General features: G+C 71.4%; 38 protein-coding genes. 25 read left to right on the top strand and 13 right to left on the bottom strand.

The annotated features are described in order from the left end of the window. Positions 1-155 precede the first annotated feature (155 nt). The 3 genes from gap to ACFVW8_RS20950 form a co-directional block, all read right to left on the bottom strand. The gene (gene gap / locus ACFVW8_RS20960; protein WP_389692101.1) at positions 156-1,154 is read right to left on the bottom strand and encodes a type I glyceraldehyde-3-phosphate dehydrogenase; all 999 of its coding nucleotides are present in this window, start codon (positions 1,152-1,154) and stop codon (positions 156-158) included. A 107-nt stretch (positions 1,155-1,261) separates the two neighbouring features. Continuing rightward, a complete protein-coding gene (locus tag ACFVW8_RS20955; protein WP_389692099.1) occupies positions 1,262-2,218 on the bottom strand; it encodes a GlxA family transcriptional regulator in 957 nt (318 codons plus the stop codon). A 90-nt stretch (positions 2,219-2,308) separates the two neighbouring features. Continuing rightward, entirely contained in the window at positions 2,309-3,136 is an 828-nt protein-coding gene (locus ACFVW8_RS20950) for an alpha/beta hydrolase (RefSeq protein WP_389692105.1), read from the bottom strand. Between the two features lie 189 nt (positions 3,137-3,325). On the opposite strand from ACFVW8_RS20950, the gene ACFVW8_RS20945 reads away from it, so the two are divergent. Next, positions 3,326-3,796: a winged helix-turn-helix transcriptional regulator gene (locus ACFVW8_RS20945; RefSeq protein WP_389692097.1), complete on the top strand. Its 471-nt coding sequence runs from the start codon at positions 3,326-3,328 to the stop codon at positions 3,794-3,796. Positions 3,797-3,860: 64 nt separating this feature from the next. Here ACFVW8_RS20945 and ACFVW8_RS20940 read toward each other — a convergent pair whose 3' ends face one another. Further along, positions 3,861-4,823, bottom strand: coding sequence for a zinc-binding dehydrogenase (locus ACFVW8_RS20940; protein WP_389692095.1), 963 nt, complete (start codon positions 4,821-4,823; stop codon positions 3,861-3,863). A gap of 128 nt (positions 4,824-4,951) precedes the next feature. On the opposite strand from ACFVW8_RS20940, the gene ACFVW8_RS20935 reads away from it, so the two are divergent. The 3 genes from ACFVW8_RS20935 to ACFVW8_RS20925 all read left to right on the top strand — a co-directional run bounded on the left by ACFVW8_RS20935 (position 4,952) and on the right by ACFVW8_RS20925 (position 7,749). Further along, positions 4,952-5,584: a TetR/AcrR family transcriptional regulator gene (locus tag ACFVW8_RS20935; protein ID WP_389692093.1), complete on the top strand. Its 633-nt coding sequence runs from the start codon at positions 4,952-4,954 to the stop codon at positions 5,582-5,584. A 108-nt stretch (positions 5,585-5,692) separates the two neighbouring features. Next, on the top strand, positions 5,693-6,775 hold the full coding sequence (locus tag ACFVW8_RS20930) for a pyridoxal-phosphate dependent enzyme (RefSeq protein ID WP_389692091.1): 1,083 nt from the start codon (positions 5,693-5,695) through the stop codon (positions 6,773-6,775). 59 nt (positions 6,776-6,834) lie between these two features. After that, positions 6,835-7,749, top strand: coding sequence for a GNAT family N-acetyltransferase (locus tag ACFVW8_RS20925; protein ID WP_389692089.1), 915 nt, complete (start codon positions 6,835-6,837; stop codon positions 7,747-7,749). Between the two features lie 26 nt (positions 7,750-7,775). Here ACFVW8_RS20925 and ACFVW8_RS20920 read toward each other — a convergent pair whose 3' ends face one another. Together ACFVW8_RS20920 and ACFVW8_RS20915 are read right to left on the bottom strand one after the other, a co-directional pair. Further along, positions 7,776-8,708, bottom strand: a complete 933-nt coding sequence (locus tag ACFVW8_RS20920) for a hypothetical protein (protein WP_389692087.1) — start codon at positions 8,706-8,708, stop codon at positions 7,776-7,778. 262 nt (positions 8,709-8,970) lie between these two features. Beyond that, positions 8,971-9,177 carry a hypothetical protein gene (locus ACFVW8_RS20915; protein WP_389692085.1) on the bottom strand — a complete coding sequence of 69 codons (207 nt, stop codon included), beginning with the start codon at positions 9,175-9,177 and terminating at the stop codon, positions 8,971-8,973. Positions 9,178-9,290: 113 nt separating this feature from the next. On the opposite strand from ACFVW8_RS20915, the gene argC reads away from it, so the two are divergent. The 5 genes from argC to ACFVW8_RS20890 are packed head-to-tail and all read left to right on the top strand — an operon-like array spanning position 9,291 to position 14,118. Continuing rightward, a complete protein-coding gene (gene argC / locus ACFVW8_RS20910) occupies positions 9,291-10,319 on the top strand; it encodes an N-acetyl-gamma-glutamyl-phosphate reductase (RefSeq protein ID WP_389692083.1) in 1,029 nt (342 codons plus the stop codon). After that, positions 10,316-11,470, top strand: coding sequence for a bifunctional glutamate N-acetyltransferase/amino-acid acetyltransferase ArgJ (gene argJ, locus ACFVW8_RS20905; protein WP_389692081.1), 1,155 nt, complete (start codon positions 10,316-10,318; stop codon positions 11,468-11,470). Before argC ends, argJ begins: the two co-directional genes overlap by 4 nt. Continuing rightward, on the top strand, positions 11,467-12,369 hold the full coding sequence (gene argB / locus ACFVW8_RS20900) for an acetylglutamate kinase (RefSeq protein ID WP_327336035.1): 903 nt from the start codon (positions 11,467-11,469) through the stop codon (positions 12,367-12,369). The genes argJ and argB overlap by 4 nt, the downstream gene beginning before the upstream one ends. Then, positions 12,366-13,556, top strand: coding sequence for an acetylornithine transaminase (locus ACFVW8_RS20895; RefSeq protein WP_389692079.1), 1,191 nt, complete (start codon positions 12,366-12,368; stop codon positions 13,554-13,556). The genes argB and ACFVW8_RS20895 overlap by 4 nt, the downstream gene beginning before the upstream one ends. Before the next feature lie 25 nt (positions 13,557-13,581). Beyond that, positions 13,582-14,118, top strand: coding sequence for an arginine repressor (locus ACFVW8_RS20890; RefSeq protein ID WP_389692077.1), 537 nt, complete (start codon positions 13,582-13,584; stop codon positions 14,116-14,118). A 13-nt stretch (positions 14,119-14,131) separates the two neighbouring features. Here ACFVW8_RS20890 and ACFVW8_RS20885 read toward each other — a convergent pair whose 3' ends face one another. The 3 genes from ACFVW8_RS20885 to ACFVW8_RS20875 form a co-directional block, all read right to left on the bottom strand. Then, entirely contained in the window at positions 14,132-14,833 is a 702-nt protein-coding gene (locus ACFVW8_RS20885; RefSeq protein WP_389692075.1) for a L,D-transpeptidase, read from the bottom strand. A 64-nt stretch (positions 14,834-14,897) separates the two neighbouring features. Beyond that, positions 14,898-15,491 (bottom strand): pyridoxamine 5'-phosphate oxidase family protein, encoded by a 594-nt coding sequence (locus ACFVW8_RS20880; RefSeq protein ID WP_389692073.1) that lies wholly within the window; start codon positions 15,489-15,491, stop codon positions 14,898-14,900. Between the two features lie 43 nt (positions 15,492-15,534). Beyond that, on the bottom strand, positions 15,535-16,776 hold the full coding sequence (locus ACFVW8_RS20875; protein WP_389692071.1) for a hypothetical protein: 1,242 nt from the start codon (positions 16,774-16,776) through the stop codon (positions 15,535-15,537). Between the two features lie 180 nt (positions 16,777-16,956). Between ACFVW8_RS20875 and ACFVW8_RS20870 the strand changes: the two genes are divergently transcribed. The 4 genes from ACFVW8_RS20870 to ACFVW8_RS20855 all read left to right on the top strand — a co-directional run bounded on the left by ACFVW8_RS20870 (position 16,957) and on the right by ACFVW8_RS20855 (position 21,784). Beyond that, the gene (locus ACFVW8_RS20870) at positions 16,957-18,150 is read left to right on the top strand and encodes an argininosuccinate synthase (RefSeq protein ID WP_389692069.1); all 1,194 of its coding nucleotides are present in this window, start codon (positions 16,957-16,959) and stop codon (positions 18,148-18,150) included. Positions 18,151-18,238: 88 nt separating this feature from the next. Beyond that, positions 18,239-19,672 (top strand): argininosuccinate lyase, encoded by a 1,434-nt coding sequence (gene argH, locus ACFVW8_RS20865; protein ID WP_389692067.1) that lies wholly within the window; start codon positions 18,239-18,241, stop codon positions 19,670-19,672. A gap of 141 nt (positions 19,673-19,813) precedes the next feature. Then, entirely contained in the window at positions 19,814-20,785 is a 972-nt protein-coding gene (locus ACFVW8_RS20860; RefSeq protein ID WP_389692065.1) for an aldo/keto reductase, read from the top strand. A 93-nt stretch (positions 20,786-20,878) separates the two neighbouring features. After that, entirely contained in the window at positions 20,879-21,784 is a 906-nt protein-coding gene (locus ACFVW8_RS20855) for a sigma-70 family RNA polymerase sigma factor (protein WP_389692063.1), read from the top strand. Between the two features lie 36 nt (positions 21,785-21,820). Here ACFVW8_RS20855 and helR read toward each other — a convergent pair whose 3' ends face one another. Next, positions 21,821-23,968, bottom strand: a complete 2,148-nt coding sequence (gene helR / locus ACFVW8_RS20850; protein ID WP_389692061.1) for an RNA polymerase recycling motor ATPase HelR — start codon at positions 23,966-23,968, stop codon at positions 21,821-21,823. Between the two features lie 457 nt (positions 23,969-24,425). Between helR and ACFVW8_RS20845 the strand changes: the two genes are divergently transcribed. Genes ACFVW8_RS20845 through ACFVW8_RS20835 form a run of 3 tightly spaced genes read left to right on the top strand, consistent with a single transcriptional unit; the run spans position 24,426 to position 27,671 of the window. Beyond that, positions 24,426-25,544 carry an NADAR family protein gene (locus ACFVW8_RS20845; protein ID WP_389692059.1) on the top strand — a complete coding sequence of 373 codons (1,119 nt, stop codon included), beginning with the start codon at positions 24,426-24,428 and terminating at the stop codon, positions 25,542-25,544. Between the two features lie 34 nt (positions 25,545-25,578). Then, positions 25,579-26,130: a TetR/AcrR family transcriptional regulator gene (locus ACFVW8_RS20840; RefSeq protein ID WP_389692057.1), complete on the top strand. Its 552-nt coding sequence runs from the start codon at positions 25,579-25,581 to the stop codon at positions 26,128-26,130. Beyond that, positions 26,127-27,671, top strand: coding sequence for an MFS transporter (locus tag ACFVW8_RS20835; protein ID WP_389692055.1), 1,545 nt, complete (start codon positions 26,127-26,129; stop codon positions 27,669-27,671). Before ACFVW8_RS20840 ends, ACFVW8_RS20835 begins: the two co-directional genes overlap by 4 nt. Positions 27,672-27,803: 132 nt before the next feature. Here the strand turns inward: ACFVW8_RS20835 and ACFVW8_RS20830 are convergent, their stop codons facing one another. Continuing rightward, the gene (locus ACFVW8_RS20830; RefSeq protein ID WP_389692053.1) at positions 27,804-28,475 is read right to left on the bottom strand and encodes a lysophospholipid acyltransferase family protein; all 672 of its coding nucleotides are present in this window, start codon (positions 28,473-28,475) and stop codon (positions 27,804-27,806) included. A gap of 233 nt (positions 28,476-28,708) precedes the next feature. Here ACFVW8_RS20830 and ACFVW8_RS20825 point away from each other — a divergent pair, with 233 nt between their 5' ends. The 3 genes from ACFVW8_RS20825 (at position 28,709) to ACFVW8_RS20815 (ending at position 31,105) form a co-directional block, all read left to right on the top strand. After that, positions 28,709-29,878, top strand: coding sequence for a glycerophosphodiester phosphodiesterase (locus ACFVW8_RS20825; RefSeq protein ID WP_389692051.1), 1,170 nt, complete (start codon positions 28,709-28,711; stop codon positions 29,876-29,878). Positions 29,879-30,006: 128 nt separating this feature from the next. Further along, positions 30,007-30,564, top strand: coding sequence for a sigma-70 family RNA polymerase sigma factor (locus tag ACFVW8_RS20820; protein WP_389692049.1), 558 nt, complete (start codon positions 30,007-30,009; stop codon positions 30,562-30,564). Between the two features lie 37 nt (positions 30,565-30,601). After that, entirely contained in the window at positions 30,602-31,105 is a 504-nt protein-coding gene (locus tag ACFVW8_RS20815; protein WP_389692103.1) for a GNAT family N-acetyltransferase, read from the top strand. Positions 31,106-31,120: 15 nt separating this feature from the next. Here ACFVW8_RS20815 and ACFVW8_RS20810 read toward each other — a convergent pair whose 3' ends face one another. Beyond that, positions 31,121-31,558, bottom strand: coding sequence for a hypothetical protein (locus ACFVW8_RS20810; protein ID WP_389692047.1), 438 nt, complete (start codon positions 31,556-31,558; stop codon positions 31,121-31,123). Between the two features lie 2 nt (positions 31,559-31,560). Continuing rightward, complete coding sequence (locus tag ACFVW8_RS20805) at positions 31,561-31,920, bottom strand: hypothetical protein (RefSeq protein WP_362963318.1); 360 nt, start codon at positions 31,918-31,920, stop codon at positions 31,561-31,563. A gap of 608 nt (positions 31,921-32,528) precedes the next feature. Here ACFVW8_RS20805 and ACFVW8_RS20800 point away from each other — a divergent pair. From ACFVW8_RS20800 to cobT, 6 genes are all read left to right on the top strand, one after another. Beyond that, positions 32,529-33,578 carry a methionine ABC transporter ATP-binding protein gene (locus ACFVW8_RS20800; RefSeq protein ID WP_389692045.1) on the top strand — a complete coding sequence of 350 codons (1,050 nt, stop codon included), beginning with the start codon at positions 32,529-32,531 and terminating at the stop codon, positions 33,576-33,578. Next, entirely contained in the window at positions 33,575-34,246 is a 672-nt protein-coding gene (locus ACFVW8_RS20795) for a methionine ABC transporter permease (protein ID WP_207316021.1), read from the top strand. The genes ACFVW8_RS20800 and ACFVW8_RS20795 overlap by 4 nt, the downstream gene beginning before the upstream one ends. 73 nt (positions 34,247-34,319) lie before the next feature. Then, entirely contained in the window at positions 34,320-35,186 is an 867-nt protein-coding gene (locus ACFVW8_RS20790; protein WP_389692042.1) for a MetQ/NlpA family ABC transporter substrate-binding protein, read from the top strand. Positions 35,187-35,287: 101 nt separating this feature from the next. Next, positions 35,288-35,965, top strand: coding sequence for a GNAT family N-acetyltransferase (locus ACFVW8_RS20785; RefSeq protein WP_389692040.1), 678 nt, complete (start codon positions 35,288-35,290; stop codon positions 35,963-35,965). 102 nt (positions 35,966-36,067) lie between these two features. Then, on the top strand, positions 36,068-37,306 hold the full coding sequence (gene cbiE / locus ACFVW8_RS20780) for a precorrin-6y C5,15-methyltransferase (decarboxylating) subunit CbiE (protein WP_389692038.1): 1,239 nt from the start codon (positions 36,068-36,070) through the stop codon (positions 37,304-37,306). A 333-nt stretch (positions 37,307-37,639) separates the two neighbouring features. Next, positions 37,640-41,053, top strand: coding sequence for a nicotinate-nucleotide--dimethylbenzimidazole phosphoribosyltransferase (cobT, locus tag ACFVW8_RS20775; RefSeq protein WP_389692036.1), 3,414 nt, complete (start codon positions 37,640-37,642; stop codon positions 41,051-41,053). The last annotated feature ends 151 nt before the right edge of the window (positions 41,054-41,204 follow it).

Below are 41,204 nucleotides of genomic sequence, written 5' to 3'. Positions count from 1 at the left end.
CAGTGGCAAGGAGCAGGAGCCCCGCTCCTGACACCGGCCGCCGGAACCGCAGTGTGGGTGGCCCCTTTCCGTTCGGCCGGAAAGGGGACCACCCACTTGTCATTGCGGCGCCCCTGAGCCCTCACGGGCCCGGGGGAGGCCGTCCCCGGGCCGGCTCAGCGAGTGGCGAGGAGCGTCAGCGTGTCGATCACGCGGTTCGAGAAGCCCCACTCGTTGTCGTACCAGGCGGACACCTTGATGTGGCGGCCGTCGACGCGGGTGAGGGCCGAGTCGAAGATCGACGAGGCGGGGTTGCCCGTGATGTCGGACGACACGAGCGGGTCCTCCGAGTATTCGAGGACGCCTGCCAGCGGCCCCTGCGCCGCGGTCCGGTACGCCGCCAGCACCTCGTCGCGCGACACATCGCGGGCCACGGTGCTGTTGAGCTCGACGATCGAGCCGACCGGGACCGGCACGCGGATGGAGTCGCCCGACAGCTTGCCGTCGAGATTCGGCAGCACGAGACCGATCGCCTTGGCGGCACCCGTCGTGGTCGGCACGATGTTGACCCCGGCGGCGCGGGCCCGGCGGGCGTCGCGGTGCGGGCCGTCCTGCAGGTTCTGCTCCTGCGTGTAGGCGTGCACCGTCGTCATGAACGCGTGCTCGATACCGGCGAGCTCGTCGAGCACCGCGGCCAGCGGGGCAAGCGCGTTGGTCGTGCACGAGGCGTTCGAGACGACCGTGTGCAGCGCCGGGTCGTACGCGTCATTGTTGACGCCGTACGCGAGCGTGACGTCCGCGCCGTCCGACGGCGCGGCGACCAGCACCCTCTTCGCACCCGCGTCGAGGTGGCCGCGGGCCGCCTTCGCCGAGGTGAAGCGGCCGGTCGCCTCCAGCGCGATGTCGACACCGAGCTCGGCCCACGGCAGCTTGGCCGGTTCCCGCTCGGCGAGCACCTTGATGCGGCGGCCGTCGACGACGAGAGTGTCCCCGTCCACGGTCACCGGGCGTCCGAGCCGGCCGGCCGTGGTGTCGAAGGCGAGCAGCCGCGCCAGGGTGGCGGGCTCCGAGAGGTCGTTGACGGCGACGACTTCGAGGTCACTGTCGCGTTCGAGCAGCGCGCGCAGCACGTTGCGTCCGATGCGGCCGAATCCGTTGATGGCGATGCGAGTCATGTGAGAGTCCCTTTCTCCTCGCTCCCAGCATCGGGCTCGCCCCACCCCCCTGACAGCGGCGTGATCGCCATGGTTCGTAAGGATCTCGCCACCCGGGCCGGCCATGGCTATGCGCCGTGGGCGAAGGTGCGCCGGTACTCGCTCGGCGTGGTGCCGAGGATGCGCTGGAAGTGCAGTCGCAGATTGGCCCCGGTGCCGAGTCCGACATCGGCGGCGATCTGCTCGACGCCCAGCTCCGACCGTTCGAGCAGTTCACGGGCCACGTCGACGCGCGCCCGCATGACCCACTGCATCGGGGTGTACCCGGTGTCCTCGGCGAAACGCCGCGAGAACGTACGCGGTGAGACCGCAGCGTGCCGGGCGAGAACCTCCAGGGTGAGCGGTTCGCCGAGCCGGTGCAGCGCCCACTCGCGCGTGGCGGCGAACCGCTCGCCGAGCGGCTCAGGCACGCTGCGCGGCACGTACTGGGCCTGGCCCCCGCTGCGGTAGGGCGCCGCGACCAGGCGCCGGGCCGCGTAGTTCGACGCGGCCACGCCGAGGTCGCCGCGCAGCACGTGCAGACACAGATCGATGCCAGACGCGGCGCCTGCCGACGTCAGCACGCCGCCCTCGTCGACGAACAGGACGTTCTCGTCGACCCGCACGCGCGGATACTTCGCCGCGAGCGCCTTCGTGTAGTGCCAGTGGGTCGTGGCGCGGCGGCCGTCGAGGAGTCCCGTCGCAGCGAGGGCGAAGGCGCCGGTGGAGATGGCGGCGAGGCGCGCGCCCCGGTCATGGGCGGCGATCAGCGCGTCGATGACGGGCTGTGGCGGGTCGTCGCGGTCGGGGAGCCGGTAGCCGGGCACGAAGACGATGTCGGCCCATTCGAGGGCGTCGAGCCCGTGGGTGACGGAGTACGACAGGCCGTCGCCACCGGCCACGAGGCCAGGCGCCGCGCCGCACACCCGCACCTCGTACGGCATGCTCGCGCGGGTGGTGAAGACCTGTGCGGGAATGCCGACATCGAGTGGCTTCGCGCCCTCGAGAACGAGGACCGCGACGTGATGCAGGCGGGGGGCTGGCATGGGAATCGAGGGTACGCGGCAGCCGGGCCCGCCCGGCGGACGACAGGGACGAGCGGCCGCGTTCGTTCGCCCGGGCTGCCGGGATGCAGGTCACTCACGCGCCGATTCCGCTGGCGCCCCGGCCGACAGCAGGAACGGTTCCAGCAGGCGCAGCAGTTCAGCGGGCCGGTGCAGCGGAATGATGTGCCCGCAGTCCTCGATGACATGGCCGACGAGACGGTCCGCCACCGGCCGCAGCTGCTGTTCGAGCGCCCTGCCGACGGGCCGGGCGCCGATGGCCATGGCGGGCACGGTCAGCCGGTCCGTACGGACGGCGTCCCGGATCTGCCCGGCGCTCGCCGGCAGCGCGCGGTAGTACGAGAACGCACACCGCAGAGCCTCGCTCCCGGTGTAGGCGTCGAGGAAGGCCGCACGGACGGCGGGGTCCATCCCCTGCCCGAGCGTGCCCGCGTCCAGGAACCAGTCGATGTACCGGGCTTCCTGCCCGGTGAGCACGGATTCGGCCAGGCCGGGCTCGCTGTGGAAGCCGAACCACCACGGCGGCCCTCCGGCAAGGAACTCCTCGGCGCCCGGGAGACTGCCCAGCAATGACTCCATGACCACCAGCTGCCGGACAAGACCGGGACGGCGCATGGCCAGCAGAAAGGCCGGCGGCGTGCCCGCGTCGATTCCGATGACGGCCGCGGAGCTCTCCCCGAGCGCGTGGAGCAGGGCCTCGGCGTCGGCCGCGAGCGTGCCCGCGTCGTACCCGTCCACCGCCCGGGTGCTCGCCCCGAAGCCCCGCAGGTCCGGCGCGATGACCCGGAACCGGTCCGACAGCCCGTCCATGACATGGGTCCACAGCTGCCAGGTGTGCGGGAAGCCGTGCAGCAGCAGGACGGCGGGCCCCTGCCCCGCGATGGCCACGTTGAGCTCCATGCCGTTGGCGGTGACCCGCCGGACCTCGGTGCCCGGCCTGCGGCGGCTGGTGACGGGACTCGATGCGACGGACACGGGGACTCCTGGGGTCGATGCGGGCCATGCGGTTACCATGAGTGACTACAAAACGATAGGTAACTACTGGGGGAGTGCCAAGAGGGCACTTCCGCGTCAGGTGGTGAGCTCCAGGTGACCTCTCCGGCGCAACGGTCCCCGCAGGGGATTCGCGGAGATCTGTTCGACCCGAAGTGCCCGACCCGCGGCCTGCTCGACCGGATCGGCACGAAGTGGATGTCGATGGCCGTCAAAGTGCTGGCCGAGGCGTCCCCGCAGGAGGTGCGGTTCGCGGAACTGCGGCGCAGGATGCCCGGCATCTCGCAGAAGATGCTGTCCGTCACCCTCCAGGGCCTGACCCGCGACGGTCTGGCCGACCGCCGCGTGGAGCCGACGGTGCCGCCGCGCGTGTACTACCGGCTCACCCCGCTCGGCCTGTCCCTGGAGGAGCCGCTGGCGATGGTGCGCGCCTGGGCCGAGGAACACATGGCCGAGATCGACCGCGCCAACCGGGAGAGCGACGGAGGTGCCGCCTCCTCGGGATCGACAGCCGGCGGCGGCAAGGTGGAGGGAGACCTGCCGGCCATCGGCGAGCCGGTCATGTGACCGGGAGCGGCCGGCTGTTCGGCGCCGGACGACGGGAACGACGGCAGCAGCGGCGCAGCGGACGCTACGGCGTCAGCACGATCCTGCCGAAGACCTCGCCCGCGTCCATCTTCCGGTGCGCCAGCACGGCCTCGTCCAGCGGCAGCAGTTCATGCACCACCGTTTCGATCTCGCCGCGGCCCGCTGCGGCGAACTGTTCGCGCCGCACGGCACGCAGGTCGGCCCGGGAGACGGTGGCCGCGCTGAAGGTCGCGAAGGACATCGACTTCTGGAACGCCGCCATCATCCGCGCACCGAAGTCCGCCGGCGGCCGGCCCGCCACAGCGCCCACGGCCACCATGCGGCCGTTCGGGCGGAGCCTGTCGAAGAAGGACGGCATGTCCGCACCGGCCACCACGTCAATGATCACGTCATAGCCCGAGGGTGCCCCGACCCCTCCTTCGCCGGAGCGGTCCAGCACATGGGTCGCACCGAGCCGGCGCAGCCGCGCGCCGCGCCCGGCCGACGACGTCGTGACGGCCACCGCACCGGCACCGCCCCGAGCCGCGAGCTGTACGGCCATGATCCCGATGCTGCCGGCCGCGCCACGCACCAGGACCCTTTCCCCCGGGGTGAAATGGGCGTGTCTGAGCCCGAAGTGGGCCACCGCACCGGAACTGCCGAGCGTCACCGCGTCGGCGGCGGACAGGTTCTCCGGCAGGGGGAGGATCTCCCCGGCCGCCGCGACGGCGTGCTCGACGTAGCCCCCGCCGGTACCGGTGAAGCCCCACACCCGCCGGCCGGTCCACGACGCGTCGACACCGTCGCCGACGGCGGTCACGGTGCCCGCCACCTCGCTGCCCGGGATGTGGCCCTCCTCGAAGCCGTAGGCGGCCAGCGCCCCGCTTCGGATCACGGTGTCGGCACCGCTGACGCCCACCGCCTCGGTGGTGATCACCACCTCTCCGGCAGCCGGTACGGGCTCCGGCAGGTCGACGACGGCCAGTCCTTCGGGGCCTCCGTACGTCTGGATAGTGATCGCCTTCATGTCGTCTCCGCGTTCTCGATCCGGTCGGGTCCGGTCGTGCTCGGCCGTGCGCGGTGCCTGTTCCGTACGCGGCACCTACGCTTGCGACGGTAATGGACGCCCCCGTCCACTTGGCTGAAGTGAGAGCGATGACCAACCGTTTGCCTCAGACGCTGCGCGCCGACGCGCTGGACAACCGCGAACGCATCCTCGGCGCGGCACGGGAGCTGTTCTCCACCGACGGCCTGAACGTGCCGATGCGGGAGATCGCCCGGCGCGCCGGGGTGGGCCCAGCCACCTTGTACCGTCGTTTCCCGACCAAGCAGCTGCTGGTCGCGGAAGCCTTCGAGGACCAGATGCGCGCCTGCCGCGAGGTCGTCGACGAGGGGTGCGCCGACCCCGATCCGTGGCGTGGCCTCTGCCTGGTGATCGAGAAGATCTGCGAGCTGCACGCCCGCGACCGGGGCTTCACCGAGGCGTTCCTGTCGGCCTTCCCGGGGGAGACGGATGTCGTCGAGGGCCGTACGTACACGCTGAAGGCGGTCGCCGAACTGGCCCGGCGAGCCGGCGAATCGGGGCACCTGCGGTCCGATTTCGTCCTGGACGACCTCATTCTCGTCCTGATGGCGAACAAGGGGATCCAGGCCGCGTCGAGCACCACCCGGATCATGGCCTCCCGGCGCTTCGCGGCCATCGTGATCCAGGCGTTCGAGGCATGCCCGCACCACACACCGCTGCCGCCGACGGCCCGGTTGGCAGCCATGGCACCGGACGGCGTCTGACGGCAGCAACTCTGGAGAAGTGTCCGCAGTCCGGCTCAACAGCTCACCGCGGAGTACCGGATGCAACTGGGACCCCAGCAGCGCCTCGTGGGGTCGTAGGGTTCCTTCATGACGACCCCACATCCCGGCGCCTGGGCCGCCGACGCGATCCGGCGGGTGCGGGAGGACGGCCCGCACCCGGCGCGGACGCCACTGCGCGCGCTTTCGCTGCCCGGGGTTCCGGGCGTCGACATCTATCTCAAGGACGAGTCCGCGCATCCCACCGGCAGCATGAAGTACCGCCTGGTGCGGGCCATGTTCTGCGAGGCGATTGCCCGTCACGCCATCAGGGCGGACACACCGGTGGTCGCGGCCACGAGCGGGGCGGTCGCCGTCGCCGGAGCCCGGTTCTCAAGGCTGCTGGGGCTTGAATTCACCGCGGTCGTACCGGCGAGGACTCCTGCGGACGTCCTGGCCAGGATCGAGGCGGAGGGCGGACGCTGGCAGCGCGGCGAACAGCCGCCGGCCGCGGCCCAGGCGGAGGCGCGGGCACGGGCCGAGCGGACAGGGGGCCACTTCCTGGACCACTTCACCGACGCGGAGCCTGCGGTCGCCGGATGCGGTGAGCCGACGGTCGCCGACGAGATCTTCGATCAACTGGGCGGGGAGCCGCACCCGGTGCCCGAGTGGATCGTCACCGGCGCCGGTACGGGCGCGACGTCGGCGGTCATCGGACGCCATCTGAGGCAGCACGGCCATCCGACCCGGCTGGCCGTCGTGGACCCGGAGAACTCCGCCTACTTTCCCGCGTGGGCGAGCGGGTGCGCCGACTACACCACGGGGATGCCGTCGCGGATTCCGGGCATCGGCCGCCCCCGTACCGAGCCCGGCTTCCGGCCGGCGCTGATCGACCTGATGATCCCGGTGCCGGACGCGGCGTCCCTCGCGGCCGTCCGGTGGCTGCGCACGGCCACCGGGATCGAAGCCGGACCGGCGACCGGCACCAACCTCTGGGGGACATGCCATCTTGTGGCACGGATGCGCGAAGCGGGCGTGCGGGGGAGCGTCGTCACCGTCATCGGCGACGGCGCCGGCCCGTACCGCACCACCCACCTCGACACGGCCTGGGCGCGCGAGCGGGGGCTCGACCCGACGCCGTACGCGACCCGCATCGAGCGGTTCGCCCGCACCGGGGAATGGCCGGCCGGCTGACGGTCGCGGGCAGCCGAAAACACATGTCCCGGTCCATGAGGCGTGGCTAGTGTGATCAGGTGACTGAATTCAACGTCCTTGCGGACAGCGCGGATTGGCAGAAGGACTTCGAGCGACGGCTGACCGCCTCGCACCTGGCGGCCGGGCTCGGTGACGCCGCGGCGCAGAGCCTGGTCGAGGAGGCCCGCGGCTACCTCGCCACCTGGACCGTTGCCGGGATCGAGGATGCCGGGACCCTGGTGGGACACATCGCCGTGTCCGTGGCGGGCGACGACGGCGCGCCCGCGGGCCGCATCGGTGACCTCCACGTCGACGCGGGCCACGCCGGCCGGGGGTACGAACAGGCCGCCCGGGACTGGGCCGAGGCCTGGTGCGCGGAGCGCGGCGCGCGCCGGGTGGACATACGGATCACCGAGCCCGCCGGCGAACTGTTCGACGGCTACGGCGTCCGTGGCCAGCTCAGGGCGCGGCGCATCGCTTCCCCGCCGAAGCCGGTCGACGGCATCGTCGCGCGGCCGATGGCGGAGGCCGAGTTTCCCGTCTGGGCCGCCGGGGAGAAGGCCGCCTACGTCGACGACATCGTCCGGTCGGGGGCCATGGGCCCCGAGGAGGCCGCGCGCAAGTCCGACGACGACTTCGCGAAGCTGCTTCCCCAGGGCCTGTCGACGCCCGACAACACGTTCCTGGTCCTGGAGGCGGCGGGCGAGAGGATCGGCACCGGCTGGCTGAAGCACCGGCACCTCCCGGGGGCCACGTACGGCTACTCGCTGCACATCGAGGAGGCCCACCGCGGCAAGGGGTACGGACGGGCTGCGATGGCGGCCGGTGAACAGGCGACGCTCGCGGCCGGCGACTCGGTGCTGATGTTCACCGTGTGGGGCGGCAACGAGGTGGCGATGAACCTGTACACGAGCGCCGGTTACCGGGTGGTGGAGGAGAGCCGTTCCCTCGGCCTTCCCCGGTCCGAGGCCTGACGGGGTTCGGACGGGCGTGTGCGGCGTCAGGCGGTGGATTCGGCGGTCCCCCCGGCACCTCGGGAAGAGGTGCGGGGTGAACCGAGCCGGTCGTAGAGGGCCGCGAACGCCGTGAAGGTCACAGGCAGGGCCACGGCTGCGCCGACCAGGACGCCGACGATGACGGGGGCGAGGATGCCGGCGTAATACGCGGCGAAGAAGTTCCCCGTCGCCTGTTCGAGGAGCGATCGTACGAGGGGCCGCAGCGGCAGGGCGACCTGCACCACCAGCCGGACCACCCCGGCGGAGAGCACGGCCAGCGGCAGCGCCAGGGCGAGGACGCGGACCCCTCCGGCGCGCGTCCACATCAGCGACCAGGAACGGCGCAGGGCCGCGAGTGGGCCGAGGCCGTCAGCTGCGGCGGCCGGGGCGAGGCCGAGGGCGAGTCGCAGCACCACGGCGACGCATACGGCAGCCACGGGGGAGGCCTCGACGAGTGTGTAGGGCAGTGAGCCGCGTTCCAGGGGCAGCGGGCTGTCGAGCTGGTAGCCGGTGAACCGCTCCGACACGATTTCGGCGATCACGGGCAGAGGCCACACGATCAGGCTGCGCAACGCGTACACGGCGAGCACCGGTCGCACCCGTGCGGGGGTCACGGCACGTGCCGAGTCCTCCCGCGAGGGCTCGCGGGACCCCGCCGCGACGGCCCGCGAGCACACGGTCTGCAGAGCCGCGCTGCCGGTCCCGAGGAGAAGCAGGAAGAGCGGGAGCGTGCAGAGGGCGACCTGTCCCAGGGGGGAGGCGTCGTGCGTATAGGGCTCCTCCATGTGGTGGTACCAGATGCGTTGGTTCCGCATATGGGTGAAGAGGGGCCAGGCGAGCCCGAATATCGCGGCCGTCATCAGCAGCCAGGCCGCTCCCGACAGGCTGACGACGCGTACCGTCGCACTCCCCAGGGGGCCCCGGTCCCGCCGCAACACGGAAAATGTCGTAGCGACCAGGCCGCGTCGCGGACCCCCGCTCGTCGGTTGCACCGTGCGGTCGTGCTGTGTGTGCATGGGGACGAGCCTTCTGTACGTGGTTCGGGTTCCGATTCCGGTTCCGTCCCCGGGAAGGACGCCGGCGGCACCTGGCACGGTTCTCCGGACAGCCCATGGCGCCGGTGAGGGCCGACTGCCGGCTCTCCCGTTCCTCACCGATCGTCGCTGTCCCCGGCCTCGCCACAGCCGCCGTCCACGGAAGTCATTCGCTGCCGAGGCTCCACTTTTCGAGTCCACCGTAGACATGCGTCTGCTGGCAGTGCGGGGCGGCAAAGCCAACGGCTTCGCCACGGCAGACGGCGACGAGGGAGTCCTCGTTCCGCCACCAGGTGTCGGTGATTCCCTCGACTTCGGGTACCCGCTCGAATCCGTCGAGGCCCACATCTTCCGACTGCTGCGCCAACTCCACACGGGCCAGGTGGTGCGCTCAGTCACCGAGCACCGCACGCCACCAGCCCTTTCTTTTCTTTGCATAAAAGTGCGACGCTGCGTATAGTCATGCCATCGACGAGGAGGCTTTCGATGGTGGTACGTGCAGCGGTGGCAGGGGCGAGTGGATACGCCGGCGGGGAACTGCTCCGCCTTCTGCTGGTCCACCCAGAGGTCGAGATCGGGGCCCTCACCGCGAACTCCAACGCGGGACAGCCGCTCGGGGCGTTGCAGCCGCACCTGAGGCCGCTCGCCGGGCGGGTGCTTCAGCCGACCACGCCCGAGGTGCTCGCCGGGCACGACGTGGTCTTTCTCGCGTTGCCGCACGGGCAGTCCGCCGCCGTGGCGGAGCAGCTCGGGGACGAGGTGCTCGTGGTGGACATGGGGGCCGACTTCCGGCTCAAGGACGCCGCTGACTGGGAGAAGTTCTACGCCTCGCCGCACGCCGGGACCTGGCCGTACGGCCTGCCCGAGCTGCCCGGGGGGCGGGCCGCGCTGGCGGGGAGCAAGCGTATCGCGGTGCCCGGCTGCTACCCCACCGCCGTGTCGCTGGCGCTCTTTCCGGCGTACGCGGCCCAGCTCGCCGAGCCCGAGGCCGTGATCGTCGCCGCTTCCGGGACGTCCGGTGCGGGCAAGGCGGCCAAGCCGCATCTGCTCGGGTCCGAGGTGATGGGCAACATGTCGCCGTACGGCGTCGGCGGCGTCCACCGGCACACGCCCGAGATGATCCAGAACCTCGGCGCGGCCGCCGGTGAGCCGGTGACCGTCTCCTTCACACCGACCCTCGCGCCGATGCCCCGCGGCATCCTCGCCACCTGCAGCGCGAAGGCGAAGCCGGGCGTGAGTGCCGAGGTGCTGCGCGCCGCGTACGAGAAGGCCTTCGCGGACGAGCCCTTCGTCGATCTGCTGCCCGAGGGGCAGTGGCCCGCGACCGCCGCCGTGTACGGCTCCAACGCCGTGCAGATCCAGGTCGCGTTCGACGAGGCAGCCGGGCGGATCGTCGTCATCAGCGCCATCGACAACCTCGCCAAGGGCACCGCCGGCGGCGCCCTGCAGAGCATGAACATCGCCCTCGGACTTCCCGAGGACACAGGTCTTTCCACGATCGGAGTCGCACCGTGAGCGTCACGGCAGCACAGGGGTTCTCGGCGGCGGGCATCGCCGCCGGAATCAAGGACAGCGGTAACCCGGACCTGGCCCTCGTGGTCAACAACGGTCCGCGTCGTGCCGCCGCGGGTGTCTTCACCTCCAACCGTGTCAAGGCCGCCCCCGTCCTCTGGTCGGAGCAGGTGCTCAAGGGCGGCGAGGTGACCGCCGTCGTCCTCAACTCCGGTGGCGCCAACGCCTGTACGGGACCGCAGGGCTTCCAGGACACCCACGCCACCGCCGAGAAGGCCGCCGAGGTACTCAAGGGCCACAGCGCCGGTGAGATCGCCGTCGCCTCGACCGGGCTGATCGGTCTGCTGCTCCCCATGGACAAGCTGCTGCCGGGCATCGAGAAGGCCGCGGCTGCGCTGAGCGAACACGGCGGCGAGAAGGCCGCCATCGCCATCAAGACCACCGACAGCGTGCACAAGACCGCGGTCGTGGACCGCGACGGCTGGACCGTCGGAGGCATGGCCAAGGGCGCCGGCATGCTCGCCCCCGGCCTGGCCACGATGCTCGTCGTCCTCACCACCGACGCCGACGTCGCGGCTCCCGCACTCGACGCCGCGCTGCGCGATGCCACCCGCACCACCTTCGACCGGGTCGACTCCGACGGCTGCATGTCCACCAACGACACCGTGCTGCTGCTGGCCTCCGGGGCGAGCGCGATCACCCCGGAGCAGGCGGAGTTCGCCGAGGCCGTACGGGCCGTCTGCGACGACCTGGCCCGGCAGCTGATCGGGGACGCGGAAGGCGCGTCCAAGGACATCCGGATCGAGGTCGTCAACGCCGCGACCGAGGACGACGCCGTCGAGGTGGGCCGCTCCATCGCCCGCAACAACCTCCTCAAGTGCGCGATCCACGGCGAGGACCCCAACTGGGGCCGGGTGCTCTCCGCCATCGGCACGACGAAGGCGGCCTTCGAGCCGGACGAGCTCAACGTCGCCATCAACGGCGTCTGGGTCTGCAGGAAGGGCGGAGTCGGCGAGGACCGCGATCTCGTCGACATGCGCTACCGGGAGGTCGAGATCACCGCCGACCTCGCCGCAGGCACCGAGTCGGCAGTCATCTGGGCCAACGACCTCACCGCGGACTACGTCCACGAGAACAGCGCGTACAGCTCATGACCACCGCGCGGAAGCACACCGCACTCCCGAAGGCGCAGATCCTCATCGAGGCGCTGCCCTGGCTGACCCGGCACAACGGAAAGACCGTCGTCATCAAGTTCGGCGGCAACGCCATGATCGACGAGGAGCTGAAGGCGGCCTTCGCGCAGGACGTCGTCTTTCTGCGGCATGCCGGCCTCAAGCCCGTCGTCGTGCACGGCGGCGGCCCGCAGATCAGCGCCCAGCTCGACAAGCAGGGCCTGGTCAGCGAGTTCAAGGCCGGGCTGCGCGTGACCACGCCCGAGGCGATGGACGTCGTACGGATGGTCCTCGCCGGCCAGGTCCAGCGTGAGCTCGTGGGCCTGCTCAACCAGCACGGTCCGCTCGCTGTCGGCATGACCGGTGAGGACGCCCACACCATCACCGCGACCCAGCACCGGCCGGTGATCGACGGCGAGGCCGTCGACATCGGCCGGGTCGGCGAGATCACCGCGATCGACACCGGAGCCATCCAGGCGCTGCTGGACGACGGCCGTATCCCCGTCATCTCCTCCATCGCCCGTTCGGCGGAGGACAACCACGTCTACAACGTCAACGCCGACACCGCCGCCGCCGCGCTCGCCGCCGCGCTGAACGCGGAGACGCTGATGGTCCTCACCGACGTCGAGGGCCTCTACGAGGACTGGCCCAACAGCGACGACGTGATCAGCCGTCTCACCGCCACCGAGCTGGAGAAGCTGCTGCCGGAGCTCTCCAGCGGAATGGTCCCCAAGATGCAGGGCTGTCTGCACGCCGTGCGCAACGGCGTCGAGACCGCCCGGGTCATCGACGGGCGGGTCCAGCACTCGATCCTGCTGGAGATCTTCACCGACGAGGGAATCGGCACGATGGTCGTGCCCGACGCACAGGGGGAAGCATGACCAACGCAGAGCTCTCGCAGCGCTGGCAGGCCGCGCTGATGGACAACTACGGCACCCCGAAGCTGTCCCTCGTCCGCGGTGAGGGCGCCCGCGTGTGGGACGCCGACGGCACCGAGTACCTCGACTTCGTCGGCGGCATCGCGGTGAACGCGCTGGGCCACGGACACCCCGCCGTCGTCGAGGCCGTCTCCGCCCAGGTCGCCTCCCTCGGCCATGTCTCCAACCTCTTCATCGCCGAGCCGCCCGTCGCGCTCGCCGAACGGCTGCTCCAGCTCTTCGGCCGCTCCGGCAGGGTCTACTTCTCCAACTCGGGCGCCGAGGCCAACGAGGCGGCGTTCAAGATCGGCCGGCTGACCGGGCGTACCCACATGGTCGCCACCGACGGCGCCTTCCACGGCCGGACCATGGGCGCCCTCGCGCTCACCGGCCAGCCGAAGAAGCGTGAGGCCTTCGCCCCGCTGCCGGGTGACGTCACGCATGTCCCGTACGGGGACGCCGAGGCGCTGCGGGCCGCGGTGACCACCGACACCGCGCTGCTGATCATCGAGCCGGTCCAGGGCGAGAACGGTGTGGTCGTCCCGCCCAAGGGCTATCTGGAGGCGGCCCGGGAGATCACCCGCGCCACCGGCACCCTCCTCGTCCTCGACGAGGTGCAGACCGGTATCGGCCGGTGCGGCACCTGGTTCGAGCACCAGCAGCACCAGGGCGTGGAGCCCGATGTGGTGACCCTCGCCAAGGGGCTCGGCGGCGGACTGCCGATCGGCGCCACGGTGGCGTTCGGCGCAGCCGCCGACCTGTTCGAACCCGGCCAGCACGGCACGACGTTCGGCGGCAACCCGGTCGCCTGCGCCGCCGGTCTGGCGGTCCTGGACACGCTGGCCGCCGACGGGGCGCTGGACGACGTGAAGCGGCTCGGCGAGCGGATCCGGGAGGGCGTGGAGGGTCTGGGACACCCCCTGGTCTCCCATGTCCGGGGCTCCGGCCTGCTGCTGGGTATCGTGCTCACCGAGCCCCTCGCGCCCCAGGTGCAGCAGGCGGCTCAGGGAGCCGGACTCCTGGTGAACGCACCCGCACCCGATGTCGTACGGCTGATGCCGCCGCTGATCATCGGTGACGCGGAGGTGGACGCATTCCTCCAGGCGCTGCCCGGAGCGCTCGACGCGGCATACGGACGATCCGGAGAATGACGTTCCGGAGAATGAGGCGACGACGATGACCGAGGCGCAGGAATCCGAGCACGGCGGGCCGTCCGTGCCGCAGACCCGCACGGCCCGCCACCGCCGGATCGTGGACATCCTGAACCGGCAGCCGGTGCGCTCCCAGAGCCAGTTGGCCAAGCTCCTCAGCGACGACGGGCTGAGCGTCACCCAGGCGACGCTCTCCCGGGATCTGGACGAGCTGGGTGCGGTGAAGATCCGCAACACCGGCGGCGAGCTGATCTACGCGGTGCCGAGCGAGGGCGGTTTCCGCACCCCGCACGCACCGCTGGGCGGCTCCGCCAAGGAGGAGCGGATGCGTCGCCTCTCGGCCGAACTGCTCATCTCGGCGGAGGCCTCGGCCAACCTCGTCGTGCTGCGCACCCCGCCGGGCGCCGCGCAGTTCCTCGCCTCGTCCATCGATCAGGCCGAACTGCACGACATCCTCGGCACCATCGCCGGGGACGACACGCTGATGCTGATCAGCCGTGACCCGGCGGGCGGACAGGCGCTCGCCGACCACCTGCTGCGGCTCGCGCAGAACGACCGCTGAAGGCCGGCGGCGGTCAGTAGCGGGTGATCGCGGTCGGGCCCGATCCGGTCCCGATCGCGAGGTGCGGACGACGGGCCGGATCGGCCCAGCCGAGAATCCGGTCCATCGCGGCCGCCGGTACGGAGACACAACCGGCGGTCGCACCACGCCCGTTGACGTGCAGGAAGATTCCGGCGCCCCGGCCGTGCACCGGGCGGTGGTAGTTGAATCCCACGACCAGGGCCCGGACGTACTGCGACGGGTAGGTGATCAGATGCTCGGCCTCGGCCGCCCGGCAGTCGGCGGGCCGCGGCTCCACCCACCGGTTGTACGCACGCGCCGCGTTGTCCTCGCACCACCAGGAGCCCTCGTGGACCCGGCGGTAGGGATAGCGGGTGCCGGGCGGGGCCGCCGCCACCCCGAAGGCGTACGGCAGGTCGTACAGGCCGGTGGGCGTGGTGTCGGTGCCCTGCTCGCGCGAGCTGCCCTCGGTCAGCCCGTTCGCCCCGAAGCGGGCAGGCGCCGAACCGGCTGCCACCCACTGTCCCGAGCGCAGGTTCCACCAGGTGACCGTGCCCGTGGTGGCCCCTGTGGAGGAGGCCTCGGCGGTGATCAGCTGGGAGCCGCCACCCGTGTCGGCCAGCCGCTGCGGCAGCGGCGGGTCCGCCGGGGGCCGGGCCCCGGTCAGGGCGGCGAGAGCGAGCAGGACCGAACAGGCCACCAGACATCTGCGCATGACCCGGACCGTAGACCGGCCCGCGCGGTGCCACCCGCCCGCCTGCTCCGTACGGCCCAACCGCTCACCGCACGGGCGGCAGGGCGGGCAGCGGGAGCGGCAGCCCCGGCAGCCCGTCGATGCTGGTGGCGATGTGCTCCTTCTTCCCGAAGTAGGCGCTGAGCGAGGCGTCGTCGTCACGCGCGAAGCGTTTGGCGTGCAGCGGCCGGTCCTCGTCGTACGACATGAAGGGGACCGCGTACCCGCAGCTGTCCCGGATCAGCCGGGCCGTCACCACGATGATCGCCCGCAGCCCGTGCAGGGTGTGGTCGACCGCGCCGAACCGCCCGAGGAGCTCGGCGAAACGGGGATCGTCACGGAGGACCGCCTCCCCGGTGCCGTGCACCCGCACGATGGTCGGCGGTCCCTGGAAGGCGCACCACATCAGTGTGATCCGGCCGTTCTCGCGGAGGTGGGCGACCGTCTCCGCGTTGCTCCCGGCGAAGTCCAGATACGCCACCCGCAGTTCGTCCAGCACCACGAAGGAGCCGCTGACGCCCTTGGGGGAGAGATTGACCGTGCCGTCGCCGTCCAGTGGCGCGGTCGCCGTGAAGAAGATGTGCTGCTCCTCGATGAAGGTTCGCAGCCGTCCGTCGATGCGTTCGTACGTCTTTCCCATGCGTTCGATTATCTGTCCCGGCTTCCGGAGGGGCAGGGGTATTTCAGCCGCTGGGGCAGGTGTGGCCGGCCGCGCGCAGCAGCCGCTGAGCCGCCACCCGCACCGGACGCGGCCGGTCCGCCGCCGCCCGGTCGCACAGCCACTGCCGCGAGAAGCCCGCCGCGTCCGGCAGCAGCGCCCGGGTGGCAGCCCGGACGACGGCGGACGACGGGTCGTCGAGCAGGGGTGTCAGCCCTTCGCGGGTGACCGCGTCGAGTGCGCGCAGACCGGCGACCGTGTGGAGGCGGACGGCGGGAAGCGGATGGGCCAGCAGCGGCCACAGCAGTGCGGCGTCCGCCTGTACCCCGCACTCGCCGAGCCCCGCGCAGGCCCCGGGGTGTTCGGCCGGAGCGGCGCACATCGACCGGTACAGGGGGAGCGGATCGGTCCCGCCCTGCCGGAGCACGTAGCGGGCACAGGCCCGGACGACGCCCGAACGGTCCGCGAGGAAGCGCCGTGCCTCGTCGTGCCGCCCGGTGCGGCGCAGCGCGGTGACTCCCGCGGCCCGCACCCTCGGTGCACGGGCCGTCAGAAGCGTGACCAGTACCTCGTTGTGGTCCTGTCCGCCCATCGTGGCCATCGCCTCGTCCGCGCACAGGTCCTGCAGCGTCGCGTCGTCGCAGCCCGCGGCGATCCGGGCCAGCCGGACCGGCGTGAGGAGCCGGCGGTCCAGAGCGATGCGGTGGGCGAACCGGCGGGTGGCGCGGTCGCCGCTCACGAGCAGCGTCTCCACCCGCTCGGCGGGCCCCTCGCGCAGCGCCTGTCCGAGCAGGTCCAGGGCGAAGCCGCCCTGACCGCGCCGGGACAGCAGCACCACCAGCTCCGCCCATGGCGCGAGAGCCGCTGGGGGCACCTGTGCCAACAGGGTCCGGGCCCGCTCGCGTACCGGCCCGGCCCAGTCCGCGCACCGGACGATCACGAGTGGCACCAGGGCCGGGACCCCGGCTGCCTGGCCGAGGGCCGCCTCACGGATCCTGCCGTCCGGATGACACAGCGCGAGGGCCAGCTCGCTCTCGCCCGGGGAGGGGCTGCGCAGGCGGACGGACCGCAGCGGTGCGCCCCATTCCCACCGCAGCCGCCGGCCGGCCGGCCGGTCGTGCGCCGGCAACAGGTGCGGAGACTCCCACGCCAGGACGCGCACCCCGAGGTCGAGTGCCGCCCAGGACTGTGCCGAAGAGCAGTCCAGTGCCTCCCGGAGCGGGAGCCCGCGGGCCAGTCGTTCCGCCGCTTCGTGGTCCGTGGTCATGGCCGCCCCCGTGTGTGTGCCGTGCAGGGGGCCGATGCTAGACGCGGCAAAGGAGTCCTGCCCACGCATTATCCGCGCTCACACGCGGCCTCCGCGACTTCTCTCACCTGCAACTTTGACAAACCATACGGAGGAACGCATAGTTATACCTGTCAGCGACTGGACCGTAAGGAGAAACCCGTGACAGAGCGCGTCGTACTCGCCTACTCGGGCGGCCTGGACACCTCCGTCGCCATCGGCTGGATCGCCGAGGAGACGGGCGCCGAGGTCATCGCCGTCGCGGTGGACGTCGGCCAGGGCGGCGAGGACCTCGACGTCATCCGTAAGCGCGCGCTCGCCTGCGGTGCCGTCGAGGCCGAGGTCGCCGACGCCAGGGACGAGTTCGCCGAGGAGTACTGCCTCCCGGCGATCAAGGCCAACGCCCTCTATATGGACCGCTATCCGCTGGTCTCGGCGCTCTCCCGGCCGGCCATCGTCAAGCACCTGGTCGCCGCCGCCGAGAAGCACGGCGCCGGAGTCGTCGCCCACGGCTGCACCGGCAAGGGCAACGACCAGGTCCGCTTCGAGGCCGGCATCTCCGCGCTCGGCCCCGGCCTGAAGTGCATCGCCCCAGTCCGCGACTACGCGATGACCCGGGACAGGGCGATCACCTTCTGCGAGGAGAAGAACCTCCCGATCGCGACCACCAGGAAGTCCCCGTACTCCATCGACCAGAACGTCTTCGGACGCGCCGTCGAGACGGGCTTCCTGGAGGACATCTGGAACGCGCCGATCGAGGACATCTACGAGTACACCGCGAACCCCGCCACCCCGCGCGAGGCCGACGAGGTCGTCATCTCCTTCAAGGAGGGCGTGCCGGTCGCCATCGACGGCAGGCCGGTCACGGTGCTCCAGGCCATCCAGCAGCTCAACGAGCGGGCGGGCGGCCAGGGCATCGGCCGGATCGACATGGTCGAGGACCGGCTCGTGGGCATCAAGTCCCGTGAGGTGTACGAGGCACCGGGCGCGATCGCGCTGATCACCGCCCACCAGGAGCTGGAGAACGTCACCGTCGAGCGCGAACTGGCCCGCTACAAGCGGCAGGTCGAGCAGCGCTGGGGCGAGATGGTCTACGACGGCCTGTGGTACTCCCCGCTCAAGCGCGCCCTGGACGGCTTCATCAACGAGGCCAACCAGCACGTCACCGGCGACATCCGGATGACCCTGCACGCCGGCCGCGCCGTCGTCACCGGCCGTCGGTCCAGCGAGTCGCTGTACGACTTCAACCTCGCCACCTACGACTCCGGTGACACCTTCGACCAGTCCAAGGCACAGGGCTTCATCGAGATCTTCGGCCTCTCGTCGAAGATCGCGGCCAAGCGTGACCTGGTCTGACCCCGCCCCGTTACGTCACCGCCTCCCCGGCCGCCCGCGCGGGGAGGCGGTCGCACATCCACCCCCTTGTTCTTCCGAGGAGCACGCAGTGAGCAACGGCAACGGCAACAGCGACGTACGCCTCTGGGGCGCCCGTTTCGCCGACGGTCCGGCCGAGGCGCTGGCCAGGCTGTCCGCGTCCGTCCACTTCGACTGGCGCCTCGCGCCGTACGACATCGCCGGCTCCCGCGCCCACGCGAGGGTCCTCAACAAGGCGGGTCTGCTCACCGAGGACGAGCTGAAGCGGATGACCGCCGGCCTCGACCAGCTGGAGGCGGATGTCGCGGACGGCTCGTTCACCGGCACGATCGCCGACGAGGACGTCCACACCGCACTGGAGCGCGGTCTGCTGGAGCGGCTCGGTCCCGACCTCGGCGGCAAGCTGCGGGCCGGACGCTCCCGCAACGACCAGATCGCCACGCTCTTCCGGATGTACCTGCGCGATCACGCCCGGATCATCGGCGGCCTCGTCGCCGAGCTGCAGGACGCCCTGGTCGGCCTCGCCGAGGCCCACCCGGACGTGGCCATGCCCGGCCGTACGCACCTCCAGCACGCCCAGCCGGTGCTCTTCGCCCACCACGTCCTGGCCCATGTGCAGCCCCTCTCCCGGGACGCCGAGCGGCTGCGCCAGTGGGATGAGCGGACCGCCGTGTCCCCGTACGGCTCGGGCGCACTCGCCGGCTCGTCGCTCGGCCTCGACCCGGAGGCGGTCGCGGCCGACCTCGGCTTCGAGCGCGGCTCGGTGGCCAACTCCATCGACGGCACGGCCTCGCGGGACTTCGTCGCCGAATTCGCGTTCATCACCGCGATGATCGGCGTCAACCTCTCCCGGATCGCCGAGGAGATCATCATCTGGAACACGAAGGAGTTCTCCTTCGTCACCCTCCACGACGCCTTCTCCACCGGCTCGTCGATCATGCCGCAGAAGAAGAACCCCGACATCGCCGAACTGGCACGGGGCAAGTCGGGACGGCTCATCGGCAACCTCACCGGGCTGATGGCCACGCTGAAGGCCCTGCCGCTCGCGTACAACCGCGACCTCCAGGAGGACAAGGAGCCGGTCTTTGACTCCTGCGACCAGCTGGAGGTCCTGCTGCCCGCCTTCACCGGCATGATGGCCACGCTCACCGTCAACCGCGAGCGCATGGAGGAGCTGGCCCCGGCCGGTTTCTCGCTCGCCACCGACATCGCCGAGTGGCTGGTCAAGCAGGGCGTGCCGTTCCGGGTCGCCCACGAGGTCGCCGGCAGTTGCGTCAAGGAGTGCGAGCGGCACGGCATCGAGCTCGACGAGCTGACCGACGAGCAGTTCGCGAAGATCTCCGAGCACCTCACGCCCGAGGTCCGCACGGTCCTCGACGTGGCCGGCGCGCTGGCCTCCCGCAACGGCCGCGGCGGCACCGCACCCTCCGCGGTCGCCGTCCAGCTGGCCGAGGTCAAGGAGGACCTCGCGACACAGCACGCCTGGGCCGCGGCCCGCAAGTAGCCGGACGGGCATCGCGGGCTACGTTGGTCCGGTGGGGCCTGCCCGGGCCGGGTCCGGGCAGGTGCAACACCATGACCTGTGCGGCAGGCCGGGGCAGGACGGCCCCGGCCGCGTTGCCCCACCGAACACGAGGAGCCCGCGATGCCTTTCGCCCGACTGGCCGGCACCACCACCCCGACCGCCCACATCGGGCTCGGCCTGGCAGCGGTCGGCAGGCCCGGCTACATCAATCTCCACCGTGACCGCGACCTGCCGGACGAGCGCACCGTCGACGCGCTGCGCGCCCGCACCCACGAACTGCTCGACGCCGCCTACGCACAGGGCGTCCGCTACTTCGACGCGGCCCGCTCCTACGGCCGCTCCGAGGAGTTCCTCGCGGACTGGCTGACGGCACGGCCGGAGGTGACCGACGTCGTCATCGGGAGCAAGTGGGGCTACACCTACACCGCCGACTGGACCGTCGACGCCGAGGCGCACGAGGTCAAGGACCACAGCCTCGCCACGTACGAGCGCCAGCGTGCCGAGACCGCCGCGCTGCTCGGTGACCGGCTCGACCTCTACCAGATCCACTCCGTCACCGCGGACAGCTCGGCCCTGACGGACAAGGAGCTGCAGGCCCGCCTCGCCGCGCTCGCCGCCGAGGGGGTCAGTGTCGGCCTCTCCACCAGCGGGCCCGCGCAGGCCGATGCCATCCGGGCCGCCCTGGCCGTCACCGTCGACGGCGAGCCCCTCTTCCGTACCGTCCAGGCGACCTACAACGCGCTGGAGACCTCGGCCGGACCGGCGTTGGCCGAGGCCCATGCCGCCGGACTCACCGTGATCGTCAAGGAGGGCATGGCCAACGGCCGGCTCGCGGGCACGGATGCCCCCGCCGTGGTGCGGGAGATCGCGGCGGAGGAGGGACTGGGGAGCGACGCGGTTGCCCTGGCGCTGGTGCTGCACCAGCCGTGGGCCGGGGTCGTGCTCTCCGGCGCCGCGACCGTCACCCAGCTGTCCGGCAACCTCCACGCGGCCGTCCTCGGCCTCGACGAGGAGCGGCGCGCCCGGCTGGACGCACTGGTGGAGGAGCCGGAGGCCTACTGGCGGCACCGGGCGACGCTGCCCTGGAGCTGAGCCCCGGGGCGCCCGGGCAAGGGGGCAGGGCGGTCACATCGGACGGGTTTGCCGCGTCAGTGCTGTGACGGCACCTGACGCAGGAGGACGGCTGTGGACGAGATCGAGTTCCTGGCGGCACGCTTCGAGGAGAACCGGACCCATCTGAAGGCCGTGGCGTACCGGATGCTCGGCTCCACGAACGAGGCGGAGGACGCGGTCCAGGAGGCCTGGATCCGGCTCGGCCGGTCCGACAGCGCGGCGATCGGGAACCTGGGCGGCTGGCTGACGACCGTGGTCGGGCGGGTCTGTCTCGACATGCTGCGCTCACGCCGGGCCCGTCGCGAGGAGCCCCTGGAGACCGAGGCCTCCGGGGTGGTGCCCGGCCCGTCCGGGCCCGGTCCGGTGCTGGGTCCGGAGCCCGGCGGCGACCCGGAGCAGCAGGCGCTGATCGCCGAATCGGTGGGCCTGGCGATGCTCGTGGTCCTCGAAACGCTCGACCCGGCCGAGCGGCTGGCGTTCGTGCTGCACGACATGTTCGCCGTGCCGTTCGACGAGATCGCCCGCATCGTGGACCGCACCCCGGCCGCGGCCCGGCAGCTCGCCAGCCGGGCCCGCCGCCGGGTGCAGGGCGTCGACCCGGTGCCCGACCCGGGCGCGGTCCGTCGCCGTGAGGTCGTCGATGCCTTCCTGGCCGCGGCCCGCAGCGGGGATTTCGACGCGCTCGTCGCCGTGCTCGACCCCGACGTCGTGGTCCGGTCCGACGGCAGCGCCACCGAGGCCCCCACGCTGGTGCGCGGCGCGGCGAACGTGGCCCGGCGGGCGATCATGTTCGCGCCGTTCTCCAGGTCGGCGCGGTTCGCGCTGGTCGACGGAGCTCCGGCCGTCGTCGCGGAGCGCGACGGGCAGCACTTCTCGGTCATGACGTTCACCATCGAGCGCGGGAGGGTCGTCGAACTGTTCGTGATCGACGACCCCGCCCGGCTGCCCGGCCTCGACCTGACGCTCCTCAACGACTGAGGCGGCGCAGGGCCCGGCACGGCGCGAGGAGCGGCGTCAGGGCGTCGTGAGGATGACGAGCTGCCGGGTCGCCCTGGTCATCGCGACATAGCGGTCGACCGCGCCCTCGATGCCCTCGCCGAACGTCTCCGGGTCGATCAGGACGACCAGGTCGAACTCCAGTCCCTTCGTCAGCTCCGGAGACAGCGACCGCACGCGGGCCGTCGGCCGGAACGTGGGATCGCCGACGACGCAGGCGATCCCGTCGGCATGGGCGGCGAGCCAGGTTTCCAGGACCGATTCCAGCTCCGCGGTTGACCCGTGCACGACGGGCAGGCCGCTGCTGCGGATGGACGCCGGCACGTTGGCGTCCGGGAGCACCTCCCGGATCACCGGCTCGGCCTCCGCCATGATCTCCTCCGGCGTCCGGTAGTTGATGCTCAGAGAGGCCAGGTTGATCCGGTCGAGCCCGATCCGCCTCAGCCGTTCCTGCCACGACTCGGTGAACCCGTGCCTGGCCTGGGCGCGGTCCCCGACGATGGTGAAGCTCCCGGACGGGCAGCGGATCAGCAGCATCTGCCACTGGGCGTCGGTCAGCTCCTGGGCCTCGTCCACGACGACGTGCGCGAACGGGCCCGCGAGCAGATCCGGTTCGGTGCCGGGCACCGCGCTTCCGTCGACGAGAGCCTCCTGCAGGTCCTGGCCGTGCAGCATCGTGACGGCACCCTCACCGTCGTCGTCCGCCTGGAGCAGCGTGTCGATGACCTTGGACATGTGCTCGCGCTCGGCGGCGAGCGTGGCCTGGCGCCGGCGGCTGCGCCGCGACGCCTCGGGGTCACCCAGCCGCTGCCGTGCCGCGTCCAGGAACGGCAGGTCGGACACCGTCCAGGCCTGGGGGTCCGCGCGCTGCAGCAGGGACACCTCGGCACGGCTGAGCCAGGGGGCGCACCTGCGCAGATAGGCGGGGACCGACCACAGGTCCCCCACCACGTCGGCCGCTTCGAGGAGGGGCCACGCGCGGTCGAAGGTCGTCAGCAGCTCCCGGTTCTTCAGCAGCGACTTGCGGAGCACCTCGTCCGTGACATCGCCCTCGTGCTTGTCGACCAGGATCGTGAGCAGCTCCTCCCGGACCTGGTCCCGCGCCTCGTTGTGCGGGGTGCCGGGCTCCGCCGCCTCGAAGGCCACGGCCCAGTCGCCCGGGCTCAGCCAGATGTCGGACCAGTGGGTGGTGACCGTCATCCCCTTGGCGGGCGGCTCCTCGTAGAACCGGGCGGCCGCGTCGACCGCCTTCACCAGCTCCGCGGACGACTTCAGCCGGGCCACCTCCGGATCGGCCTCGACCGCCGCGGCGGTTCCTTCGGCGACGAGGTCGCGCAGCGTGCAGGTCTGCACACCCTCCTCGCCGAGGCTGGGCAGGACGTCGGCGACATAGCCCAGGTAGGGCTGGTGCGGGCCGACGAACAGCACCCCGCCGCGCCGGTGGCCCAGGCGCGGGTCGGAGTACAGGAGATAGGCGGATCGGTGCAGCGCCACCACGGTCTTGCCGGTGCCGGGACCGCCGTCGACGACGAGGGCCCCGCGGGACCCCGCGCGGATGATGGCGTCCTGGTCGGCCTGGATGGTGCCGAGCACGTCCCGCATCCGCGCCGACCGGTTGCTGCCCAGGCTGGCGATGAACGCGGACTGGTCGTCGAGTGCGGCGTGCCCGGCGAACCCGTCCGCCGTGAACACCTCGTCCCAGTAGTCACTGATCCGGCCACGGGTCCAGCGGTACCTGCGGCGGCTCGCCAGCCCCATCGGGTTGGCGTGGGTGGCTCCGAAGAACGGCTCGGCCGCCGGGGAGCGCCAGTCGACGAGCAGCCGGCGGCCCTCGCTGTCCGTGAGGCCGAGCCGGCCGATGTACATGGGCTCGGAGCCGTCCTCGGCGACCATGTGCCCGAGGCACAGGTCGAGACCGAAGCGGCGCAGCGCGCGCAGCCGCGCGGTCAGCCGGTGGATCTCCACGTCCCGGTCCATTGCCTGGCGGCCTGCGCCACCGGGTGTTCTGCGCTCGGCGGCGAGGCGTTCGGTCAGCTCGGTGATCGACGCGTCGAGGCACTCGGCGATGGCCGTGAAGTGCTGCTCGTCGCTCCCGATCAGCGCCGGGTCGGCTTTGGGGGAGAGGCGGTCGGGAAGGGCGAACGCACTGGTGGTCAGGGGATTCACGTCATCAGCTCCGATCTGGGGCCGCTTGCGGTCGGTGCGCGCGGCAGGGCGCCCGGACCCGGGCGACGTGTCCGGCGGTCACGACAGGCGATGCTCCGTCTGCGGTGGCCCGGTGGTCGTCGCCGGTCACAGGGCGGGCGTCGGGGTTTACGGGTTCTCGTGTATGGGGGGGCTTGCTGGGCGGCTCCGTGCGGCTCACCCGGGCATGAGCGGCCTCTCCGGCGGTCCGGCAGTCCCGCACGACCCGTACGCCGGCAACAGCACACCCACTCGATGATCCCCGTTCGCAGAATTCAGCCCTGGACCGATGATTCTGCGCCATGACGGGGGCCTTGCCGCAAGTCCCCCCATGCGCTATAAGTTGAAAGTGGCAAGGAGTGGGTTCGTGACCGTCCGGACCTCCCGCCCGTGAGGCGAGCCCATCGTGCGCTCCCTTCCCGCCCAGCACAATGGCGGGATGGTCGGTAACCGAATCACCCACCGCAAGGCCGACGGCCTCCGCATACCCGGGACCTGGCGTCACGCCTTCATCTGCAACGGTGGGACGTTCTTTCTCACAGACCTCTTCATCTACGCCGACGGGCTCATCGACTGCTGGGGCCTGGTCACCCTCGACGAGTTCGAGCAGAAACTGCGTTCCGGCTGGGTGGCGACCGAGCTCCCGGACGGTGCCCGGGCTTCGGCCCACGACCTGGCCGCATGGAGGTTCTCCGAACCGTGGGCCCAGCTCACCCCCGAGCTGCTGCTCGCCGAAGTGCGGGACACCGTCGATGAGCTGAACGGCCGCCCCGACTCGACAGGCCGGTGCATGGCCGCCGTCGACGTCTTTCTCGCCGACCGGACCGAGGAGAACCGCGCCGCCGCGCGCGCCGCCTATCTCGCGATCCCCGAGACCCGGCGGCGCTACGCGCTGGGTGACATGGACCGCAAGGACCGTCCGCTCCAGGTGCTGGTGGCCGGGCCGGGCGGTGCACCGGAGGACCGGCCCGGGGGCGTCGTCTCGCAGGAGGTGTACGACGAGGCCGTCGGCTACTTCGAGGAGCGGGCCCGGGAGGCCGCCGCACATCCCTTGCGCGTTCCCGCGGACGAGCCGCCGACGCCTTACGCGCCGGCGGTCCATCTGTACCGGTCGTATCCGCAGAAGCGGCTCGACGACCCGGGCACGGTGGCTCTGCGCGGGGACTACCCGGCGCCCGTCGAGATCGACGGCACCACCTACGCGTCGGTCATCCACGCCTACTGGGCCCTGTCGGTGACGGACTCCGCCGTGCGGGCCGCCGTCGCGGTGGCCGACACCTCGTACGCGGCCCGTCAGCTGGCCCGGCGTGCCACCCAGCGCGAAGGCTGGGCGCACGCCCGGACCGCCGTGATGACCACGCTGCTGCGCGCCAAGTACACGCAGCATCCCGACCTGGCGGAGATCCTGCTGGCAACCGGCGACGCCACCCTCGTCTACGACGAGGGCGACTCCCTCTTCTGGGGTGACAACGCCGGCCGCGGCCGCAACTGGACGGGTCGTCTGCTCGAACTCGTCCGCTCCGAAATGTATGCGCGGCGGGCCGGACTATCCGCGTGAGACGATGATGTCTCAAATGGGTTAGTGTCGTCTCATGACTCTTGATCGTGAGCAGGTGCTGCGCAGCGCCGCCGCTCTGCTGACCCGCAAGTCGACCGCCACCATGGACGAGGTCGCCAGGGCCGCGGGCATCGGCCGCGCCACCCTGCACCGCCACTTCGCGGGACGGGACGCCCTGGTCAGGGCGCTGGAGGAGCTGGGAATCCAGGAGTTCGAAGCGGCACTCGACGCCGCGGAGCTCGACCGGGGCACCTCGCAGGAGGCGCTGCGCCGCTTCGTCGCGGCCGTCGAGCCGAGCGCCGGGCTGCTCTCCTTCCTCGTCACCGAGAACCAGCTCTTCGAGGGCGACGAGCTGAACGAGGGCTGGGACCGGCTGGACGCACGGGTCTCCGCCTTCTTCCGGCGTGGCCAGGAGCGCGGCGAATTCCGCATCGACCTGACCCCGGCCTGGCTGACCGAGGCCCTCTACGGGCTCATCGGCACCGGTGCCTGGGCCGTGCAGGTGGGCCGGGTGGCCGCACAGGACTTCCAGTACATGATCGTCGAGTTGCTGCTCGGCGGCGCACGCCGGAGCGTGGAGCAATGAGCAGCAGGGAACAGCAGCCGGAGCCTCCGATCGATGTGCGTCGCCCCGGGCGGTGGATCGCGCTGTCCGTGCTCGTGCTCGCGGTGCTGCTGGTGGCCGTCGACGCGACCGTCCTCGGCCTCGCCACGCCGTTCCTCACCGAGGACCTCAAGCCGTCCGGCACCCAGCTGCTCTGGATCGGTGACGTCTACTCCTTCGTCATCGCAGGGCTCCTGGTCTCCATGGGCAGCCTCGGTGACCGCATCGGCCGCAAGAAGCTGCTGCTCTGCGGGGCCACCGCCTTCGGCGCGGTCTCGGTGCTCAACGCCTACGCGACGACGCCGGAGATGATGATCCTGGCGCGGGCTCTGCTCGGCGTGGCCGGCGCCACTCTGATGCCGTCCACCCTCGCCCTGATCCGCAACCTCTTCCACGACGCACGCGAGCGGAGCCTCGCCATCGGCATCTGGGGGGCGATGGCCTCGGCCGGCGCGGCCGTCGGGCCCGTCGTCGGCGGTTTCCTCCTCGAGCACTTCTGGTGGGGCTCGGTCTTCCTGATCAACCTGCCGGTGATGGCCGTGCTCGTCGCCGTCGGGATCAAGATGATCCCCGAGTCGAAGAACCCCGCGCCCGGACCGTGGGACGTGACCAGCGTGGGGCTCTCGCTCGTCGGCATGATCGGAGTCGTGTACGCCATCAAGGAGCTGGCGGCGCACGGCGGGAGCTGGCCGGTCGCGCTCGCCGGCGTCGGGGGAGTGGCCGCGCTCGTCTGGTTCGTACGCCGGCAGTTCCGGCTCCCCGCGCCCCTGCTGGACATGCGGCTCTTCCACCACCGGGGCTTCTCCGGGGCCGTGCTCGCCGATCTGCTGACCATCCTCGGCCTCTCCGGCCTGGTCTTCTTCCTCTCCCAGTTCCTGCAACTGGTCCAGGGCCGCGGACCGCTGGAGGCGGGCCTCGCCGAACTGCCCGCGGCCGTCGGCGCGGTCACCGCGGGTCTGCTGGCCGGCGTCACCGCCCGCCGCTTCACGGTGCGGTCCGTGGTGGCCGGAGGGCTCGGGGGGATCGGCCTGGCGCTGGCCGCGGTCGCCGCGATCCACAAGGACACGGCCTATCCGCTGATCGGCGCTCTCCTGCTGGTCGTGGGTGTGGGTGCGGGCTTCGCCTTCACCGTGACCTCCGACGTGATCCTCTCCAGCGTCCCGAAGGAGCACGCGGGCGCGGCGTCCGCGGTCTCCGAGACGGCGTACGAGCTCGGCGCGGCCCTCGGTATCGCCCTGCTCGGCTCCATCGTCACCGGCGTCTATCAGGACTTCGCCACTCCGGCCGGGGTCCCGGGGCCGGTCTCCACGGCCGCCCACGAATCACTGGGGGGCGCCGTCGAAGCGGCCAAGGTGCTGCCCGGGCAGCAGGGCACCGCGCTGGTCTCGGCCGCCCAGGACGCGTTCGTCGACGGCCTGCGGCTCGCCTCGGTCTTCGGCGCGGCCGTCCTGGTGGCGACCGCGGTCGCGGCCTGGTTCCTGCTGCGCGGCCAGGAGCTGGAGGAAGGCATCGTGCACGAATAGGACGTCATGGTGAACGCCCGTACGGCACCGGCCCTGAGCCGTACGGGTGGAACCGACATGCGGAAGGGCCCGTACCCCCAACCGGGGTACGGGCCCTTCGCGGTGTCCTGCGTTCTGTGTCCTGGGCGGGGCTCAGGCGGCCTTCGCCTTCGTCGCATAGATGTCGACGTACTCCTGGCCGGACAGCCGCATCACCTCGGCCATCACGGAGTCCGTCACCGCCCGCAGCACATAGCGGTCGCGGTCCATGCCCTCGTAGCGCGAGAACTCCATCGACTCACCGAAGCGGACCGTGACCTTGCCCGGCCGGGGCAGCCCCGAGCCGCCCGGCTGGAGCTTGTCCGTACCGATCATCGCGAACGGCACGACCGGCGCACCCGTCATCAGCGTCAGCCGCGCGATGCCCGTACGGCCCCGGTAGAGACGGCCGTCGGGGGAGCGGGTGCCCTCCGGGTAGATCGCGAAGGCCTTGCCCTCCTCCAGCACCCGGCGGCCCGTCATCAGCGCCGCGACACCGCCGCGGCCACCGTCCCGGTCCACCGGGATCATGCCGACGCCCGTGAAGAACCAGGCCATCAGCCGGCCCTTGAGCCCCTTGCCCGTGACGTACTCGTCCTTGCCGATGAAGAACACCGGACGGTCGCAGCAGATCGGCATGATCATCGAGTCGATGAACGTCAGGTGGTTTCCCGCGAGGATCACCGGCCCGGATCCCGGAATGTTCTCGATGCCCTCCACCCGCGGCCGGAACATCAGGCGCAGGATCGGTCCGAGCACTGCCTTGATGAGTGCGAGTCGGGACAACGGTTCCTCCGGTGTAGTGGCCGGGGCCGGCCTGGCGACGGATTGAGCGGTCCATGCAGGTGAGGACGATACTCGCGGGTACTCGCTGATCGCACATCGGGTTCACGCACTGGATACGCAGTGTTGACGTGTGTTTGCGCCATGTTGGCCCAGGTGCTGCCGTCAGGACCGCCGCGCTGCCTACGCTCGGGCATCGCCCGACAGGTGCCGGACATCACATGCGAGGAGCATTCATGACAGAGCGAGAGCAGGCCATCCCCGGACGACGGACCGTCATGGGCGTGGGAGCGGCGGTACTCGGTACCGCGGCCATCGGCCTCTCCGGGACGGCCCGGGCTGCCGGGAACACCGCCGAACGGTCCGGCGGACACGGCGGCGGCCACCGCCTCGACCTCCCGGTGCCGACCGTCGTCGGACACCGGGGCACCAGCGGATACCGCCCCGAGCACACCCTCGGCTCGTACCAGCTGGCCCTCGACATGGGCGCCCACATCATCGAGCAGGACGTCGTGCCGACCAGCGACGGGCACCTCGTCTGCCGCCACGAGAACGACATCACCGCCACCACCGATGTCTCCGAGCACCCCGAATTCGCGAGCCGCAAAACCACCAAGAAGGTCGACGGCATCCCGCTCACCGGCTGGTTCACCGAGGACTTCACCCTCGCCGAACTGAAGACGCTCCGGGCGAAGGAGCGCATTCCGGGCAACCGCCAGAAGAACACGCTGTACGACGGCCGCTGGGAGGTCCCCACCTTCGAGGAGGTCCTCCAGTGGGCCGACCGCGAGGGCCGCAGGCGTGGAAAGCAGATCTGGCTGTACGTCGAGACCAAGCACCCCACCTACTTCCGAGGTCTCGGCCTCGCCCTGGAGGAGCGGCTCGTCAAGCTGCTGCGCCGCTACAACCGCCACCGCGCCCAGTCGCCGCTCATCCTCCAGTCCTTCGAACCCACCAGCATCCAGCGGCTGGCGAAGCTCGTCGCGACCCCGAGCATCGTCCTGCTCTCGGACGCCGGGACGCAGCCCTGGGACTTCACCGCGACCGGCGACCCCCGCACCACCGACGATCTGGTGAAGCCCGCCGGTCTGAAGTGGATGGCGGCCTTCGCCCAGGGCATCGGACCCACTCTCGACCTGATCATCCCCAAGGACTCCTCCGGCAGGCTCACCGAGCCCACCACCCTGGTGCGGGACGCACACGCCCAGGGGCTGATCCTGCACCCCTACACGATGCGCAACGAGAACACCTTCCTGCCCGCCGACTTCCGGCGCGGTACGGACCCCAACGCGTACGGCGACGCGTTCGGCGCCTTCGCCGCGTACTTCGCGACGGGGATCGACGGGATCTTCTCCGACAACCCGGACACGGCGCTGCTCGCGGCGGCGGACTTCGCGGCCAAGTAGCGGGTCCGCCCCGGCGGATGGCCGCCGATGGCGCGCGGACGTCAGCACCCCGGCCGGGGCGTGCCCCGGTCGGGTGGTGCTCACCCGGTTCGGCAACCGGCGGCCGACGGAGCGCGTCGGGTGGGTGCATGACGCTTATCGATCTTCCGGCGGCGCCGCCCCCGGAGGCCGTCGTCCGGACCCTGTATCCGCTGGTCAGAGCGGAGGCGTGGGCCGAGGCCGCCGCCTCGGCCACCGGCGCCGCCGTCGACTCCGCCGATCTCGAACAGGCCGTCTGGCTCCGTCTGCTGGAGAGGCTGCCACGGCACGGCCCACCGGGGGACGCCGCCCGCTGGGTGCGGGACACCGTCCGGGGGGAGGCCCGCCGGGCCCGCCGTACCGCCCGGCACGAACGTCCCTACCGCGACGAGACCGCCCCCGATCCGGCCGACGGCCCCGAGCGGGCGTTCGCCGGCGCCGACGAACGCCGGGTGCTGCGTGCGGCGGTGGACCGGCTCCCGGGGCGCTGCACCCGCCTGCTGAGCGCGATGCTCGCGCCGAACGATCCCACCTACCGGGAGATCGCAGGGGAGTTGGGTATGTCACAAGGGAGTTTGGGCCCGATCCGTTCCCGATGCCTTGGATGTCTGCGCAGAATGCTGGCGGCGGAGGTTGTAGCTCCTGAACTGCGGGGAAAGGAGCGGTAGACAACCGGCGGTTCAGATGAGCGGGAGGCATGCGCGGATGGGCATGAGCGTGATCATCTCGGCGGCGGGCACGGAAGACGCCGAACAGATCTTGAAACTCCAGTACCTCTGCTTCCAGAGCGAGGCGGAGCTCTACGGCAACTACCGGATCGACCCGCTCGTCCAGACCCTCGACTCGTTGCGCGCCGAGATCGCCACGGACCTGGTGTTCGTGGCGCGGCTCGGCGACGAAGTCGTCGGTTCGGTACGGGGATCAGCGGATCAGGACGGCACCGGACAGATAGGGCGGCTCTGCGTCCACCCCAGGCTCCAGGGGCACGGGCTCGGCGCCCGGCTGCTGCGGGCGGCGGAGTCCGGACTCGCCGGCCAGCGGTCGGCCACCCGCTTCCGGCTGCACACCGGCCACCTCAGTGAGAGCAATCTGCGGCTCTACCGCCGCGCGGGATACGCCCCGGTGGGCAACGCCACCGGCAACGACGGCGTCCGGATGATCCTGCTGGAGAAGGAGGCCACGGCCGCCGCGTACGTCACCAGCGCCTGACGTGCCGGACGGCGCCTACACGGTCTTCGCGCGGCGCAGCCAGATCATCCCGGTGACCGGCAGGATCACCGGGATGAGCAGGTAACCCGCGCCGAAGTCCGACCAGACGGTGGCGTCCGCGAACGCGGAGGGGTCGGCCAGCGTCCACGTCCCCACGATCAGCACCCCGGCGAGCTCGGCGGCGCAGCACACCAGCGCCGTCCTGCGCGCCTTCTCCCCGCCGCGCACCAGCGAATAGGTGATGAAGCCGTAGACGAGCGCGGCGACGGCCGACAGCACATAGGACAGTGGTGCCTTGCCGAAGTCCAGGATCATCTGGACGATCGAACGGGACGCCGCCGCCACGGTGAACACGCCGTAGAACCAGACCAGTACCCGGCCCGGGCCGGTGCCCAGATCGAAGGGCTTCTTCTCGCCGGTGTCCGCCGCGGGGGTGCTATCGGTGTCGGTCACGGTCAGTTTCCCCAGATGTCGTAGAGCCGTACTTCGAGAACGGCCAGCACGACCGCCCCCGCCGCCACCGTCACCGAACCCCAGCGGGTCCGCTCGCTCAGCGACAGGAATCCCGCCGCCGGTACGGCGAGGAAGGCCCCGATCAGATACGCGATGAAGATGGTCATGCCCTGCTCGGGCCGCTCGCCGCGGGCCAGCTGAACGATCCCCACCACCAGCTGCGCCAGCGCCAGCACCGAGACCACGGCCATCCCGATGAAGTGCCAGTCCTTGGTCGGCTGGTCCCGGTAGGCGGCGAATCCGCACCAGGCGGCGAGGGCGAGGGCGGCCACGCCGACCGCGATCGTCAGGGCGTCAAGCATGAGCCGAGGGTATTACGGGCCAGGGAGCCCGCCGCGTGCGCCCCCGGGCCCGGGCGCTCCTGGCCGGTGGACGGGCCCGGCTCCCCCATGGCATGCGTTCGAAGGTCTGCTGTGGGGCGACCGTGGCCTTGGCCACAGCCGGGGACCGTCGCGGACCGGCAGGCGCTGTCGCCGCCGATGCCCCGGCTTCCATATCATTGCAGGTCACAGCGTTGTGGCCGGAAAAATCCGGAGCCGGCCCGACCGGCCGTGAACACCATCCACGTCCGTCCGCTATTCGGACAAGCGGTTCGAGCGGAACGTTACGTCTGTTTTACTTGGGACATGACCACGACGAGCAGCCGCATCCTTGCGACCGAGGCGATCACGACGCCCGGTGCTCGTTGTATGTGTCGAATGCGCGCCTTCTGAGGGCCCCCGCCTGAGCCTCGCGCCCCAAAGCGAGGACCGAGCCTGCCCGAGCACATCGCCCCGCGGTCACCACCGCGCCGGGCCGTGCCGAGACCCCCGCTCGAAAACGTCCGATCGAACGTCCGGACAGTCTCACCGGACGAATGCCCCGTGCCCGGCGGACACCGCGCCGCGCACTCGACAGTGACGGAAACCCTGTGATCACCACTACGGGCCTCACGAAGGTCTACCAGTCGCGCGACCGTGAGGTCACCGCTCTGGACGGCGTCGACCTGCACGTCCGCGAGGGTGAGGTGTACGGCGTCATCGGACAGAGCGGCGCCGGAAAATCATCCCTGATCCGCTGCGTCAATCTGCTGGAGCGCCCCACATCCGGCACCGTGACCGTGGCCGGCCAGGACCTCACGGCCCTCGCGGGCCGGGGCCGCCGGGCCGGCCGGGAACTGCGCGAGGCGCGCAGCCGCATCGGCATGGTCTTCCAGCACTTCAACCTGCTGGCCTCCCGCACCGTGCAGGACAACGTCGAACTCCCGCTGGAGATCCTCGGCGTCTCCGGCCGCGAACGGTCCCGCAAGGCCCTCGAACTCCTCGGCCTGGTCGGCCTCACCGACAAGGCCAAGGCGTACCCCGGGCAGCTCTCCGGCGGTCAGAAGCAGCGCGTCGGCATCGCCCGCGCACTCGCCGGCGACCCCAAGGTGCTGCTCTCCGACGAGGCGACCTCGGCGCTGGATCCCGAGACCACCCGCTCCATCCTCCAGCTGCTGCGCGACCTCAACCAGCAGCTCGGTCTGACCGTCCTGCTCATCACGCACGAGATGGACGTCGTCAAGACGGTCTGCGACTCCGCCGCGCTGATGCAGAAGGGCCGCATCGTCGAGTCCGGCACCGTGGGCGAGCTGCTCGCCACCCCCGGCTCCGAACTCGCCCACGAGCTGTTCCCGGTCGGCGGCACCGCCTCGGGGCCCGACGCCACGGTCGTCGACGTCACCTTCCACGGCGAGGCCGCAGCCCGGCCGGTGATCTCGCAGCTCTCCCGTACGTACAACATCGACATATCGATTCTGGGTGCCGCGATGGACACCGTCGGCGGCAAGCAGATCGGCAGGATGCGCATCGAGCTGCCCGGCCGGTTCGAGGAGAACGTCGTGCCCATCGGCTTCCTGCGCGAGCAGGGCCTGCAGGCCGAGATCGTCGACGACGAGCCCGTACTCGCCCCCGCACCGCTCACCAAGGAGGTGGCCAAGTGACCTGGTCCGAAATGCAGCCGCTGCTGACGCAGGGCACCGTCGACACCCTCTACATGGTGCTGTGGTCCGCGGTCGTCACCGTCCTGGTGGGACTGCCGCTCGGCGTCCTGCTCGTCCTCACCGACAAGGGCGGACTGCTACGGAACACCCCGGTGAACAAGGTCATCGGTGTGATCGTGAACATCGGCCGCTCGCTGCCGTTCATCATCCTGCTGATCGCCCTGATCCCCTTCACCACCTGGGTCGTCGGCACCTTCATCGGCCCGACCGCGATGATCGTGCCGCTCGCCGTCGGCGCCATCCCGTTCTTCGCCCGGCTCGTCGAGACGGCGGTACGCGAGGTCGACCACGGGCTCGTCGAGGCCGTCCAGTCCATGGGCGGATCCATCCCGACGATCGTCCGCAAGGTCCTGCTGCCGCAGGCGCTGCCGTCCCTCGTCTCCGGCGTCACCACCACCGTCATCGTGCTCATCGGCTACTCCGCGATGGCCGGCGCGGTCGGCGGCGAGGGCCTCGGTTCCAAGGCCGTCACCTACGGGTTCCAGCGCTTCGACAACCAGTTCATGCTCATCACCGTCGCGCTGCTGATCGTCATCGTGACCGTGATCCAGCTGATCGGCGACGGAGCCGTACGCCTGCTGGCCCGCCGCGGCCGCACCACCTCCTGAGACTTCTCCTCCCCACAAGCCCGCACTCCTTGTCCGGGCGCACCACCATCACCACCGGAAAGAGGCACTCTTCGTGCGCAAGAACATCAAGATCACCGCAGCTGCCGCCGCCACCGCCGCCCTCGCCTTCGGCCTCACCGCCTGCGGCACGGACTCCGACCCGGCGTCCAAGAGCGAGACCGGCGCCAAGGCCGACAGCTCCAAGGCCCTCGTCGTCGCCGCGTCCCCGACGCCGCACGCCGACATCCTGGACTTCGTCAAGAAGAACCTGGCGGAGAAGGCCGGCCTCAAGCTGGAGGTCAAGGAGTTCACGGACTACGTCCTGCCGAACACCGCCACCGAGACCGGCCAGGTCGACGCCAACTTCTTCCAGCACCAGCCCTACCTCGACGACTTCAACAAGAAGAACGACACCCACCTGGTGTCCGTCGGCACCGTGCACCTGGAGCCCCTCGGCCTCTACTCCAAGAAGGTCAAGGACCTGGGCGACATCAAGTCCGGCCAGACCGTCGCCGTACCGAACGACACCACCAACGAGGGCCGGGCGCTCCAGCTGCTCGCGGGCAAGGGCCTGATCAGCCTCAAGGACGGCGTCGGCACCAGCGCCAAGCTGAGCGACATCACCGACAAGAAGGGCCTGAAGTTCAAGGAGCTGGAGGCCGCGACCGTCCCCCGCGCCCTGAACGACGTCGACGCCGCCGTCATCAACGGCAACTACGCCATCGAGGCCAAGCTCAAGCCCGCCAAGGACGCCCTGGCAATCGAAAAGGCCGAGGGCAACCCGTACGCCAACATCATCGCCGTGAAGAAGGGCAACGAGAAGGACGCCCGTGTCCAGAAGCTCGTGAAGCTCCTCCACTCCGACGAGGTCAAGAAGTTCATCGAGGACACCTACCAGGGTTCGGTCATCCCCGCCTTCGGCGGTGCGGCCAAGTCCTGACCTCCGCGCTGCACTTGTCCGACAAGCCCCGTACACCCCGCCCGGGTGTGCGGGGCTCCGTCGCGCCCACCCGCCCATGCACAAGGCGCGCCCGATGCTGCATGCTGTGCCTTTACACGGTCTTCGGCATGGAGCTGCGCATGACTTCCACCTTTCCGGACATCTCCATCAGCACGGATCGGTTGGTGCTGCGCCCCTTCGACATGGCCGACGTCCCCGCGTACATCGAGATGATGAACGACGAACTCGTCACCGCCTGGACCGAGGCACCCCACCCCTACACCCAGGTCGACGCCGAACGCTGGGTCCGCAGGATCGCTCCCGCGCAGCGCAGCAAGGGCGACGGCATCGTCTTCGCCGTCACGGAGTTCCTCACCCAGCGTCTCGTCGGTTCCGTCCGGCTGCGCAACACCGACTGGCGCACCCTGGCCACCGAGGCCGCCTACATCACCGCACCCTGGGCGCGCGGCGAGGGCTACGCCACCGAGTCCGTGCTCGCCCTCGCCCAGTGGCTCTTCCGCGACCAGGGCTTCGAGCGGATAGAGCTGCGCACCGCAGCCGACAACACCGCCTCCCAGCAGGTCGCCCAGAAGCTCGGCTGCATCAGCGAGGGAGTCCTGCGCAACGCCCGCATAGCCCGCTCACAGACCGAGGACGGAGGATGGGCCGACATCAGGACCGATCTGATCGTCTGGGGCCTGCTCCCCGAGGACCTGGAGGGAGTCGCCGAGCAGCTGGCCGACGCCGGTGGATACGGTACGTACAACGACTGGAACTGACCCTTCCGGCCCGGCGCCCGCACCGGCACCGGCCAGGTGATCCCACCCCGGCCGCCCGGGGCGGCCGGCCCCGCATGCAACAACCCAGGAGACTGACGACAGATGGCCGACCGGGTCACAGTGATCGGCTGGGACGGCTCACCACTTGACCGAGCGGCCACCTCCGCGCTCTCGGCCGCCACGCTCGTCGCCGGGGCCGCCCACCATCTCGCCCTGCCCGAGGTACCGCACGGCGCGGAACGGATCCGGCTCGGCTCCATCGATCTGGCCGCCCGGCGGATCGCCGGCCACCGCGGCAGCGCCGTGGTCCTCGCCGACGGCGACCCGGGATTCTTCGGAGTCGTACGCAGCCTGCGCGCCCCGGAACACGGCCTCGAAGTCGAAGTGGTGCCCGCCGTCTCGGCCGTCGCCACGGCGTTCGCCCGCGCCGGCATGCCGTGGGAGGACGCCCAGACCGTCGTCGCCCACCCCCGCACCCTGCGCCGCGCGGTGAACGTCTGCCGCGCCCACCACAAGGTCGCCGTTCTCACCTCGCCCGGTGCCGGCCCCGCCGAACTCGCGCTGCTGCTCGAAGGCGTCCACCGCACGTTCGTCATCTGCGAGGAGCTCGGCACCGCCCGCGAACAGGTCACCGTCGTCACCTCGGAGAAGGCCGCCGACCACGTCTGGCGCGACCCCAACGTCGTCATCGTCATCGGAGGCGGCCCCGAACAGCGCGCCGACACAGCCTGGATCGCGGGCCGCCACCCCGCCTACCCCCAGGGTGTACGCGGCTGGGCGCTGCCGGCCGGCGCCTACCGGGGCGACGGCGCGGAGCCCGCGGGGGAGAGCGGCGAAGGCGAGACCCCGGGACTGCGCGCCGCTCAACTCGCCCACCTCGGACCCCGGAGCGGCGACCTGGTCTGGGACATCGGCTCGGGCAGTGGCGCCCTCGCCGTGGAGGCGGCCAGGTTCGGTGCGGCGGTGCTGGCCGTCGACAGCGACCCGGACGCCTGCGCCCGCACCGCGGCGGCGGCACGGGCCTTCGGGGTCCAGCTCCAGGTGGTCGAGGGCCGCGCCCCGCACGTGCTGGAACGGCTGCCCGAGCCCGATGTCGTACGGATCGGCGGCGGCGGCGTCCACGTCGTCACCGCCGTCGCCGACCGCAGGCCGGAGCGGATCGTCACCCACGCCTCGACGCGGGACGAGGCCGAGGCCCTGGGCGCCGCACTCGCCGAGAACGGGTACACGGTCGCCTGCTCGCTCCTGCAGTCCGTCGAACTCGACACGTCCGCATGGTCGGAGCGCGAACGCTCGGTCGTCTTTCTGCTGTCCGCACTGCGTTCGGACCTCGCCCCCTGACCCTGCCGGCGTACGGCGGGAGGTAGGCTGGCCGATCGTTGCACCGCGCCCGGACCTTCGTCGCTTCGTTGGTCAATGTCCGGAAAAGGGGACCGTTTTGGACCCCGTTGTGGTACGGCAGAACCGGGGGACGCGCAACGTGGCGCAGTCCACAGCGAGCCGTGGCGAAATGAGCTGCCGCGGCGGCGAACGACCGCGAGAATGCAGTATGTCCGCGACCGTTTCGTGCCGCGCGGCGCGCCCGCTCGTTCCATTGGACGAGCGCCTGTGTGCCGTGTTCGGGCGTCCCGGGCGAAGGGCCGAAGGAGCACTGACGATGGGCGAGGGGTACGCATGAGTGACACCGGCCAGATCCCGGGCGAGGGACTGCCGGAGAACGCAGGCATGGTGGAGCAGCCGGGCAACCCCGCCCCGGATGCCTACACCTTCCTCGATCCCTCCGAGCATGCGTCCGAGGACGACGACCTTCTGCTGATGCCGAGCTCCCAGGGCGCCTGGAGCGAGCCGCAGGCCGCCCCGGTGCCCGGTCAGTTCCCGGACGGCACGACCGCCCAGCCCCCGGTGCCCGAGCAGGGCGGATACCAGCCCGGGCCCGCACCGCAGCACCAGGCCCAGGGCCCGGTCCAGCTCCAGGAGCCGGTCCAGCAGCAGGTCCAGGTCCCGGCGTACGCCATGCAGGCCCCCGCCGAGCCGCTGTCGCAGACCGGCCGGGGCACCCATGAGTCCGGCGGCCGCGACTCGGGCGCCGTGGACCTCAGCGGCGTACGCATCCCGTCACCCGTGCCCGCTCCGGCGCAGGCCCAGGTGCCGGTGGCACAGACCCAGGCACCCGTGCGCCGGCCGCTGCACCGCGGCCCGGCCTCGGCCGAGGCCGGGCCGGCCTACGGCGGTACGTCGGGCGGCGGCGTGGTCCGTTCGCTCGCCGACCGGGGCCCGGCGGGTGCGCCGCAGGCGCAGACCCCCGCGCCGCCCGCCCCCGCGCGGCATGCGGGGCCGGTCACCGCCGAACCCGAGTACTTCGAGACGGCGCCCGAGGATTCGGCGGCGCTGCCGGGCCCGCAGCTCGGCGAGATCCCACCGCAGGGCGTGCACCAGTGGGCGTCCCAGGCGGCCCAGGCGCCGCAGCAGGCCGCTGCTCCGGCCTCCGTCGAGACGGAGCCGGTGGTGGCACAGGCACAGGCGCCGTCAGCAGAAACGGTCGCCCCCGAGGCGGTTGAGGCCGCCTCCGTGCCGGTGGGGGCCGAGGCCCCGGCGGAGCTTGTGGCCGAGGTCCTGCCGGAGCCCGCTCCGGCGGCTCCCGAGCCCGTTTCGGCACCGGTACCGGCCGAGGCGGCTGTCGGGGCGCCGCCCGTCGAGGAAGTGCTCGTCGAAGCGGCACCGGTCGGGACGACGCCCGTCGAAGAGACTCCCGCGGAACCGGCACCTGACGCTGCGGCGCCGGTGGAGCCCGTGCCGGACGGTGCCTCGCTGGGCCGGTTCGTGCCGGTGCAGGGCTCGCTGCCGACCACCCCGCACCTGGCCCCCACGCCCGTGGCCGAGCATCCGGTGGAGCCCGAGGCGGTCATGGAGGCCGCTCCCGAGGTTCAGGAGGTTCAGGCGATCGCCATGGAGCCCGTGGACCCTGCGACGGTTGAGGTGGCGGAGGCAGCAGAAACGGCTGAGGCCGCCGAAGTGGCTGAAGTTGTCGAGACGGCCGTCCCGGAGCTGCCGGAGCCCGCAGCGGAGCTGGAGCGCGAGCCGGAGCCGGAGACGGAGCCCGAGGTCATCGAAACTCCGGACCCGACGTACGACGCCGAATTCGTTCCGGCCCAGCTGCCGGGGGCCGAACAGGCGGTGCAGACGGAGCCGGCCGCACCGCGGACCGTCTCCGAGCCCGCCGAGCCGGAGCCCGTACAGGCCGAGGCCGCGGCGGAGCCCGTGCACGAGGCTCCCCTCGTGGACGCCCCCGAGGCACCTGAAACAGCCGGGGCCCCCGCAGCCGAGGCGGCGGAGTCCGGGGACGACCCCGTCTTCTCGCCGCCCGCCCCCGGCTACGACGACGCCGAGCGCGACGCCGTACTGCGCGTCATGCGGGAACGCCGCGACATCCGCAACGGCTTCCGCAGCGACCCGATCCCGCACGAGGTACTGCTGCGGGTGCTGGAGGCGGCGCACACCGCGCCCAGCGTGGGGCACTCGCAGCCCTGGGACTTCGTGGTCATCCGTTCCGCGGAGACCCGCCGTTCCATGCACGAACTCGCGCAGCGACAGCGCGACGCGTACGCCAAGTCGCTCCCGAAGGCCAGGGCGAAGCAGTTCAAGGAACTGAAGATCGAGGCGATCCTCGACACCCCGGTCAACATCGTCGTCACCGCCGACCCGACCCGGGGCGGCCGCCACACGCTCGGCCGGCACACCCAGCCGCAGATGGCCCCGTACTCCTCGGCGCTCGCCGTCGAGAACCTGTGGCTCGCCGCCCGTGCCGAAGGCCTCGGCGTCGGCTGGGTCAGCTTCTTCGACGAGCGTGAGATGGTCCGCTCCCTCGGCCTGCCCGAGCACCTCGAAGTCGTCGCGTACCTGTGTGTCGGTTACGTGGACGAATTCCCGGAGGAGCCCGAGCTGATGCAGGCGGGCTGGTCCAAGCGCCGCCCCCTTTCATGGGTCGTGCACGAGGAGACGTACGGCCGTCGCGCCCTGCCCGGCGAGGAGCCGCACGACCTGCTGCAGGAGACCATCTCCAGCATCCGACCGCTGGACGCCAAGGCGCTCGGCGAGGCCTGGGAGCGCCAGAAGCGCATGACCAAGCCGGCCGGCGCGCTCGGCATGCTGGAGATCATCTCGGCGCAGCTGGCCGGGCTCTCCCGGATGTGCCCGCCGCCGATCCCGGAGCCCGCGGCCGTCGCGGTCTTCGCGGGCGACCACGGTGTGCACGCCCAGGGCGTCACCGCCTGGCCCCAGGAGGTGACCGGCCAGATGGTCGCCAACTTCCTCGGCGGCGGCGCGGTCTGTAACGCCTTCGCGGCCCAGGTCGGCGCCGAGGTGTGCGTGGTCGACGTCGGTGTGGCCTCGGAGCTGCCCGCGACGCCCGGCCTGCTGCCCCGCAAGGTGCGCGCGGGGACGGCCGACTTCACGACAGGACCCGCCCTCACCCGCGAGGAGGTCCTCGCGGCGATCGAGGTCGGCATCGAGACGGCGCGCGATCTGGTCGCAGCGGGCAACAAGGGCCTCATCACCGGTGAGATGGGCATCGCCAACACCACGGCGTCGGCCGCGCTGATCTGCGTGTACACCGGGATGGACCCCGCAGAGGTGACCGGTCGCGGGACCGGCATCAACGACGAGATGCACGCCCGCAAGGTCGACGTGGTCCGCCGTGCGCTCGATCTGCACCAGCCTGACCCGGCCGACCCGATCGGGGTGCTCGCGGCCGTAGGCGGCCTGGAGCACGCCGCGATGGCGGGGTTCCTCCTCGGCGGGGCCTCGCTCCGTACACCGGTCATCCTCGACGGTGTCAGCGCGGGTGCCGCGGCCCTGGTCGCACGCGCCATCGCGCCGGAGGCCCTGGCGGCCTGCATCGCCGGCCACCGGAGTGCCGAGCCGGGCCATGTCGCGGCGCTCAACAAGCTGGGACTGCGCCCGCTGGTCGACCTCGACCTCCGCCTCGGCGAAGGGACCGGAGCGCTGCTGGCCCTGCCCATCGTGCAGGCCGCGGCCCGCGCGATGCACGAGGTGGCGACGTTCGACTCGGCGGGCGTCACGGAGAAGTAGCACGCGGGCAGCCGGGCTTTCGGGGGAGCTGCCCCCGGACCCCCGCTCCTCAATCGCCGGAGGGGCTTGAAATACTCAGCCGCGCCGGCGTCTGAGGAGCGGGGTCCGGGGCGGAACCCCGAAAGCCCCAGCCCCTCCGGCGCTTGAGGAG

It is taken from the genome of Streptomyces sp. NPDC058221, assembly GCF_042882365.1.
Taxonomy (GTDB): Bacteria; Actinomycetota; Actinomycetes; order Streptomycetales; family Streptomycetaceae; genus Streptomyces.
Note: the sequence above shows the minus strand (reverse complement) of the source record. Positions and strands in the feature narration are given on the sequence as shown.

What these genes read in the sequence shown, in the direction of transcription:
- cobT (WP_389692036.1), top strand. Translation starts at nt 37,640, where the DNA reads ATGAGTGACACCGGCCAGATCCCGGGCGAGGGACTGCCGGAGAACGCA.
- ACFVW8_RS20875 (WP_389692071.1), bottom strand. Translation starts at nt 16,776, where the DNA reads ATGACCACGGACCACGAAGCGGCGGAACGACTGGCCCGCGGGCTCCCG.
- cbiE (WP_389692038.1), top strand. Translation starts at nt 36,068, where the DNA reads ATGGCCGACCGGGTCACAGTGATCGGCTGGGACGGCTCACCACTTGAC.
- ACFVW8_RS20885 (WP_389692075.1), bottom strand. Translation starts at nt 14,833, where the DNA reads ATGCGCAGATGTCTGGTGGCCTGTTCGGTCCTGCTCGCTCTCGCCGCC.
- ACFVW8_RS20815 (WP_389692103.1), top strand. Translation starts at nt 30,602, where the DNA reads ATGGGCATGAGCGTGATCATCTCGGCGGCGGGCACGGAAGACGCCGAA.
- ACFVW8_RS20930 (WP_389692091.1), top strand. Translation starts at nt 5,693, where the DNA reads ATGACGACCCCACATCCCGGCGCCTGGGCCGCCGACGCGATCCGGCGG.
- ACFVW8_RS20805 (WP_362963318.1), bottom strand. Translation starts at nt 31,920, where the DNA reads ATGCTTGACGCCCTGACGATCGCGGTCGGCGTGGCCGCCCTCGCCCTC.
- ACFVW8_RS20860 (WP_389692065.1), top strand. Translation starts at nt 19,814, where the DNA reads ATGCCTTTCGCCCGACTGGCCGGCACCACCACCCCGACCGCCCACATC.
- ACFVW8_RS20825 (WP_389692051.1), top strand. Translation starts at nt 28,709, where the DNA reads ATGACAGAGCGAGAGCAGGCCATCCCCGGACGACGGACCGTCATGGGC.
- ACFVW8_RS20845 (WP_389692059.1), top strand. Translation starts at nt 24,426, where the DNA reads ATGGTCGGTAACCGAATCACCCACCGCAAGGCCGACGGCCTCCGCATA.
- gap (WP_389692101.1), bottom strand. Translation starts at nt 1,154, where the DNA reads ATGACTCGCATCGCCATCAACGGATTCGGCCGCATCGGACGCAACGTG.
- argC (WP_389692083.1), top strand. Translation starts at nt 9,291, where the DNA reads ATGGTGGTACGTGCAGCGGTGGCAGGGGCGAGTGGATACGCCGGCGGG.
- argB (WP_327336035.1), top strand. Translation starts at nt 11,467, where the DNA reads ATGACCACCGCGCGGAAGCACACCGCACTCCCGAAGGCGCAGATCCTC.
- ACFVW8_RS20935 (WP_389692093.1), top strand. Translation starts at nt 4,952, where the DNA reads ATGACCAACCGTTTGCCTCAGACGCTGCGCGCCGACGCGCTGGACAAC.
- ACFVW8_RS20835 (WP_389692055.1), top strand. Translation starts at nt 26,127, where the DNA reads ATGAGCAGCAGGGAACAGCAGCCGGAGCCTCCGATCGATGTGCGTCGC.
- ACFVW8_RS20820 (WP_389692049.1), top strand. Translation starts at nt 30,007, where the DNA reads ATGACGCTTATCGATCTTCCGGCGGCGCCGCCCCCGGAGGCCGTCGTC.
- ACFVW8_RS20880 (WP_389692073.1), bottom strand. Translation starts at nt 15,491, where the DNA reads ATGGGAAAGACGTACGAACGCATCGACGGACGGCTGCGAACCTTCATC.
- ACFVW8_RS20955 (WP_389692099.1), bottom strand. Translation starts at nt 2,218, where the DNA reads ATGCCAGCCCCCCGCCTGCATCACGTCGCGGTCCTCGTTCTCGAGGGC.
- ACFVW8_RS20895 (WP_389692079.1), top strand. Translation starts at nt 12,366, where the DNA reads ATGACCAACGCAGAGCTCTCGCAGCGCTGGCAGGCCGCGCTGATGGAC.
- ACFVW8_RS20950 (WP_389692105.1), bottom strand. Translation starts at nt 3,136, where the DNA reads ATGGAGCTCAACGTGGCCATCGCGGGGCAGGGGCCCGCCGTCCTGCTG.
- ACFVW8_RS20890 (WP_389692077.1), top strand. Translation starts at nt 13,582, where the DNA reads ATGACCGAGGCGCAGGAATCCGAGCACGGCGGGCCGTCCGTGCCGCAG.
- ACFVW8_RS20840 (WP_389692057.1), top strand. Translation starts at nt 25,579, where the DNA reads ATGACTCTTGATCGTGAGCAGGTGCTGCGCAGCGCCGCCGCTCTGCTG.
- ACFVW8_RS20785 (WP_389692040.1), top strand. Translation starts at nt 35,288, where the DNA reads ATGCTGTGCCTTTACACGGTCTTCGGCATGGAGCTGCGCATGACTTCC.
- ACFVW8_RS20940 (WP_389692095.1), bottom strand. Translation starts at nt 4,823, where the DNA reads ATGAAGGCGATCACTATCCAGACGTACGGAGGCCCCGAAGGACTGGCC.